The following is a 57,671-nucleotide window of genomic DNA, read 5'->3' on the forward strand; positions in this document are numbered from 1 at the left end:
ACATAGGCCGCAACCCGTTGGCCGACCTCCAGATGCGTCACCCCATCGCCTAGCCCTTCAATTGTTCCAGCCAGTTCCATGCCCACCGTGAACGGCAGCGCAGGTTTTTCCTGATAGGTCCCTTTAATCATCAGGGTATCGCCGAAATTCATGCCGCACGTGTCGATCTGCACCAGCACCTCGCCCTCGGACGGAACCGGCAATTCTACATTCTGCAGGGTCAGCGGGCTGTCATAAGCGGTGACTTGCATGGCACGCATCGGGGCAATCTCCTTTGTCCGTTCAGGCCGCAGATGGCCCCAAGCCGCAAGGAATGGCAAGAGCGTCCTTAGCGCCTGAACCGCACCTCAACCCGCAGACCGGGTCTGTTATCGTGCAATTCCAGCCGTGCGTCATGCAGCGTGGCAACAGCTTCAACAAGGCTCAGACCCAAACCATGGCCAGGCGTATTCCGGCTGCGGTCCAGACGGTACAGCCGGTGCAGCACCTTGTCCCTTTCATCAGGATCAATCCCTGGTCCGTTATCTGCGACGATCAGCGTGCAGGCACCGCCCGATTGCTCCAACGACACCTTGATCTCGCTCCCCTGCGGCGTGTGCCTGTGCGCGTTCTCGATCAGGTTTGACAGCATCTGCCCCAGAAGGGCCCGATCACCCTGCACTATCATCTCGTCTGCCGGATGTTCAAAACTCAAACGGTGGCCGGTCCCGCTGAGGGTCGGCTCGAACATCTCGGTTACCGTACTGCCCAGCGCCACCAGATCGACAGGCGCAAATCGGGCCTTCGGCGATCCTGCCTCCACCTGTGCCAGTTGCAACAATCCCTCGAAGACGCGGCCCATATCATCCAGTTCGCCTTGCATCTTGTCCGCAAGGATCGCTTCCGCAGCCTCATCGTCTAACTGTCCGCGCAAATCCTCAAGGTACAGTCCGACACGTTGCAGCGGTGTCTTCAAATCGTGGGCGATGTCCGACGATACCCCCCGCAATGCCCGCATCTGCCCTTCCTGCGCCCCTGCCATCTGGTTCAGCTTACCACCGATCTGCACAAGGTCCTCAGACCAGCGCGGCCCGATATCGACGCGTGCGCCCAGATCGCCGCTTGTCATCCGGTCAAGCGCCGCTCCCACCACTTCGACATGACGTTTGGAACGACGGGCAAGGAACAAACCGCCAGACAGCGCGATCAATACCGTCGGGATGAGGCTGATCCAAAGGATGTTCAGGAAAACCCCGCGCAGCGCCACAATTTCTGCCCTGCTGCGGGCTATTGTAATAACCCCCCCATAAAGCGCGTCAGTCAGCGACAGGTAGTCCCCTTCATAGCCTGTCCGCGCCCCGTCAAGCGATACGATGTGAAATCCTTCATCATCACGCGCAATGGCCCCATTGCCATAGATACGTCCGGTGGGTGAAATGTAGCTTAGGATCAGCCGGTCGGGATCAGCCTCGCGCGATTCCGCCTCAACCAGCAGCGCAACAGCGCGGGCTGTGGGGGCAGCGCGAAATCCGGCCAAATCCTGCCGCAAATCTGCGCGGATCGTCTGCTCGAACGAAGATTGTGTCACCGCATAGCTTGCCGCAAGGCTCAGCAAGCTTACCACAGCAAAGAGCGCCACCAGCAGCATTGCCAGCCGCAGCGGCATTGACCGCCAGAATTGCCGCAAGCGCCCCGTCACGCGACGATCCGGTATCCGGCACCACGCACCGTTTCGATCAATTCAGTCTCGAACGGTTTATCCACCTTCGCCCGCAAGCGACTGATGTGCGTTTCCACCACGTTCGTACCGGGGTCAAAGCCCAGATCCCAGACACTCTCAAGCAGCATGGTCCGCGTCTGGACCCTGCCTTTGCGGCGCAAAAGATGTTCTAGCAACGCAAATTCCCGTGGCAGCAATTCGATCTCCTGGCCCGCACGCGTTACCTTGCGCGTCAGCAGATCGATTTCCAGATCACCACCACGCAATACTGTTTCCGCCTCCATCGTTTGCGGACGGCGGGCCAGGGCGGCAATGCGTGCAGACAATTCACCAAAGGCAAAGGGCTTGGCAAGGTAGTCGTCCGCGCCAGCCTGCAATCCCTCAATCCGGTCCTCTACATTCCCCAGTGCGGTCAGCAACAGAACCGGCGTAGTATTGCCCGCCCCGCGCAGCGTTTTGAGCACGGTCAGACCGTCCACCTCCGGCAACATCCGGTCGAGCACGATCACATCGTAACTGCCAGAGGTCGCGGCGATCAGCCCTTCCTTGCCGGTATCTGTCATGTCCACCACATGCCCCTCTTCACGCAGACCGCGCGCGATGTAGGATGCCGTGGTGTTGTCGTCTTCGACGATCAAAAGCTTCATAAGAGTTCGCTGTTACAGTTTAGGGCAACCGGCCCGTTCCTAGACATATAGCCGCTGCGGCCTTGCGGCAAAACTCTGGACGCCCGGAATGCAGGTTACAAAATTGTATAGGCTCGCGCAGGTGGCTGTTATCCCGCTCCACCATATGGGCCTCATACCATTCAAAACAACGAGGCTGATATGCACTCCGTACTCACCAAACCCACCCGTACCGCAGCCGCTGCGCTGACAGCGGCACTTCTGTCGGCAACCACACTGACGGTCGCCCCCACGTCCGCTTTGGCCGTGCCCGCTGGCGGCTATGCCGATCTGGTCGAAGAAGTCTCGCCCGCCGTCGTCTTTATCGAAGTCACCGGCAAGGCGTCTCCTGCCAGCGATCATGTGCCTCAGAACATCCCGCCACAACTGCGTCGCTTCTTTGACGATCAGGGCCGCAGTGCACCTGCGCAGGGGCTTGGGTCCGGCTTTATTATTTCCGAAGATGGAAAGATCGTGACTAACCACCACGTTGTGGACGGCGCGGAGAAGGTAAGCGTCAAGCTCGCCGATGGTCGCCGCTTTGACGCCGAAGTTGTGGGCAGTGACCCGATGACGGATATTGCCGTGCTCAAGGTGACGGCCGATGTTGATCTGCCTACCGTTTCCTTCGGTCCCTCAACTGACCTGCGTGTGGGTGACGAAGTTGTCGCGGTGGGCAACCCCTTCGGGCTTGGCGGTACCGTCACCTCCGGCATTGTTTCCGCCCTGTCACGTGATATCAGATCGGGCCCCTTCGATGACTTCATCCAGACCGATGCCGCAATCAACCGCGGCAACTCCGGCGGGCCCCTTTTTGACAACGCAGGCAATGTCATCGGCGTGAACACGGCCATCATCTCTCCCGGTGGCGGTTCTGTGGGCATCGGTTTTGCAGTTCCTTCCGATCTTGTGCAGATGATCGTGGCCGATCTGGCTGATGATGGTCAGGTGGCGCGGGGCTGGCTGGGTGTGAACATACGCCCGATGACCGAAGAGGTCGCAAATGTATTGGGCTATGACACCCCGAAAGGGGCGGTGGTCGAAGCGGTAAGCCCAGATAGCCCAGCGGCAAAGGCGGGTCTGAGACGTGGCGACATTATCGTATCCTTCGGTGACACCGACGTTGTTGAACTGCGCGACCTGACACGTGCTGTCGCCACGACAACGCCCGAGGCCTCATCCAAGGTAACCGTCTTGCGCAGAGGCGCGGAAGTGACGCTCGACGTGACTGTAGGTACGCTCAAACCGAATGATGCCTGATCACGACATGCACGAAATACCATAAAAACCGTTGAAGATGCCCTGCACCCTGTGTGCGGGGCATTTGCGTCTCCGGTGTGATCACACTGCCGAACTGGGGCTCTGCCGCTACGGAAATTGAACCGTGGCACACCCGAAAAAGGTGCAAACAATCAGCCGGAATGCAAAAAACCGACATAAACTTTTCGGTTTCACTTGAGAAACCCTGCCAAGTAAACCAGATATAGCCAACCTATGTCAGGCCCTTGATCAGGAGTTCGCGTGTCCCTCTTCCTTATCGTCGCCTTGCCCTTCTTGGGTGCATTGTTTCCCGGTCTTATGATAAACGCGGGCAGGCAAGCCTGTGCCGGTGTCACATTTACCGTCACACTTGCCGCCTTTGTCGGTCTCTTGACCAACTTACCTGCCGTTTTATCCGGCGAAGTTGTCACGGCAGGGATCAACTGGCTTCCGGGGATCGGGCTGAACGTCAATCTGATGCTCGACGCGCTCGGGTTCTTCTTTGCTCTGCTGATCCTTGGCATCGGCCTTTTGATCATCACCTACGCGCGGTTCTATCTGTCTCGCAATGACAACATGGGCGAGTTCTTTACCTATCTGCTGCTTTTCCAAGGCGCGATGGTTGGCATTGTTCTGTCCGATAACATCCTGCTTTTGCTGATATTTTGGGAATTGACGTCGCTATCGTCCTTCCTGCTGATCGGGTATTGGAAACATCTGCCCGAAGGCCGCCAAGGCGCGCGGATGGCGCTTGCGGTGACGGGGATGGGTGGCCTCGCGCTGATCGGTGGCATGCTGATCCTTGGCAACATCGCGGGCAGCTATGACCTCAGCGTCATCCTGCAAAACCGTGAGATCATTCAGGACAGTCCGCTCTATCTGCCTGCCCTCATCCTGATCCTGCTGGGCTGCTTTACCAAATCCGCGCAGTTCCCGTTTCATTTCTGGTTGCCGCACGCAATGGCGGCCCCTACGCCTGTCTCGGCCTATCTGCACTCTGCCACGATGGTCAAAGCGGGCATTTTCCTTATGGCGCGGCTTTGGCCCGTGCTGTCGGGCACACCGGAGTGGTTTGTCATTGTCACAACAGCCGGTCTGGTCACGATGGTTCTGGGCGCTGTAATCGCGCTCTTTAAACACGACCTGAAAGCGCTGCTGGCTTTTTCCACGGTCAGCCATCTGGGCCTTATCACCATGTTGCTGGGCACCGGCACCGCATTCGGTGCCATGGCGGCGGTGTTTCATATTCTGAACCACGCCACGTTCAAAGCGGCGCTGTTTATGTCGGCAGGCATCGTTGACCATGAAACCCATACACGCGACATCCGCCGATTGGGCGGTCTGCGCCACCTGATGCCGATCACCTTTACGATCGCCAGCATCGCCGCGCTGTCGATGGCCGGTATCCCCCTTCTCAACGGCTTCCTATCGAAAGAGATGATGCTGGAAGAAGCCAACCACACAGTTCTGTTCGATACGCCTTGGCTGGTGCCGACGCTGGCCGTTGTGGGTTCGCTATTTTCGGCCGCCTATTGCTTCCGCTTGATCGGACATACGTTTCTTGGCGCAAAACGCGACGACTATCCTGCAAAACCACACGATCCGGGTGCAGGTATGTGGATGCCGCCTGCCGTTCTGGTCGTTCTCGTCGTTGTCATCGGCTGTGCGCCATTCCTGGCAGAACCGTTTGTGAAACTCGTCACAGGTGCCCTGCTGGGTGAAGCCGCGGATGTGCCAAAGAACTACTTCAAAATCTGGCACGGGCTTGTGCCTGCGCTTTATATGTCCATCGCGGCTGTTGTCGGTGGACTGATCGCGCTGGCCTTGTTTAATCCTCTGCTCAAAATCTGGGATACGGTACCGCGCCCCGAAGCCAAAACGATCTTCGACAGCATCATCGACGCCGCCGTTGCCCTTGCCAAACTGATTATCCGGCCTCTGCATGACGGTGCCTTCAGCCGATATGCGGCAATCGCCGCCGTGACAATCAGCGCCATCGGGTATCATGCTTGGGTGACCGGCAGCGTAGGCGCGCCAACGCGCACGGCCCAACAGGCAGGACCGGTTGAGATTGCAGGCTGGCTGATGCTTGTCGCAGCCACCGTCGGTCTGGTGTTCCTGCACCGCAACCGCTTGCTGTCCCTGATCCTGATCGGCATCGTCGGTCTGATGGTATCGGTTGGCTTCGTCTTCTTCAGCGCACCTGATCTGGCGATGACACAGATCACGGTTGAGGTGGTCACCATCATTCTGCTGTTGCTCGCGCTGAACTTTCTGCCCAACCGCACCCCGGTCGAGAGCGCGGTTCTGCGCCGTATGCGGGACGGTGCGGTTGCCGTCGCCGCAGGGATCGGCACTTTCGCGCTCTCCTATCATTTCCTGCTGCGCGACGCGATCACGACGCCCATTTCCGAATTCCACCTTGCCAATTCCTATAAAGGTGGCGGCGGCACGAACGTAGTAAACGTGATCCTTGTCGACTTCCGTGGCTTTGACACTTTTGGCGAAATCATTGTGCTGGGCATCGCTGCCTTGCTGATCTTTGCCCTGACCGAGACCTTGCTCTTTGGGCCGGTGCGTGCGCGTCTGCTTAATCGCAAGCCCGACCAACCCAGAGCGGGTGATATGCATCCGATGATGATGGTCGTCCTGACCCGCGTGCTGATGCCGCTTGTTATTCTGGTCGGTTTTTACATCTTCCTGCGCGGCCACAATGAGCCGGGTGGCGGGTTCATCGCGGGCCTGATCGTCTCTATCGGTGTGGTTATGCAATATATGGCCAGTGGTTTTTCCTGGACCAACGCGCGGCTGCGGTATCCCTACCACGGTGTCATCGGTGCAGGCGTTTTGATTGCAGGTCTGACCGGCATCGGCTCATGGTTTGTAGGCAAACCGTTCCTGACGTCGGATTTCACTTATGTCCGGATCCCCCCCTTCGAGAAGTTCGAGCTGGCCACTGCTGCGCTCTTTGATCTTGGAGTTTTCCTCGCCGTGGTCGGGGCGGTGATGTTGTCGCTAGAAAGCTTCTCGCGACTGGCGCGTCGCGCCCATGTCAAAGACAGTGAACATCCGATGGATATTGACCCCTCGCGCGATCCTGCCGATCCGAACAACCCGAAACTGGAGGGCGTGTAAAATGGCACTCGAACTGCTTGTCGCCTCAGCCATCGGTATATTGACCGCTGCAGGTATGTATCTGGTCCTGCGGTTGCGCACTTTTCCGGTCATCATGGGGATGTCGCTGCTGACCTACGCTGTGAACGTTTTCCTTTTTGCATCCGGTCGTTTGGCCACAGGCGCACCGCCTATCCTGACAGACGCCACGCGCTATACCGATCCGTTGCCGCAGGCGCTGGTTCTGACGGCAATCGTTATTTCCTTCGGTATGACTGCCGTTGTGGTGATGATTGCGCTCGGTGCCTACCTTGGCGGAGATGATGACAAGGTGAATGACCCGGATGAGGATGCGGACGTATTGGCGGAGGATCGCACATGACCCACTGGATCATCGCCCCCGTCGTACTGCCCGCATTGCTGGCCCCTTTTATCATTCTGGCTGCCCGCTACCATATCGGCATCCAGCGCGTGTTTTCTGTCGCGGGCGTGCTGGGCCTCATCGCCATAGCCGCGGGCCTTGCTTGGCAAACCTCGGATGGGACCGTGTTGCTGTATCAACTCGGCGATTGGGCAGCCCCCTTCGGTATCGTCGTCGTGGGCGACCGGCTTGCGACCCTGATGGTCTTGTTGACGGCGGTGCTCGCCCTTTTTGTGCTGCTTTACGCTATCGGCTCCGGTTGGGATGATCGCGGGCGGCATTTTCACGCGCTGTTCCAGTTTCAGCTGATGGGCATCATGGGTGCCTTTCTGACCGGCGACCTTTTCAATCTGTTCGTATTCTTCGAAGTCCTGTTGATCGCCTCTTACGGGTTGATGATCCACGCAGGCGGTCATGTGAGGCTGCGCGCCGGTGTGCAGTATGTCCTGTTCAACCTCATCGGCTCGACCCTGTTTCTATTCGCGTTGGGTGCAATCTATGCGCAGACTGGAACGCTCAACATGGCCGATCTGGCACAGCGTGTGGCGTTGATTGATCCCGCCGATACTGTGGGCATCCGCGTCGCCGCCGTTTTGCTGCTGATGGTATTTGCGATTAAGGCGGCGGTGGTGCCCCTGCATTTCTGGCTGCCCTCGAGCTATGCCGAGGCCCCGGCCCCCGTTGCCGCGCTGTTCGCGATCATGACAAAGGTCGGCGCGTATTCTATCATTCGCGTCTACACGATGATCTTCGGGCCGGACGTTGCTGTAACTGGCGGGCTCTATTCCGTTTGGCTGATGCCCGCGGCCCTGCTTTCGCTGGCCATTGGCATGATCGGCGTGCTGGCAGCGCAAAAACTCGACCGCCTGATCGCCTTTTCCATCATCGGCTCCATGGGCATGGTGATGGTTGCGATTGCGATGTTCACACCCGCTGGCATCACGGCCGCGCTTTACTACATCATCCACTCCACCCTTGCCGGTGCTGCCTTGTTCCTGATTTCTGATCTGGTGCGCGCCGGCCGGCCCAACCTTGAGCTGACGGCAATGCCGCCAATCTCGGGTGCCGCGCTCACCTCGGCGTTGTTCTTTGCCGCCGCCATCGCAATGGCCGGTTTGCCGCCACTGTCCGGCTTTCTGGGCAAGCTTATGATCCTCCAAGCAGGGTTCAGTACACCGCAGGCATCGTGGATTTGGGCAGTCGTCCTTATCTCCAGCCTGATCAGTATTGTCGGGTTCGCGCGTGCGGGTTCCACCCTGTTCTGGAAAGCCAAAAGCGTCGAACCAGAGCCGGACGCGGAGGTAGCGCCCGCCCCGGCACCGCTGTCTTATATTGCCGTCGGTGGTCTGATCACCTTGCTGGTGGCGCATACCGTCTTCGCTGGTCCGGCCTATACCTATGTCGAGCGGACCTCAGCGCAGCTGTTCAACCCCGAGCCCTATATCTCGACCGTGCTGGACACGCCCGGCAAGCTAAGCAAACCTGCCAAGGAGGAGCATTGATATGACCCGCGTCTTCCGCTGGCTATTTCCCCACCCTGTCCTGACCTTGCTGCTTGCGGTCGTCTGGATCCTTTTGCAGAACGGCTTTTCTGCGGGAATGGCGGTCTTCGGTCTGATCCTTGGCATCATCATCCCACGCATTACCGCCGTCTGGTGGCCCGAGCGACCCGGCACGATCCATTTGGGCCGCATGACCAGCTACGCGATCATCGTGTTGTGGGATATCATTGTCGCCAATGTGCAGGTGGCATGGATTGTTCTGACGGTCCCGAACTCCAAGCTGAAACCTGCGTGGATTGTTGTGCCGCTGGACCTGCGCCAACCCGAAGCAATCACCATTCTGGCAGGTACCATCACATTGACCCCCGGCACGGTTTCCGCCGATCTGTCGGATGAAGGGCACAGCCTTTTGGTGCACGCGCTGCACACCGACGATCCGGATGGCGTACGAGACGATATCAAGCACCGCTACGAGCGCCGCCTCAAGGAGATTTTTGCATGACTGCTGCAACAGATTTCATGAACATCGCCTTTATCATTGCCTTTGTTGCTGTGGCATTCGCGCAGGTGATGTCGATGATCCGTCTGGTGATCGGACCTTCGGTCGGCGATCGCATTCTGGCGCTGGACACCATGGTGGTGAACGCCATCGGGCTGATCGTTCTTCTGGGTATCGCACAGGGTACGCGTATATATTTTGAAGTTACGCTGATCATCGCGATGCTTGGGTTCGTATCAACTGTCGCCTATGCGCGGTTTGTGCTGCGGGGGGACATCATCGAATGAGTTTTGAAATCATCGGTATATATGCAGTCGGGGTTTGTTTGTTGCTTGGTGCGGGTTTTGCGCTTGTCGGCACCATTGGCCTGTTGAAATTCAACGATTCCATGACGCGCCTACATGCCCCGACTAAGGTGGGCACGATCGGCATCGGTGGGCTTCTGCTCGCGTCGATCATCCATTCGTTTGTCTATGGTGAAGGATCACTGCACGATCTGCTGATCATGGCTTTCCTGTTTGTAACAGCACCTATTTCGGCAAATTTCATCGCCAAAGTGAACATCCACAAACGGTCCTGCGACACGCCTCCTTTGCCGCCGCGTGACGACACGTGGTCAACACTGAATGTACCCGAAGCGGACCGCGAACTGGCGACCCAGGACGATACGCCAGCTGGCTAACACCCCGAAAAAAAGCCTGTCCCCGAAGGGACAGGCCTTGAAAGCAGTTGCTTTTCAGCAGCCTAAGCCGCTGTTTACTTGTCGTTAATTGGTTAGCGTGGTGCCATGCGGATGGCTCCGTCAAGGCGGATAACCTCACCGTTCAGCATGGGGTTGTCGAGGATGTGGCAAACGAGTTTTCCGTATTCCGCAGGCTGGCCCAGACGCGACGGGAACGGAACCTGCTTGCCCAGAGAATCCTGAACATCCTGCGGCAACCCTTCAAGCAGAGGCGTCAAGAACAGGCCCGGCGCGACAGTGCAAACCCGCACACCCTTGTCCGCCAGATCGCGCGCCATGGGCAGCGTCATACCCACGATGCCACCTTTGGAAGCTGAATAAGCGACCTGACCGACCTGACCTTCGTATGCGGCAACGGACGCTGTGTTGATGATGACGCCGCGCGCGCCGTCGGGGGCCATCGGATCAGCCCCGACCATCCGCGACGCAGCCTCTGAGGCGCAGATGAAAGAACCGATCAGGTTGATCCCGATCACCTTTGAAAAGAGCGCAGGATCATGCGGCGCACCGCGCGATACGGTCTTGGACGCGGGGCCGATACCTGCGCAATTCACCAACACACGTGGCGTGCCCATTTCAGACACAACCGCATCCATGGCCGCCCCCACAGAGGCCGCGTCAGAGACATCGACTTTGTGAAAGCTTCCGCCCAATTCTTGGGCCTTTGCCTGCCCTGCATCCTCGTTCAGATCGAACAAAGCGACCTTAAGGCCCGCCTGTGTCAAAGCCTCGGCTGTGGCGGCCCCAAGACCGGACGCACCGCCCGTCACAATCGCCACACTTCCTGCCCAAATTTCCATGATCTTCCTCCCGTAAATCTCTGCAGTCTTTAGACAGGGTACAGGCCGCGCCTGCAAGCGGTCTGACGGTCCCTAGTACAGTCCGAAGTATTCCTGCTGTTCCCACTGTGAGACGGTGAGGTGATAGCGGTCCCACTCAGAGCGGCGGATCCGGCACAGATAATCCACGAAAGCATCACCCAATTCGGAGCGATAGAGTTCAGATGCGCCAAATGCCGCGACCGCCGCGGCAAGTGTCTGCGGTAGCGGGGTGGCCGCAGCATCATAGGGGTCCTCGACCGGCGGCGGTGCGGGCCGTCCTGTGCGCAATCCTGCCATGCCCGCGATGATCTGGCTCGCAAAGAAGAGATAGGGATTGGCGGCGGGTTCAGCGATACGGTTTTCGATACGGCTGGCGGGGTCAGACCGGCCGGTCAGCGCCCGGATCATCGCACCACGGTTGTCACGCCCCCACGCAATGCGGTTGGGCGCAAGCTGATGTGGTTGATAGCGCTTGTATCCGTTCACTGTTGGCGTGCTCAGCAGACATCCTTCGGAGGCATGAGCCAGAAGGCCCGCGATCCACCTGCTACAAGTTTCGCTCAGCGCCTCGTCCTCAGGCATGAACAGATTTTTGCCGGTTCTGGTTTCGATCAGCGATTGATGCAAATGCCAGCCGCTGGCGGCTGCATTAGGAAGGTTAGGTTTGCACATGAACGTGGCATGCAGACCCTGCCGTGCGCAGACTTCTTTCACAGCGGTGCGCAGCATCACCATGTTGTCGGCATGGGTCAGCGGGTCGGCCGGATCAAAGGTAAACTCGATCTGGCTGGGCCCCATCTCCACTTCCATTGACCGCACATCCATACCCAGCGCCTGGCAGGTGCGGCGCAGCGCGTCCATCACTGGCTCCATCACGTCATAGTGGGTTTCAGTAAGAAACTGGTAACCCTGCGCTATATTCTGAGTCTCGACCGGTTGGGCAGGCATGGTGGCACCGGCATGATCCAGACGCGGATCCAGCACACGGAAAACGTGGAATTCGACCTCAAGGCCGACGACAAGCGCCTTACCATCCGCCGCCAGCTTCGCCACTGCGTTCCTGAGAATGCCACGTGTAGAGAGCGGCATCATACTGCCGTCCTTGTAGGCAAGATCACAGATGATCCACGCCGAATGGGGCGACCATGGCAAGGGTCGGAACGTGTCCGGATCAGGCACCATGAGAATGTCGCCTGCCCCACGCATTCCGCCTGCCACATCACCCTCGGCTGACCAGACAGGAAAGACAGTGCGGTGCGATGTATCTTTGAGCAAAAGCGTTGAAGGGGCCGCCATTCCGTTGGCCATGATGGACGGGAGCGCATCAGCCACTACAGTCTTGCCACGCAGAATGCCGTGTTGGTCAGGAAACAGAACGCGGACTGTTTCAATGTCCGAGGCCCGAAGTCTGTCGATCACATCAGCGCAGGCCGCAATGCCATCGCTATCGCGCAGGCCCGCTCGTGCCAACGCGCCACTTTCAATTTTTGACTTTAGATCAGTCATCTAGCGCATCGCCCTGCAGAACATCCGCGCGGTCATACGGTCGCGTCCCAATCGTTACAACCAGCCCGGCGTTCCGCATCACTTTTGGCAGAAACCGCCCGCCAGTCCTGTCTGTCGCCGATGGTATCGTTTGAAATCGGGCCATAGATCACAGCCGGATCGACCTCTCCTCGCATGGGCAACGCGTCTTCGTTCCCGTCCTTTACAGCAGCAATCGCTGCACGCAACATCCGGCGATATTTGATAATCGCGACATCGGTCTTGCCCAGATGTTCACGCGTGCGGTCGAAGATCGGTCCGGGGCTTTCAACCGCCCATTGGTCATGCACATTAATGTCCATTCCCATACCGGTGTAGGTCTCTGTTTTCTGTTCTTCGGGATCGAACCCATAGTTGTTCCGCTTGTTCTTGAGCGGCGCGTAATCAGGCAGGCGGTGTTCTTTCAGCCGCTGGGCACGCATCAGTTCCTTGTCCACGGGATCTGTGAAGCTGGTGAACATCGAATACCAATAGCAATGCTCGTCATCGATCGGGACATGCCACTGCGTGATAATCATCTCGCGGCTCATGGGAATGGAAATCGCCTGCGGGAAAATCTGGTTGGTGATGCGGATGTGGCTTTGCGCCTCATCTAAATGGCGGAGTGCAATCAGGCGTAGACCGTATTCGGTCTCCTCCACCGTGATTTCCGGGTTGGTATAGTCGCGGAGCAGCTTGGTCATCGGGATGTTTGTGTCTGCGGCCTTGTCGCGGAACTGTTTGCCATAGCTGTCGGCCGGATCTTCGTCCTTGAGAAACCGGTGAAGGAAAGAGGCGTGCGCAGGGTCGATGCCCACCTCCATCGCTTGTAACCAGTTGCATTCCCACAGCCCTTTGAACGCAAAAACATGGGTGTCCGGCGCGCGGAAGCAGTCAAAATTCGGAAAGGGTGGCGGATCTCCCGGCCCCATATATGCAAATATGATCCCGTTCTTTTCCACCACCGGATAGGACGTATTGCGGATGCTTTCATGCATGCGGCTGCCCTCAGGCTCTCCGGGTTGTTCAACGCACTGGCCGGTGCGATCGAAATGCCAGCCATGAAAAGGGCAACGCAAACCGTTGTCCTCCAGCCGCCCCAGACAGAGATCCGCACCGCGGTGCGCACAAAAGCGGTCGATCAGGCCGAGATTTCCGTCATTGTCACGGAAGAGAACAAGTTTTTCGCCAAGCAAAGTCACCGGCACGACAGGACGGTTTGTCGCCAGTTCGTCCGACAGTGCAGCGGGTTGCCAATAGCGTCGCAGCACAGCACCCGCGTCGGTACCGGGATCAGTGCGGGTGATCGTATCGTTAAGTTGCTGGCTGATCATTGGTTCGGGTCCTTTGGCCTGTGTCGGGAGGCGATAATATCTAATGCAAGTAACGCTTTGTTATCATTCTGCGCTGATGCTGGTCCAAGAGCAACCGATGCAGTTGCTCGCAGATCAGAGATCAAGGAGGGAAAGCCAGCTGCGTAATTCAAACCATGTTGTTTATCGCCACCCGTGTCGGCGATGCAGGGTCGTTTAGTTCCTCAAGAACATCAAAGTGATCACGGCCCGCTGCTTTTTCACAGGTGAGATTGTCGAGCAAGGTTGACCATGTAATTTGCAAGACTTGCGTCTGTATTTGAAAAGCCTCCGGTTCGTCCGCGCCGATCAGCAGATGCACGTTTGAAGCCGCTGCTGGTATTTGCCTGAGCGGCGACAGCGCTGCAATTTCCTCAGGGGTGATCCGCGCCAGATCATTCACATAGGATGCCGCGATGGGTGCCAATTCGTAAACACCACTAATCAGAACCGCACCTGCGATAAGCGGGGCCACATTCAGGCCAAGCGCATCCGTCACCACACTAGCGGCCAAATGCGCACCTGCGGAATGGCCCGCAAGCACGATCTTGCGCGGGTCTATGCCCCACGTCGATGCATTGGACGAGATGTATTCTACCGCCTCGTGCACCTCTGCCGTCAGAGCAGACAGCGTGACATCAGGCGTCAGCGTATAGCCGACAGAAATCCACGCCCACCCCATTTCGGCAAAGCTCTCAGCTGCAAATCCAGCGACGCTTTTGTCCCCTTCCTGCCAAAAACCTCCGTGAATAAAAACGAGACAGGGCAGCGCTGCGCCCTCCGGATTATCCGGCCTGAACACATCGATTTTCTGACGCGTTCGGGGGCCGTACTCCAGATCGCGATCCACCTTCAATTTTGGATGGGTAAGTGCCTGGCGGGTTTGAGAAACCATCGTGTTCAAGCTACCAGCCGCATCTTTAGCCGAACGGCTGGGTGACAGCTGGAAATCAATTTCTGCCCGCGGAAGCGATAACAAGGCGCTTAATCTATGGTCCATACGGGTGCCCTTTTTCTCCTGAGATTATCAAACCCGCGCCAGAGACAACCGTCACTTGCAGGACAGCCGCCCCGCAATCGATAGTTGAATTTGGCTGGTTTTCACCTTCCATTAAGGAATTGCTTCTAACTTCGCCGGGTCAACAGGAGCCAACATGCAACACGACGATGCCCGAATCCAGAAGGCGGACGACATTTTGTCAGCGCAATGGGCATCTGCGCCTTTTTTGAAGAAGGTAACTGATATCGTTCCGAACGTTATCTACGTCTTTAATCAAAAGACCCAATCGAACGAATATACCAACCGTTCTTTGGGCACCGCTTTAGGATATTCAGAACAGGAAGTGCGCGATTTGGGCGCGGATCTGATGCCGCATATCTGCCATCCCCAAGACCTGCCGAGAATTTTTTCGCATTTCGAAGGGCTGCAATCCTTGATCGATGACGAGGTAAAGCAGGTAGACTACCGCGTGCGCCATAAGCAGGGGCACTGGGTATGGCTGCTGTCGCAGGATCGCGTGTTCGAGCGGGCCCCTGACGGATCTGTGTTGCGTCACATCGGGGTTGCGTCAGATATCAGCGCGCAAAAAGCTGCTGAAGAACATGCACGATCGGAACAGCGGAAAGCGGAAATCACAAGCGCAGAACTGCGCGATTTTTCCTATTCCATGTCACACGATATGAAGTCTCCCTCCAGCACATTGCACCTGTTGCTGAGCGAGCTGATCGACAGCCATGGTGACACGCTGGATGAGGATGCGGCGTCTTTGGTCTATATGTCACTGACCACCGTGACACGCCTGTCGAAGCTCGTGGATGACGTTCTGCATTACACGCGGGTCGTCGACCATGATCTGCATCCAGAAGCCGTCGATCTGAGCCTGATCGTCAAAGACGTGCTGGGCGATTTGCACGGGATCATAAAGCACGGCAATTCAGTTGTTGAAGTCGGTTACTTGCCTGTTGTTATGGCCGACAAACGACAAATGCGCATTCTTTTCCAGTGCCTGATAGAAAACGCGATCAAATTCCACACACCAGGCCGTAGCGCAAAGGTACAGATCTCCTCCAGCGCGCTGGTTGAAGACAGAAACTTTCGAATCACAATTGCTGATGATGGCATCGGGATCGACAGACACAAACACGAACAGATCTTCACAATTTTCAAACGGTTGAATGCTGAAAACGACTTTGTCGGCAGCGGCCTCGGGCTTGCGATTTGTCGCCGCATCGCCGCGAACCATCAAACAGATATTACAGTCGATTCCGCCCCCGGCGAAGGGTCGGCATTCAGCATAGGACTCCCGCAAGCATGACGCATCCAGATGCCTACCCGATACAGAACCTGATGCTGATCGACGACAACAGTTTCGATCAGATGATTTACCAGCGTATTTCGCAAAAGTCAGGGATGGTGGGTAATCTGATGCAGTTTACCGATGCAACCAAAGCGCTTGAGCATCTGGCCGACACGGGCAAAGTCAGACCCGATCTCATCCTGCTCGACATCAACATGCCGATTATGGACGGCTTTGAATTTCTCGAAGCGGTGACAGAGAAGTTTGGCGCGGATATGTGTCCGATTGTCGTCATGCTGACCACGTCGCTGAACCCCAAGGACGAATTGCGGGCCAAGGGTTTTTCGGTGGTGGAGGACTTTCTCAACAAGCCTCTGACGAAAGCGCATCTTGAAAAACTGTCGGAGCTGGTGAACGGGCATAAAAAACAGGTGCCTTTTAACGATACCGCCAAAGCGCAGACGGAACAGGTCGTCTCAAAATAGCATTTCCGCGGTCGCCAAAGCCATGCTAGCCAAGATGGATGAAGTATGAACTGAATTCCCCGGATCGAGCAAAGGCCGTGCAGGCCGGATTGCAAGCCATACCTGCGCCTAGTCTGGATGCTGAACGCCCCCAATCGATGCTCGGCCGCTGTCCTGTAGCGGGTCAAACGCCACTTATTACTTCGCCCGAACTTGCGCGGGCAGCACATGTTCGATGCGTTTACCTGAAAGATGAACGCGCTCGGATGAGCTTAGGTAGTTTTAAGGCTTTAGGTGCTGCGTATGTCATCGCGCATGATGCTGCTGAGGGCCGTGCGAAGGGGCAGACCTATGTGACCGCGAGCGCAGGCAATCACGGATTATCCGTAGCCGCCGGTGCCAATGCATTCGGCGCGCAGGCGGTTGTTTTTCTTGCCGAAACGGTACCCGAAAGTTTTGCAGACCGGTTGCGAAACTTAGGCGCAAAGGTGGAGCGGCACGGCGCGTTCTATGAGGAAAGTATGGAAGGTGCGGCGCAGGCGGCGCAAGCGAATGGCTGGCAATTGTTATCGGACAGTTCTTGGCCCGGCTACATAGATCGCCCGCATCGATTAATGGAAGGCTATTTGGTTCTGATGCACGAGGCCATCGCGCAGATGACTGAAGTTCCGACCCACCTTTTCTTGCAGGCCGGTGTCGGCGGATTGGCTGCGGCATGCGCCGGTTTGGCCCGAAAGGCATGGGGGACAGCCACAAAGATCATCGTTGTAGAGCCGGAGGCGGCACCGGCACTCGCCGCTTCGATCCGCGCGGGTAGTGCGCAGAAAACGCAGGGTCCCGCGTCAGAGATGGGACGACTGGATTGCAAGGAACCTTCGCTGATCGCCCTCAAGGGGCTGGCACGTGACGCGGATATTTTCATGACGCTGACCGAAGAAGAAGGCCGGACAGGACATGAAGCATGCCAAGACGCGGGTTTGCCTTCTACACCTTCAGGGGCGGCGGGGATTGCGGGGTTGCTTGCCGTGCCCGGCATGGCTGATGACTTTGGCCTGACTGATACCTCCTGCATTCTAGCGATCCTAAGCGAAGAACCGGTCCCTTGACCGGACAGGGCATAGGGTTTCCGGCGTCTGAATATTCCGCTCGGACGCGCAATGCGCAACGCCTGATGGCTGAGCACGATGTCCATGCCTTACTGCTGACAACCGAACCCGAGGTGCGGTATTTTACCGGATTTCTGACGCGTTTTTGGGAAAGCCCGACACGGCCGTGGTTCGTTATCGTGCCACTGGCGGGTGATCCGATTGCCGTCATCCCATCAATCGGCGCTCATCTAATGGGGCAAACATGGGTCAGCGATATCCGGACCTGGCAATCGCCAAACTATAATGATGACGGGGTCAGTTTACTGGCTGATACGTTGAAAGAGATTGTACCGGCGCAAGGGTCTGTCGGGCTCGCAGACCAAATCGAAAGCCACCTGCGTATGCCTCTCGTTGATTTGCGAAAGCTTGAAAGTGCATTGGGCAACCGAAAGATCAGCTCGGATCATGGGATCACCGCGCGTCTGCGATTGGTTAAGTCCGAAGCAGAGATTGATAAAATCACTACTGCTGCCGGCATCGCAGACCGGAGTTTTGACCGTGTGCCCGAAATCGTCTCCGCCGGTGTTCCACTGTCACAGGTATTCAGGGACTTTCAGCGGTTGGCATTGGAAGAAGGGGCCGATTGGGTTCCCTATCTTGCAGGCGGCGCGGGACAAGGCGGATATGGCGACGTAATTTCACCCGCCACTGACATCCCGCTGCAAAAGGGGGATGTGTTGATGCTGGACACCGGCCTCGTCCATGACGGATATTTCTGCGACTTTGACCGCAATTACAGCATCGGTCCGCCCAGCGCTGGCGTTCGACAGGCACATCACAAGTTGATTGAGGCGACCCAAGCGGGGTTCGAAGCGGCAAGACCGGGTGCGACCATGTCAGATTTGTTTCACGCGATGAATGGCATCGCCAATCCGGATGCGGTGGGTTCTGATGGCGGAAGGTTAGGTCATCATCTGGGGATGCAACTTACGGAAGGTCCGTCGATCATTCCCCAAGATCACACGTTGCTTGTACCCGGTATGGTTCTGACGCTTGAGCCGGGGGTGTCTTTGCCAGAAAGCAAAATCATGGTGCATGAAGAGGATATCGTGATCACCGAAGAAGGTGCGCGGTATTTGTCTACGCCGCAAGGTACAGACATAAGGGTAATCGGATGAGCCTGCCGTACACTTTGAACGCCGACCACCCAACACAGATCGGCATGGTTGTCCTGCAATCTGATGAAACGCTTGAGCGAGACTTGCGCCGCCTTTTACCGCTGGAGGCGGAGGTGCTGGTGAGCCGCGTGCCTTCGGCAGAGGTGTTAACACAAGCTTCCATCACCGAGATGGAAGGGAACCTGACGCAGGCCGCACGGCTTTTGCCGCGCAGTGCGGATTGTGCCGCTGTGGGATATGGATGTACGTCCGGCACTGCTCAAATCGGGGCCGCGCGTGTTGGGAAGTTAATCTCGGATGGAGTGCGCACGAAACATGTGACAGAACCAGTGTCTGCCCTGACCGCCGCTTGCAGGGCGCTGGGTATTACGCGGCTGGCGCTCATCAGTCCTTATGTCGCCGCGATCTCCGATCAGTTGCGTCATGTATTGGGGGCGGCCGGCATAAGAGTCACGGCCTTTGCGAGTTTTGATGAACCGAAAGAAGAAAGTGTCGTGCGCATCTCGGCTCAATCGTTGCGACGAGCCGCGATTGAAATCGGCACGACGGCTGACTGCGAGGCGGTGTTTCTGTCCTGCACAAATCTGCGCACGCTGGATGTGATAGACGCAATCGAGGACGAAATTGGCAAACCAGTGCTATCCAGCAATCAGGTGCTTGGATGGCATCTGATGCAGCTTGCAGCTCTTATGCCGCCCCAGAACCTGCCGGGGCGGCTTTGGCAATCAGGACGGTGACATGCCGCGCAGGCGTTCGGACCGGCGGCGCAGCATTTCGACCACGAACAGCAGGACAATCGACACCGCAATCAGGATGGTGGCAACGGCCAGAATGGTCGGGCTGATCTGTTCGCGCAGACCTGTGAACATTTGCCAAGGCAGGGTTTTTTGACCTGCTGACCCCACGAACAGCACCACAACGACTTCATCAAAGGATGTGATAAAGGCAAATAAGCCCCCCGAAACAACACCGGGCAGGATCAATGGCATCTGCACGCGGAAGAACGTCGTAACAGGCCCTGCCCCCATGTTGGCCGAAGCACGCGTAAGCGAATTGTCGAAGCCCACAAGCGTTGCCGTCACCGTGATAATTACGAAGGGAATACCAAGTGCAGCATGTGCCAGAACCACGCCGAGGTAGGTGCCGGTCAACGTGAAGGGCAGCTCAATCTTGCCGAAAGGTGTCGGGATGTAAGGATTGGAGTAGAAGAAATACATGCCGGTGGCAGATATGATCAGCGGTACAATCATCGGAGAAATCAGGATCGCCATGATCCCGCGGCGGAAGGGCACGTGGCTCTGGCTCAGGCCGATTGCGGCCAAAGTGCCGAGAGACACCGAAAGCAACGTGGCGACCGGCGCAATCTTAAGGGAGTTGCGCAAGGCAAGTTGCCAGTCGGAGTTGGTAAAGAAGTCCTCGTAGTGTTTGGTCGAATAGCCCGCCGGATCGAACGCCAGCATTTCCGGCGTGAAGGTAAAGAAATCCTGCGCGTTGAACGACAGCGGGATGATCACCATGATCGGCGCAATCAAGAAGAAAAAGATCAGCCCGCAGATTACGCGAAATCCGTAGTACCAGGCGCGTTGGCCGGTGGTGGCATATGGTGGAATTCCGGACATGGATCAGCCCCCCAGCTTTACGTTGTCGATACCGACGATCTTGTCGTAGGCCCAGTAGAGCGCCATCACGATGGCCAGCAGGATCGTGCCCAGCGCGGCCGCCAGACCCCAGTTGAGAGAGCTGGAAATGTGATAGGCAATCCGGTTGGAAATGAAGACACCCTTGGTCCCACCCACCAATTCTGGTGTGATGTAGTAACCGATGGCGAGGATGAAGACGAGAATACAGCCCGCGCCGATGCCCGGCACAGATTGCGGGAAATAGACGCGCCAGAAGGCGGTCCAGTTTGTGGCGCCAAGCGACTTGGCAGCGCGCAGATAGCTGGGCGGAATGGTTTTCATCACCGAATAAAGCGGCAGGATCATAAAGGGCAGAAGGATGTGCGTCATCGCGATGATCGTACCGGTCTGATTATTAATCAGCTCTAGCCGGTTGTCGTCTGCGACAATACCGATCCACACGAGGACATCGTTAATAACCCCCTGTTGTTGCAACAGCACTTTCCACGCGGAGGTCCGTACCAAGAGCGAGGTCCAGAAGGGCAACAGCACAAGGATCATCAAAAGGTTTGCTGTGCGTGCCGACAGGTTCGCGAGCAACCATGCGATTGGATATCCCAGCAGAACACACATGCCCATGATAGACAGCGACATGATCATAGTCCGAATGAACAGGACAATATAGATGCGCTCGTTCTCGGGCCGCTGTTCAACACCTTCGGCACCTTTCATCAGGTCCACCGAGTTCAGAAAATAGCCGTTGGTGTAGGTCGGCGAATAGGTTTTGATCGTCTGCCAGACATCCGGATCGAGCCAGTCGTCATCGACATCGGAAAATTGTGCACGGATTGACACAGGTTCAATCTGTGAAACATCAACCGCGATCGGCAGTTCAGCGCCGTTCACGCCGTCATTATAAAGCGCGGTATAGACAAAATCCCATGGCTGCTCTTCGGTTGGAACATCGCCTTCGGCCTCGACGATCATCTTTTCCCAACCGTCATAAGCGCTGGTGGTCAAAGGCAGTTTCGCGCGCAGCGCGTCATCGTCCATCCACGCGGCCCATTGTACCGGATCGGCATAGGCAGGATCAGCAGCGGTAAAGGCATCCGTATAGGCATCTGTATCAAAACGACTGATGCGGCGGCCTGATTTGCGAAACAGGGATGAGATGCCTGTTGTCTCATAGTTCAGGCGGCTGCCCAGACGTGTGTGGGATTTATACTCAACGGCGAGTGCCATGTCAGTGTAAAGTGCATTGAAAACAGGCTCGTCCGGCGCTTCGCCACTGGTGGCGTCCCAGTCCTGCAATGCCACCACTGTGCGCGGAAGCGTGTTTTCAACAATCTCGTTTTCGACGGAGCGGAACAGCATGTCCGCAATTGGCATGACAAAAGAGATCAGAATGAACAAAAGCAACGGGGCGATCAGCGCCAGCGCGCGGATTTTTTGACGCCGTAATGCGCGGTTCAACGACGCTTTGAGCGGTCGTCCATCGGCAGCCATCATTTGTTCAGCCATGAGATGTCCCTTGTCGGTCTTTATGCCTGCCTGTTGGTCCGGCATGGTCGTATCGTAAAAAGGGGCGCAACATATGCCGCGCCCCTGATATCAATGGCTTACTGTGACAGCCACGCCTGGAATTTCGCATCCAGATCGTCGCGGTAGTCCGCCCACCACTCGTAGTTATACAAGAAGGTGTTCTTGGCGTTCTCTGGATCGGTAGGCATATGTGGTGCCATCTCGATGCCCAGTTCTGCGTGCTTGCCGACCAGTGGTGCGGAAGACTTACGTGCAGGACCGTAAGAGATGTACTTGGCCTGATCCGCCAAACGCTGTGTGTCTGTCGCAAACATGACGTAGTCCAGTGCGCGGGCTTCACGCTCAGGGCTCAGTCCTGTTGGAATAATCCAACCATCAAGGTCAAATACCTGCGCGTCCCAAAGCATCGCAACCGGCTGCTTCTGCTCTTCGATCAGAGCGAAAAGGCGACCGTTGTATGTGGACCCCATGACAACTTCGCCATCGGCCAGAAGCTGTGGCGTATCGGCACCGGCAGACCACCAGATGGTGTCGTCCTTGATGGTGTCGAGCTTGGCAAATGCCTGCGCCTGACCTTCTTCGGTCTCCAGCACGTCGTAAACGTCGTCTTTGGCAACGCCGTCACAGAGCAGCGCCCACTCCATGTTGTTGATCGGACGCTTTTCGAGGCTACGCTTGCCAGGATATGTTTCGGTGTCGAACAATGCGCAGATTTCGGTCGGTGCGTTGTCGCCAACCATGTCCGAACGGTAGCCAACTGTCGTGGAGTACACGATCTGTGGGATAAAGCAGTCAGAGACCAGCAGATCACCGAAGTCGTCGGACGCCTTGGAGCCGTCATCGCCATCAGCCAGCTGTGTGTCCGCGTCGATTTCCAGCGCCAGACCTTCGTCGCACAGGCGGATCGCGTCGGATGCCACAACGTCAACAACGTCCCATGTGACATTGCCTGCTTCGTTCATCGCGCGCAGCTTGGCTACGGCTTCGGCAGAGGATTCGTCGTTAATGATGTTAACGCCGGTCTTTTCTGCATAGGGGTCGTGATAGGCCGCCTGCTGTGATGCGGAGTATGCACCGCCCCAGCTGACGATTGTCATTTCGTTGGCCATGTGACCGTCCGCATTGGCCATTGCGGCCGTCAGCGTCAGGCACGAAGTCGCCATCAGTTTCATTGTGATTTTCATCGGTTTCTCCCGTAGTTTTACCCGGTTTACTATTTCAAGAAAGCAGCCCGGGCGGCCGCGTTCTCTAACTTGTTCGCGCAAGCCGGAACCCTTAGGCATCCAGTGCGCGACAATCCTCTGCCATCCAGCCGATTTCGATCATTTCGCCAGGGACGAGACGTTTTTGGTCGGGGGCATTGCGCGTTTTGATAACAAACTCATCCGTGCCCGCAACCCGAAGGCGCGTGCGGAAGATGTCACCCATGTAAATGAATTCAAGCACTTCGGCCTTAAGCGTATGCGCGTCGTCATGCAGGCGGCTGCGGTCAAATTCAACGCGTTCGGGGCGGATCGACACTTTGGTACGCTCCCCCACTTCAGTCACGTTGACCGGCACCGCATCGATAATGTCGCCACTGTCGAGGCGCACAATGCAGGTGTTGCCTTTGATCTCCTGCACGACACCATCAAGGGTGTTATTCTCACCGATGAACTGCGCAACAAAGCTGTTTTCGGGCTTTTCATAAAGCGCATCCGGCGGGGCCAGCTGCTGAATACGGCCATCGTCGAAAACCGCGACGCGGTCTGACATCGTCAGCGCTTCGGTCTGGTCGTGGGTCACATAAACGGTTGTGATGCCCAGCTGGTGCGCCAGATTTGTAATTTCGAACTGAAGGGTTTCACGCAGTTGTTTGTCGAGCGCGCCAAGCGGTTCGTCCATCAGGACCAGCTCGGGCTCGAATACAAGTGCACGCGACAGCGCGATCCGCTGCTGCTGACCGCCCGAAAGCTGTGCAGGGCGGCGGCCCGCGAAATCGCCCATCTGGACCATATCCAGTGCGCGCTTCACCTTCTCTTCCCGCTCCGACTTGCCGATCTTGCGAACTTCCAACGGGAAGGACAGATTTTCGGCCACTGTCATGTGCGGGAAAAGCGCGTAATTCTGAAAGACCATCCCGATGCCACGTTTGTGGGGAGGGATATTGTTGATCGACACACCATCCAGCAGGATTTCACCATGTGTCGCCGTCTCAAATCCGGCAAGCATCATCAGGCAAGTTGTCTTGCCCGACCCGGATGGCCCCAACATGGTTAGAAATTCGCCCTTGGGCATCGACAGGTTAAGATCTTTGACGACAAGGTTTACGCCGTCATAGCTCTTTTGCACACGATCAAAGGCGACAAAGGCCCCGTCGGTAGATGTCATTGATTACTTCCCCGTCTTTTTCCCCGCCAGCGTTCTTTGCAACCGGTCGGGATTCATTTGCACCCTCACCTTGAAGGCATGCTTTTCAATTTACAATCGGAAACCCCTAAAACCGTCTGATAGGCCACGACTATAACGAAAATCGGTCAATTCGACTGCGTTTTACCGCAGTTCAAGACACTTTGGACAAATCTGACCCAACGGGATAACCCGATTCGTGATAGAAAACGCGAAAGCGGCGCAATCACTTGCGCCGCTTGTTTGCACCGGAAAGCATCCGGTTTCAGCGTAAATCACATTTCTGCAAAGAGATGCGTCAGGCTTTTACGGCTTCCATAAACCGGTGCCGGATGACGACAGGATCCAGTGTGATAACAGGCAGCTTGATGTTCCCGCTATCGCATTTGCACACGATGATGGTCATCTCGTCGCTGTCGACGGCGTCCTGCAAAACGGGACCAAGGTCTTTGTCCTGCACTTCGACCACGTTGTCACAGCCGCACGCCGTCGCGACCGCCGCCAGAGAAGTCTTTTTCCCCGCATAGGTCGGCTGGTCCCCGGTAGAGCCGTAAGACCCGTTGTCGATGATCAATAGCGTGTAGTTGCCCGTCGCGTTGTTTGCGATGGTGGGTAACGTACCAAGGTTGGTCAGGATCGATCCGTCCCCATCGATCGAGATCACGGGCTTGTCTTGCGCCAGCGCCAGACCAAAGCCGATGGACGAGCTGAGACCCATTGTACCGAGCATGTAAAAATTACGCTCGTTATCGTCGATCATGTGCAGCTCCTGGCTGGGCAGACCGATGTTACATACGACAAGGTGTGGGTTCAGGATGGGTGCGATTTCTTTGAGAATTTCTGAACGGATCATTGGTCGCCATAGCCTCCCCAGAAGTTGGCATCCGTCAGGATTGCCACAGGTTTGTTGCACATGAAGGTGTACTTGAGGATGTTGTCGAACTCCTCAACGTCCTTTTGCCAGTGGAAGTGGTAGGTCGGAATATTGAGCTGGGCGAGCAACGCTTTGGTGTGCACCGCCATCTCGACCTGACAGGCCACAGGCTCGCGCAGCTCTCCACGATAGGAAATGATCATCGGAAGCGGCATCCGGTAGAATTGTGTCAGTGTTGCCAGCGTATTGATTGTCACACCAATCGCAGTGTTCTGCATGATGATCGCCGGACGTTTGCCGCCCATAAAGGCACCGGCACACAGGCCCATACCCTCGTCTTCCTTGTTGGACGGGATGTGAAAGATATCGTCACGGTTCTCGATCTCTTCGATCACACCGGCCAGCTGTTTGCAGGGGACCGTGGTAACGAAAGAGACATCGTTCGCGACAAGATCGTCTGCGATCTTTTTGTCGATGTTCATCGGATTGCCTTTCTTGGGGTATCGGAAAAAGGGTTAGTGTTCAGGGATCAGGATGATTTTCGGCTCAGCTACAGTTCCTTGGCGCAGGGCAGCAAATGCGTCAGCACCTTCGCCCAGCGGCATGTGCCGGCACCAATCCAGCGGACCCAGCCGCCCGTCAAAGATAGCAGCAGCGGTATCGCGAAAATCCTGCGCGGTGTAGGTATATGTGCCGATAAAGGTGATTTCCTGCAAAGTAAGGCGGCGCACGTCAATGCCGCCGCGATCTTCGCCCAGACCGATATGCACAATCACGCCCCCCGGTGCCACGCGGGCTGATGCGGCTTCGCGGGTGGTGGCGTATCCGACTGCGTCGATGACGATGGAAAAGGATGCATCTGTCGTCTCGACAATGTTCTCACCGCAGTGATCGCGCAGAAAGCCACGCCGTTTGGCGTTTGGCTCGGTAATAGTGATCTCCCCTACCCCCATCGCCCGCAGTGCGAGCGCTGCTGCAAGACCGATGGCACCGCCGCCAATAATAAGTGCGCGGCGCGGGTCATCGGGGTGCAGGGCCGCTACGGCAAGGCGGGCACCGTGCCAGCTGACGGCAAGAGGTTCGGCCAGTGCGGCTTTGCTCAATGGTACGTCCGCTGGCACTTCGACCAGATTTGCCACCGGCATGGCTACGAACTGCGCAAATGCGCCCTCGCGCGGTGGCATTGAGATAATTTGCCGCTTTGCGCAGAGATTTTCCCGACCGCTGCGACAGGCGGTACAGCTATTGCAGGTCACAAGCGGATTGATGGTCACGCGCTTTCCGTCCTGAGCGCCACCGACGATAATGCCTGCTGCCTCGTGACCAAGGATCAGCGGTGCGGGACGGCGGTCATCATGTCCTAGATAGGCGTGCATGTCGGACCCGCAGATGCCCACGGCCTCAATACGGATCAGCTCATGATCACTGGATGCCACCGGATCAGGCATGTCGCGGTAAGTGAGCGTTTCCACACCATCATACACAAGCGCCTTCATTTCGCGGTGAACCCCCCGTCGACCATCAGCACCTGACCTGTCACGTAGGACGACGCATCAGAGCACAGAAACAGCACCGGACCTTCGATATCTTCCATCCGCCCGTTCCGTCCCAGACAGGTTTGGGCCGCATTACGGGCTGCGCGGTCAGGATCATCAAACACCGCCGCTGTGAGTTCGGTCGGGAAAAATCCCGGCCCAATCGCGTTTGCGGTGATTCCGAAAGGGGACCAGCTTTCGGCCATTGCACGCGTGAGCTGCCCGATGGCCCCCTTGGTCGCGCCATATGCGATGCCACCCGGAAACGCGCGGGTTGTTTGCAGTGAAGCAAAATTCACGATGCGGCCCCAACCTTTCGCCTTCATGGCAGGAACCAGCGACTGGCTGAGAAAGAAAGGAGCCGTGAGGTTGATCGCCAGCGTGTTGTCCCAGCCCTCGTGTGTCACGTCGTCCGCTGCTTGCCGCGTATTAAGACCGGCAGCATGGATCACGATATCCGGTGCACCAAAGGGAGCGCCGATGTCCTCAACCAATGCCTGAATGCCGGACCGGTCGGATATATCGGCGGAGACACGCGCCGCTCTCTCGCCGATCTCGTCGCACATGCTGTCAAGCGCGCTTGCTCTGCGGGCGACCCCTACGACCTTTGCTCCGGCTCTGGCTAATGCCAGCGCCGCCTGACGCCCGAGACCGGAACTAGCGCCCGTGACGCAAGCCACCTTGCCGCTCAGGTCGAAAAGGGCGCGGGGATCGTTCATTACCCTTCAGCCGTCAGATCGAAATTTTCGCCGGGGAAATACTTCGCAAGCCGCACGTCAGCAGAACGGGCGTGCCCCTCCATCCCCTCAAGCCGCGAGATGCGCGCAGTCGATTCCGCGACGCGCTTTGACGCATCCCGTGTGGTCCGCTGCCATGTGACGATCTTCATATATTTATGCACGCTCAGGCCACCTGTATAACCCGCGGCCCCAGAAGTGGGGAGCACATGATTGGTGCCGGAAGACTTGTCCCCATAGGAAACGGTAGTCTCTTCTCCAAGGAACAGCGAACCATAACAGGTCAGGCGATCAAGCCACCAATCCAGATCTGCCGCCTGAACCGTCAGGTGCTCTGGCGCATATTCATCCGAACAGGCGGCCATGTCTTCGCGATCTTTGCACACGATCACTTCGGCGTAGTCCCGCCATGCGGCAAAAGCGTTGTCGCGGTTCAGTTTGGGCAAGTCTTCGATCAGGCCTGGCACCATCTCCATCACTTTTTCAGCCAAAGCGCGGTCATCCGTAACAAGCCATACCGGAGAGTTGTATCCGTGCTCTGCCTGAGAAACCAGATCGGTCGCGACGATATGCGCATCCGCGTCCTTATCCGCCAAAATCAGACTGTCGGTCGGGCCTGCAATCATGTCGATGCCCACTCGGCCGAAAAGAATGCGCTTTGCCTCTGCAACGAACTGGTTACCGGGGCCGACAAGGATATTGGCGCGGGGCAGTCCGAACAGACCAAAGGTCATCGCGGCCACCCCCTGCACACCACCCATTGCCAGAATCCTGTCCGCCCCGCAAATATGCGCGGCATAAACGATGGCAGGTGCAACACCGACGCCAGGGCGTGGCGGGGAACAGGCCGCGATATGACGGCATCCCGCAACTTTGGCTGTCGTCACTGTCATAATCGCTGAAGCAATGTGGCTGTAACGCCCTCCTGGCACATAGCATCCGGCAGCATCCACAGGGATCGCCTTTTGGCCGGCAACAAAGCCCGGCTCAATCTCCATCTCTACGTTAGAAAGCGTTGATTTCTGCTTTTCCGCAAACCGTCTGACATTGTCATGGGCGAACTGGATATCGGCTTTGAGCTTCTCCGGCACTTGCGCAATTGCGGCCTCGATTTCTTCCGGGGTTAGCAAGACATTCCCCTCGTACTGATCGAACTTGGCGGCATATTCCAGCGCCTTGGCATCTCCGCCCGCTTCGATGTCGTCCAGAATGGATTTCACTGTCTCGTGGACTTCGGAGGCGTCCGATTTAGCAGTGAGAGTCGCTTTTTTCAGATAGTCGCGGGTCATGTTCAAATGTCCTAAAGAAGATTTCAGGTAATCGGGCGCAACGTCGCATCGAACAGCTTGCTATATTGAGTTGTAAGCGCTTACATTGATTCTATGCAAGCGCTTACATTTGCATTTTAGAGATCGGGTATCGCCAATGCGAGCCAGAGGATCACAATCGGAGGGCACCTTGATGCCAACCAGCCAGCCCATTCCGACCCTCGACGACGTCGCGCGCAGTGCAGGCGTATCGACGGCGACAGTTTCGCGTTGCTTGAACACCCCCGGTCAGGTTGCAAAGCCCACCATGGAACGGGTGATGAAAGCCGTAGAGGTGCTTGGGTACACACCGAACTTCGGCGCACGCAGCATGGCGTCGAAACGAACGCATACCATTGGTGCTATTATTCCAACGATGGAAAATGCCATCTTCGCCCGTGGCTTACAGGCATTTCAGGAGGAGCTGCACAAGCTCGGCTATACGCTTTTGGTATCAAGCACAGGGTACCGTCCTGAGGTCGAGGAAGAGCAGGTTCGGGCCTTGGTGTCGCGGGGTGCTGATGCGCTCTTGCTGATCGGCTTTGACCGGTCACCGGAGACTTATGCCTACCTTGGAAAACGGAATGTTCCGGCGCTGGTGTCATGGGCCTATGCACCAGATCACAGCCTGCCCTCCATCGGCTTTGACAACCGCACATCAATGCAAGAGCTGGCCCAGCATGTTATATCGCTTGGACATCGCGATATCGCTGTCATTACCGCGGTCCTGCGCGGCAACGATCGCGCTGCTTTGCGGCTGGCCGGTATCCGCGACGCGATGGAACAGTCCGGCCATGCCTTCGGCGACCTGAGGGTGATTGAAACACCTTATGGTATCTCGCACGGAGAACGGGCGCTTGACCAGCTGATGGATGGCGGAAACAGACCTACGGTTATCATGTGCGGCAACGATGTTCTGGCGGCCGGTGCCCTGAAACGCGCGAAAGAACGTGGCTTGGGTGTACCCAAGGATCTGTCGATCACTGGCTTTGATGATATCGAGCTGGCCCGCATTGTCACCCCTGCCCTCACCACCGTACACGTCCCTCACCGCGAAATGGGCCGCAAGGCTGCACAGGAGTTGGTTAGTATTCTGGAGAAACGTGGAGCGGGTCATTCCGTCGCGTTGGAGACCAAGTTGATGATCCGGGACTCGCTTAGTCTTCCTTCGCGCTAGCTGTAATGAAGGAAGCGCAAAGATTGCGTGAACCGAAACTCTATCTTTCGATGACCTTAGATGGACCACACATAGCCGATACGCGGCGGGTGCGATCAGATTAGGGCGCTTTACCCGACACCGTCGCGCGCCCCAAGTGATCAATCAAAAAATCCATGAAAACCCGAACCTTGGCGGAGACAACATTGCTTTTGGGATAGATCAGCCAAATTGCCGGTTTACTTGCCATCTCATAGTCGGGAAGAACACGCGCCAGCGTCCCATCCACAAGCTCTTTTCGCACCGCCCAGAGTGAATTGATTGAAATGCCAGCACCCTGGAGCGTGGTCAGTTTTTGCGTCAGGCCATCGTTGAGGACCAGGCAATGTGCTGCACGCTTGGGGTCGTACAGTGCTTGATCGCCAGCATACGATACAAGCGTCCTTGGTTCTACGTCATTGAAGGCGATCAACCTATGCTGCGCAAGGTCATCGGGATGATCAGGCGTGCCGTACCGCTCAAGATACGCCGGTGACGCGCACAGGATGCGCGTATCGTCGGCCAGTTTTCGTGCGGTAAGGCTGCTGTCAGCAAGGACCGAATTGCGCAGGGCGAGATCGTAACTCCCCTCAATCAGATCAAATTGAGAATCCGATAGATGCAAGTCGAGCCGTAGATCAGGATACTTGTCCATGAATTCGGGCAATAAAGGAGCGATATAGAGTTGTGCGAAGGTGCTGGGTGCCGCAAAGCGCAAGGTTCCGCCGATCTTCGTCCGGCCTTTGCCAAGGGCGGCGAGCGCGGCCTCTTCCTGAGCAATCATTTCACGGGCATAGGGCAGAAAGTCCTGCCCCTCTAATGAAAGGGATACCTTGCGGGTAGAGCGGTGTAGCAAATCAGCCCCGACAAGGTTTTCCAGCTTTGCGATACGGGTGCTTGCCACCGCAGGTGCCATGCCGAGCGTACGGCCAGCCGCGCTGATGTTCAGTGTCTCACTGGCGAGAACAAAGAGGCGAAGACTTTGAATGTCCATATCATTTACTTTTTCGGAATACTGAAATCGAAAGTAGCGAGTTTATATATATTCTGAAAGTGATAATTTGGAGAGGTAGACGGCAAAGGAGCGCCCGATGGCACAAACAGCGACAGTGAACTACCATGTCCACAAACCCGAACGGCAAGCATTTGAACTTGATGCAGGCGGGATTGTCGGCAACCTGATTTCGCCCGAGCTTGCCCCCACACAAGTGGCGGTTCGCGACATGCGAAAAGCTTTAACAGCCCCGGCGTTTGAAAATGACTCTGTCGCCTTTGCAACGTCCCCGACTGCTGTATCCACCTTTGAGACAGGAAGTAACTGGCAGGAAATCTATAACAAGGAACTGACCAAGCTTCTGACAAACCAGATCGGCGCGAAGGAGGTTATCATCTTTGATCATACGGTGCGTGTAGATGAACCAGACGCAGTTCGATCACCAGCCCGCAATGTCCATAGCGACTACAGTGAAAACGGGGCCAAGCAACGTTTGATTGACATTTTGGGGGAGGAAAAGGCCGCAGATTGGTCCGAAGGGCACTTTGCTTTCATCAACGTCTGGCGGCCTGTGGGCGCACCGATCAACTCCTCACCTTTGGGATTTATCCGCCCGACCAGTGCCTCCGAACGAGACTGGATTTTGCTTGATCTGATATATCCGGATCGGAAAGGCCAGATTCTGGGGATCGCAGCAAACCCTGACCATGAATGGCTCTATATGTCCAAGATGCGCCCCGATGAGGTAGCTTTGTTCAATATTTTCGACAATCGCGGCCTGCCACCTATCGCCCACAGCGCCCTTGACATGGTTGAGGACCCCAACGTTCACACAGTGCGCCGTAGCATCGAAAGCCGGACTTTGGTCCGCTACGCGGCCTAACGCCCCACGCGGGTTAAACAAAGAAAGACCATGCGATGACCAAGACCATTCTTATCACAGGTGCCACCGACGGTATCGGCCTTCTAACTGCACAAACCCTCGCTGCTGAGGGGCACACCATTCTTCTTCATGGCCGCAGCGAAAAGAAGCTGGAAGCCGCGGCGCAGGCCGTTGGCGGGAAGACAGAGAAATATCTGGCCGATCTTTCGAACATGTCAGATGTGAATGCGCTCGCCCATGCCATCCGCGCGAAGCACAGCCATATTGATGTGGTGGTGAACAACGCCGGCATCTTGAAGGCACCAGATACTGTGACGAAGGACGGACATGATATCCGCTTCATGGTGAACACCATCGCGCCCTATGCGCTGACGCAGAGCCTTTTGCCAATCATTGCGAAAGAAGGTCGTGTCGTGAACCTGTCCTCGGCCGCACAAGCCCCCGTCGATCTGGAAGCCCTGAGCGGGCGCAAGAAGCTGAACGACATGGAAGCTTATGCGCAAAGCAAGCTGGCGATCACGATCTGGTCGCGCGAATTGGCCAAGCAACTGCCTGATGGCCCCGCTATAATCGCGGTTAATCCGGGGTCTTTGCTCGCCTCCAAGATGGTCAAAGAGGGCTTTGGTGTTGCTGGAAATGACCTGAACATCGGTGCGAATATTCTGCGAGAAGCAGCTTTAGGAGAGACCTTCGCAAAGGCCAGCGGCAAGTACTTCGACAATGACAGCGGACAGTTCGCTCAACCACATGCAGCCGCACTTGATCCCGATCACAGCGCCGCTGTGATGCAGGGCATCAAGGATGCACTCAACCAACTTCGCTAGACCAACAATGCCAGCCTGATGCAAACCCCATTATATTCAAAACCGGAATACTGAACTTAATAATCGGTCAATTTACCGCACTTTCAAACAGTATATCTACGTGTCAGCAAACATTCCTGAGGAACAGTACAATGAAAGCTATGACAATTACCGCCTACGGCGAGAACGCGAAATTCGAAGCCGCTGATCTGCCCAAACCAGTCGCAACGCCGGGACATGTCGTGATCCGCATTGCCGCAAGCAGCGTTAATACTGTCGACACGATGATCCGCTCAATGGGCTCCGACCTGCCCTTGTCCCCCGCGCTGCCTGCAGTTTTGGGTATGGATTTCGCCGGTGTGATTGAAGCCGTTGGCCAAGGCGTGACCGGATTTGCCGTGGGCGACGAAGTCTATGGCTGCGCAGGTGGACTGGCCGATATCCAAGGGGCGCTGGCGGAGTACATGCTTGCCGATGCCAGATTGATTGCACACAAGCCAAAATCCATCACGATGCGTGAAGCGGCGGCGATGCCTTTGGTCGGGATCACCGCTTACGAGGGGCTTGAACGCGCTGGTGTCACCGCCGGTCAGAAGGTTCTGGTACAAGGTGGCGCAGGTGGTGTTGGTCACCTTGCCCTGCAACTGGCCAAGCACTTTGGTGCCGAGGTATACGGCACCGGCACAGGCGACGGTCAGATGGAAGTCATCAAAGGTTATGGTGCAACACCGATTGATTTCGCCGCTGAAAAAATCGCTGATTATGTTGCGAAATACACAGGCGGCGCAGGGTTCGATCTGATCTTTGATACTGTCGGTGGGGCGAACATGACCAACTCTTTCGAGGCGGCCGCCCTCAATGCGCAGATCGCGTCGACAGTCGGGCTTTTGGAAATAGATCTGTCGCCAGCACACTTCAAAGGCCTGTCACTGCATATCGTGTTCATGCTTTTGCCAATGCTGAGCAACATCGGGCGCGAGAGGCATGGCGCAATCCTGGCCAAACTGGCAAAGATTGTGGATGCTGGCGCGTTAAAGCCTTTGCTGGATGAAAAGGCATTTGGTCTCGACAACGTTGCTGGTGCCTATGACCACCTGACAAGTGGTAAGGCCATCGGCAAGGTCGTTATCGACATCTGACCACGATCAAACATGTTAACGCACGGTTGCCGGAAGAAATTTTACCGGCAGCCGCCTTACCAGCATCCGCCCAGACCAAAAAAATGGCCGAAACTTGCCCCAGTTATGACGGATTGACGCGATACTCCCCGTCCAATCCAATGTCTAAGGGGCTGACCGTGGTTGATGTAAGCGTTGCCGAGGAAACCAGAAATTACCGAACACCTTTGCAAGCAGGCGAGGTCAAATACCTGTCTGTGGCCCTTGTGGCGTTCATCGCCGTGGTTGTTTTGTCAGCAATTCGGAATCAGGCCATCGACTGGATGAGCTTTCTTCCCGGCTACGGCTATGCACTCGGACTGCTCGCGATCGGCCTCTATATACGTGTCTTCAAAGCTGCCGAACGGATTGCGGCACTGACGGTCGCCCTGTCGGGCTATGCCTTGTTTGGATTGTCCATGGGCATCGTCTTTCACATATACATGCCGCGGCCTGAACCCGTTCTGGATGACCTTCTGCTCGGGTTTGACCACCTCTTTGGCTACCACTGGCCCGACGCTGTTGAGTGGTTAGCGAGCAATTATGCATGGTTTGGTCGGGTTCTGAGTCACGTCTATCTGAGTTCGTTTGCTCAACTGATTTTGGTCATCGTTGTTCTTGGTGCGACCGGTCGAAACGATAAGCTTAATCAGCTGCTGCTTACAGGCATGTTCGGTTTGTTTATCACCTTTGTCGTCTGGCAGATTTTCCCAAACTTCAGCATGGGTATCCACTATCCGATCCCGGCCGAAGCAGAGCAGGCAATCAGGTTGGTGACCAACACGGCTTACGGAGAGATGCTGAAAGACGCGGCGCTGAACGGCATTCCACTGATTTCTAACGAGACGATGATGGGTGTTGTTGCCTTTCCATCTTATCACACGGTCATGACCTGCCTCACGGTGTGGTTTCTGTATCGCACCGTTGCTTTTTGGCCCGCCCTGATGCTGAACATTCTGATGGTTCCCGCCATCCACATCCATGGCGCGCATCACATTCTGGACTTCGTTGGTGGCATAATCGTCTTTTTCGCGGCTCTTTGGGTGTCCAAGGCGTACTTGATGATGGAGCTGAAGGGTAACAAGCTGGCGTCGGCGAGCGAAAGCTAACTCTCTATTGCGATAGAAGCGATCCCTATCAGAAGGGTCGTTCAGGTGCGGATGCGCTGATGTCTGCGCACGCTGCTCAGGTCTTGTTGCATCAATTCAAGCATTACCTTTCCGCTCTCTATCGGCATCTGACCTCTGGCCCGACCCATCGGGACAGCAAGACCAATGCGCGCCTTAGAAACAGTAACGCGGGATACCGCAAACTGTCTCCATTCATGCCATATTTCTGCCGTAGAAACCTGAAAATACCATCGCACTAGATGGGAGTAGTGGTATGAAACTGATCGTCCAAATTCCGGCGCTGAACGAAGAAGAGACGCTTGCCGAGGCGATTGCAGCAATCCCCCGTAAAATTGCGGGTGTCACTTCCGTCGAAGTGCTGGTGATTGATGACGGCTCTACTGACAAAACGGTTGAGGTCGCACGGCAAGCCGGTGCAGATCATGTTCTTCAGATGAGCAGCCACGTCGGCCTCGCGCGGTCCTTTCTGTCGGGCATCGAAGAATGTCTCGCGCTTGGCGCAGACATCATTGTGAACACCGATGCGGACAACCAATACTGTGCCGATGATATTCCCGCGCTGATCGCCCCGGTGATCGAACGCCGCGCACAAATTGTTGTCGGTGCCCGCCCGATCACCGAGATCGAGAGCTTTTCACCGATCAAGAAGGCGTTGCAGCGGCTCGGCAGCTGGGTCGTTCGCCTTGCCAGCGGAACAGATATTCCCGACGCACCAAGCGGTTTCCGTGCCTATGGCAGAGATGCGGCAGCCCGACTTTGCGTAGTGAATACCTATACATATACACTCGAAACAATCATTCAGGCCGGACGCAAGCGCATCCCGATGACCTCGGTTCCGGTTCGGGTGAACACAGTGACCCGCCCCTCGCGCCTGTTCACCGGCATCCGGCAATACATCACGCGGTCGATCAAGACGATCCTGAGAGTGTTCGTCATCTATGCACCCTTGCGCTTTTTCCTGACACTTGCCGCAATCTTTGCCCTTCCCGGAATCGCGGGCATTGGACGTTTCCTGTTCTATTACGTGACGGATGGGGGCGCAGGTCACATCCAGTCTCTTGTTCTTTCGGGCGTGCTTCTTGCGATGGCAACAATCCTGTTTGCGGTTGGTATCCTCGCAGACCTGATCGCGGCCAACCGGAGCCTTCTTGAGGACATTCGCGCGCGGGAGCTGTTGCGTGGACCCATTCGCGCACCACACGCAAAGAGCGTTATCCGACCGGTCGAGTTTGCAGATGCGTCCTGATGCGACTCTGACATATCCCACCTATTCTGCGGACCACATTCAGGGGCGCGACCTTGTCCGTCACGTTGTGCGGGCTGCGATCTTTTGTGCTTTTGCGGTAATGGTGGTGATGTCGTGGACGCGGAACATCAATTGGGATGAGTTCTATTTTCTGTCCCACGTGCATGCCAACCTTGATGGTCGGTTGGACCGGCCACTCCAAACCGTTTTCGTACATGGCTTCGGCTGGCTTTCATGGCTGTCGGGCCATGAAGTAGACCAGATTGCCGCAGCACGGCTGGCGATGATGGCGTTCTTTGCTGGAACCTGTTTCTCGCTTCACCGGATCGCTGCCGCGCTCACTGACGATGCGGCCGCTGATATTGCGGTTCTCGCCTTTGTAACATCCGGTTTCGCCATCGCGCATGGCGCAAGTTTTCGCGCCGATCCCATGGCGGCAGGCTTGCTGATGGGTGCTACCGCGCTGATGATGACCACCCGTATGGGATTGGTTCAAACACTTGTATCCGCACTGCTTTGCGCCCTCGCCCTTCTTGTTACAGTGAAATCCGCACTATACCTGCCCGTCTTTGTAGGTGTGCTTTTGTGGCGGTGGTCGGATCGGGGTGTGGTTCTGCGATGCCTTGGAGCGGCTGTGCTGGCCGTTGTTATCGCGGCGCTTCTCTTTGTCTGGCACGCGTCGACCATCAACGTGGCCGAGGGTGCCGATGCGGGTAGCAACCTGAGCGAAGCGGCAAAGGTAACGCTGGGCGGAAGCGGGTTCTTGCCGCGTTGGCCCGAAGTATCACTTTGGTTGATGTTCAGCATGGGCGGCGTTCTATTGGCAGTGGCGGGCCTTTGCGCGACAACCGACAACCGCCTGCGCGCAGTTTTCGCACTTTTCGCGCTGCCGCTTCTTTCGGTGGTTATATACCGCAACGCTTTTCCGTATTTCTTTCCATTCGCTGTGCCCCCTTTGATGATTGCTGTGGCACTCGGCGCTTATCATCTGCGCGGCACGCTGCTGTTCAAACTGGCGCTTGTGCTGATGCTGGCAAGTGGCATCATCCAGTCACAACGCGCCATTTCAGAGGGCAACGCCGCCCAGCGCGCGACCATCGCAGAAGTACGCAGGATTTTTCCTCAGCCGGTTTCCTACCTCGACCAGAACGGCATGCTTTCCAGCTTTGAACGTCACGGTTTTTTCATGTCGACATGGGGCATCGCGACTTACCGCGCTGCGGGCAAGCCGGTAATCAAGGACTTGATCGAACGTCACCAGCCGCCATTGTTGCTGACAAACCGCGCCGAACTGCACGCGGCAATGCGACCGGAGGCTGCCGATGTCCGCTTTCTGGGCCTGCTGCCCGAAGATGGCGCGACCTTGCGCAAATCTTATGTGCATCATGCTGGCGTGATCTGGATTGCCGGGCAGGACATCATCCTCACTGATGGTTCTGCGACTGCACAAATGCCATTTGCGGGGCTTTACCGCCTCGAAAGTGCCGCTCCGGTATCTGTTGACGGGGTTAATGCCTCAAACGGCGATGTCTTGGCACTTGGCGCGAGCCCTATCAAAATCGAAGGCTCTAAAGGCGCGGCAGTGCGACTAATCTGGAACACTGACGCGGACCTTTACGAAACGCAGTTGCCTGAAACGGGTCTATATGCTGGATTCTGGCGGCTATGACGCAGATCGTAGCACCTTCCCTTTCGCATACGGCATCTTTTGCCAATTCCGCCGTGCGGGACGCCGCTGCGGAACGACCGCTGCGCGTTGTTCTGTGGGGAACCTATGATGTGGGTAAGCCGCGCACGCGCATCCTGCGCGACGGGCTGACGGAAATCGGCGTTGAGGTAACGGAGATTCACGCGGATGTCTGGTCGTCTGACGCGGATAAAAGCCAACTGAGCCGAACTCGCATGATCTGGCGCTTGTTTCAGCTCTTGATTGCCTATCCCGCGCTCATCTACCGCTATCTTCGCGCACCTGCTCATGACCTCGTGATCGTGCCTTATATGGGCCAGTTCGATGTGATCGTTTTGTGGCCTTTCGCGAAATTGCGCGGGCGGCCCGTGGTGCTTGATCTGTTCTTATCCCTTTATGACACGATCGTGAATGACCGCCGAATGGTCAAGCATGACACCCTCATTGCGCGCTGTCTGAAACGGGTCGAGCGGCTTTCCTGCCGTTCGGCTGATCGCGTTCTTCTGGATACCCAGACGCACGCTAATCGTATCGCGACACTGTTTGATCTTGACCCCGCAACTGTCGATGCCGTGCCTGTAGGGGCTGAACCCGGGGCATTTTCCAATGTGCCACCGCGGCGTCCGCATGATGGACCAACACGCATCCTGTTCTACGGCCAGCTTATTCCCCTGCATGGGGTCGAGACGATCATGCAAGCCGCACTATCAGAGCGCGGTCGCCAGTATGACTGGCACATCATCGGCAGTGGTCAGGACCAATCCACCGTGGCCGAGGCGCTGGAGGCCGGTGACTGTGCTCATGTGACGTGGGATCGTTGGGTGCCCTATGCGGATTTGGCGCTGGCGATTGAAAAGGCGGATATCTGCCTTGGGATCTTTGGCACGTCGGACAAAGCAGCTTCGGTCGTGCCGAACAAAGTCTATCAAAGCCTCTTTGCAAAGCGGTCCGTTATCACCCGCGACACACCTGCAATGCACGAGATTTTTTCGCAATCGGACCCGGCACTCAAACTTGTCCCTGCAGCTGATCCTGCAGCACTTCTTGATGCGGTCGCCGAGCTGGAAAAGGACGGCTTTCCAGCCATTTTTCCTGAACTTCTGGAGAGTGCCCAACCCGCCCGGATCGCAGAAAATCTATGCGAAAAACTAGTACCATTGGTCAAAAGGACCTGAAATATGTCGATGACAGAGCAAACAACACATAGCATTCCGGTTCCTTCATCAGTTGTTGTGCAGCACCCGCATTTCGGGCCTGCTATGCCAAATCTGAACTGGGTGCCTGCCCCCCGCTATCTGATGCGTCGCGATCTTCTCTTGCGTATTTTTGCCCGTCAGACGCCGGGACATATCCTCGAAATTGGTTGCGGGGCCGGTTCCTTGCTGTGCGATCTGTCGGAGCAAGGTTTTACCTCTTTGGGTGTTGATCAATCTCCATCAGCGCTGGCGCTCGCGCGGACACTGGCAGCTGAAAACGAGAACATCGAAATCGCGGCAACGACAGCTGATGCCGAAGCTGAAAGTTTTGACTATCTTACTGCCTTTGAGGTGCTTGAGCACATCGAGGACGACCACGCGGCACTTGCGGACTGGTCTCGCTACTTGCGGCCTGAAGGCACGCTAGTTTTCTCTGTCCCCGCGCATCCGTCCCGTTGGAATGCCGCTGATGAATGGGCCGGCCACTTCCGACGCTACACGCGCGACGATTTGCACGCCCTCGCCAAAGGCGCTGGCTATGAGGTGACGGAAATCCAGAGCTACGGCTTCCCGATTGCCAATGCGATGGAGAAACTGGGGGCGCGCCTGTATGCCCGTCAATCTGCCGGTGCCGACCGCGCAGACATGGACAAACTGCGCCGCACCGAAGAGAGCGGCAGCGACCGCAAATTGCTCACAAAACTCTGGCCAATCTACAGTTTCTGGCCACTCGCCCTCACCTTTCGGGCTATGCTGTCCTTCCAGCGGCTCTTTGCGAAAGGGGATCGAGGGATCGGGTACATTGTTGTTGCCCGCAAAACCTGACCATGGGACGTCTGATCCGCATCATAGGAACGATATTGGCCCTGACATGTCTTGGGTATCTCGTTGTTCAGCGTGCGCCCAAGCTCCCACCGCTTGAACTGTCGTCGCCTGTTCTGTGGGCAGCACTTGCGGTTTCACTCTTTTGCTACGTGCTTTCTCAATGCGCGGCCGCGGAGGCGTGGCGGTCTATTCTGTCCCTCTGGGCCGTAAGGATCGCGCCAAAGCTTGCCTGGGGTCAAACGATGGTGTCGCAGATTGGGAAGTATATTCCCGGAAACGTCGCCCATCTCTTTGGCCGAGTGGTCATTGCACGGCGCGACGGCGTTGCCAGTAGCGTCCTTGCCGCCTCTATGGTGCTGGAAGTTGCGGTTACACTTGGCGTCGGTCTCGCAGTGGCGGGCGTGCTCTTTATCGTGGAGCCCGATGCCATTCCAAATCTTGCGGCGACATATCCGGATTTCGGCGCTCAACTTTTGCCCGTTTTGTTCGCGGTTGTTGTGGCGATCGGTGTCGGGGCTGGTGTCATTGTTCTAAAGTCGCGGCTGCAATCGCTGGGCGTGAAAAGGCCATCGGTTTCTGACCTAGTCCGCCCTCTTGCCCTGCATCTCGCCAGCTTTGTCATTCTGGGTGTCTCCCTTTGGGCGGCAGCGCTTGCAATCGCACCTGACTTTACCCCCGACCTTGTGACCTGCACGTTGATCTTTGCGCTTGCCTGGGCGGCCGGGTTTATCGTGCCCGGTGCGCCGGGCGGTATCGGGATCCGTGACAGTATTATCGTGCTGGGCCTTGCCGTCTCTATGGGTGAAGGATCAGGGCTCGCGGTCGCACTTCTCCATCGGGCGATTTCGATCTGTGGCGATGTGATTACTTTTGCCATCGGATGGAATATGCGCCGTGTCGGAGAGGATAAAACTCCTTCGATTAATGCCGCATGCACGCCAGTACCCACCGACTGAGGAGGTATTAGCCATTCCAGATCGTGATCGGCCACTATCGGGTTCGCGCGAACTCTTGTCTAAAAGAACGCTAGTCCCGACGTTTCTCCAGCAGCAAGGATGCCAAACCCAGCAGAGCTGAAACGACGATCAGCAGTAAAGATACTGCATTCAATACTGGGGTCGATCCTAACTTGAGCCGGTCGAACATCGTGATTGTAAGCGGTGCATCAGAACCGACCAGCATCAGTGTGGTGTTGAAATTCTCGAAGCTCATCAAGACAGCGACAACGCCTGCTGCTCCCATCGCAGGGTAGAGAAACGGGAGGGTGATCGCGCGTATCGCGCCCCACTTTGTAGCGCCAAGGTTCAAAGCCGCTTCTTCCAGAGCGGGATCGAACTTTTGCAGTCGGGCAGAAATGACGAGCGTTGCAAATGTGGTGATGAACGAGAACTGCCCCAGCACCACCAAAATCAGACCGGGTCGCAGACCATCGAACCACAGGCCCGTCGCGTCTTCCAGATTGTTGGCAACCGATGAGGTGAAGACCAGTATCGAGATGCCAAGAATAATTCCCGGAATGATCAAGGGCAGCAACATCAGAATATAAAGAAAACCTTTACCCCGGAATTCGTGACGCACAAACAAGAACGCATTGCAGGTGCCGACCGCGACAGACAGCACAGAAACCCAGAATGCAACGATGCCCGAAGTTACGATAGAACGCAGGATCGGACGCTCGTGAAAGACCCCGATGTAAGGCGCTTCATCACCAAAAAACCACGCCCAAGTAAATCCTTCCCATGGTAGCGAGGGAAAGACTGAATCGTTGAAGGCAAAAACGCAGACGGTAATCAGCGGCAGCGCAAGAAAAATAAAAAACAGCGCGACATAGGCCCTGTAAGTCCACTTGAATGTGGTGCTTTGAGGAATGCCGATAATCATGACTGCGCCATGGTCTTGCCCAAGGATTGGCCGGTCAGTTTCAAACCGACAAAGACGATGAGCGAAGACAACCCAAGCAGCAAAAAGCCGAAGGCCGAACCCAACTCCCAGTTAAAGCGGGTGATGAACTGGCTGTAAATAAGACCTGTGAACCAAAGGCTGTCTTTGCCGCCCAGCAGGATCGGGGTCAGATAATTGCCTAACGACAGCATGAAGACCACGATGCAGCCCGACACGATGCCGGGCATTGCATGTGGAATAACGATCTCGCGCAGGATTGCCACGCTGCTGGCACCCAGATCATATCCCGCCTCGATCAGACTGTCGTCAAGGCTGTCCAATGTCGTGACCAGCGGCACCACCATGAACAGCATGGACGTGTAAACCAGACCCACCATGATCGCCGCATCGTTATAAAGCATTTCGACCGGCGCATCGGCCAAACCGATATATTGAAGCACATTGGAAAATACGCCCGTTTCGCGCAGCAGGATCATCCATCCGAAGGTACGGACAAGCTCGCTTACCCAGAAAGGGATCAGACACATCAGGAACAGCGTGGTCTTGCTGCGGCCTCGGGTCAATTTCGCGATGTAGTAGGCGATGGGAAAGCCGATCAGCAATGTCAGAACCGTCGCAGATATCGACATATAGGCGGTACGCGCAAAAGTGTTCCAATAGAGCGGTTCGTTGAAGAAAACCGCATAGTTTGCAAAGCTGGTTTCGTACTCGCGCACCCCGACTTTTTCGCGCAGGGACACAATGAACATCCCCACATGTGGCAGGATGATCAGCGTCACCAGCCACAGCAAAAGCGGGGCAAGGAGCAGATAAAAGGTGAGTTTCGAGCGATCAGCCAAGGGAATAAACCCGTGTCTGCTCCGGTTCCCATTGATAATGCACCGTGTCACCTTGTGTCAGATCACGGAATTCTCCGGTTTGCGGCAGGGCAACGCTGATCTCTGAACCGCTTTGACCATCACGCAAAAGCACCTGTGAATTCGCGCCGTTAAAAAGCACGCTTTGCACAAGCCCCTCGCCCCCGTTTACAGCAGTGCCCCCTTCATCGCGCGAAAGTCGCACGGCTTCGGGCCGGACAAACACCTCCGCCTTGTCGCCCCTGGACAGACCTTTTGCTGCTGCGATTGCCTTTACCGGTCTACCCTGTTCGGTCCGCAGCGTGAGCAGGCTGCCACTCACGTCCTCGACCGTGGCGGCAATTTTGTTCGCCTCCCCCACAAAACCTGCGACAAACGCAGTTTGAGGCTCGTAATAGAGATCCTTTGCCGAGCCCACTTGTTCAAAGACACCGTGGTTCATCACCGCAATTTGATCTGACATCACCAAGGCCTCTGACTGATCATGAGTGATGTAGACAAAGGTTGTGTTGAACTCGGATTGCAGCTGCTTCAGCTCGATCTTCATATGCTCGCGCAACTTCAGATCCAAAGCGCCGAGGGGTTCATCCAGCAGCAACACGTCCGGTTCCAGAATCATGCAGCGCGCAATTGCGACCCGCTGCTTTTGCCCCCCGGACAGCGAACTAACGGCCCGATCAGCCACACCGCCAAGGCCGACACGCTGCAGAACCCGTTCGACCTGTTTCTTTATGTCTGTCTTGTTCACGCCGCGTTGGCGCAGCCCGAAACCTACGTTGGCCCCGATGTTCATCATCGGAAAAAGGGCAAGGTGCTGAAACACCATAGACACCGGTCGTTGATTTGGTGGCACATCCACGACCGAGCGCCCCTTGATCAACAGATCACCCCCCGAAGGTTTCTGGAAACCAGCGATCATGCGCAAAAGCGTCGTCTTACCACAGCCAGATGGCCCGAGAATCGAGAAAAACTTGCCCTGCGGCACGCTAAAACTGACGTTGTCCACGGCCTTGAAATTATCGAAATTCTTCGAGATTTCACGACATTCAAGGTCGGGTGTTTCATGCATGCGCGGGGCCTTTAATTAAAACGGGAAGCGCGGCAACCGCGCTTCCCTTTCATCACGTCAGAACCGATTAGTTGGCCGCGTTGATCCGGTCAAGTGCAGCACCTTCCAGTGCCTCAAGGCCCGCCGGAACGGTTGGGTACCACTTGATGTTGTCGATGGCTTCCTGTGGAAAGCTGGCCTGATACTTGGCTTTCAGGGCATCATCGACGTTCGCATCACCACCCTGAGATGCCGTGAAGTTTCCGGCTGATGAAGTGATCATCGCCGCAACTTCCGGCTTCATCACGAAGTTGATCCACGCATAAGCCGCATCATCGGCCCGACCGCGTGCCGGCAGAACGAATGTATCAATCCATCCCAGTGCGCCGGAAGCCGGTGCGACAAATGTGATGTCCTTGTTATCGTCGTTTAGCTGCCAGCCGCCGGTATCCCAAGCCATTGAGGCTACGACCTCGCCCGAACGCAGCAGGTTTTTCAACTCGTCGCCGCCATCCCAGTAGGTTTTTACGTTGGGCTTACACTCGACCAGCTTGGCCTCGACCTTGTCGAGGATATCTTTGTAGGCAGCCTCGTCACCGTAGGCCGCAAAGGGGTCAAGCCCCATGGAATAAGCAAAGCCAATCAGGGTCGGGCGTTTCAAACGATAGGACACTTTACCCGCGACACTATCGCCGCACAGGTCGGTATAGTCCTTCACATCACCGGCCATCGCGGTGTTCACGACCAGACCGGAAGTACCCCAGACATGCGGGACGGCATAGACTTCGCCTTCAACCGTCGTATTGCCTTTTGTGGCCTCCAGCATTGAAGGAATGAACAGGCTTGCGTCGATCTTGGACATATCCAGCGGCTTGTAGATACCGAATTCGGCTTGCGGGCCCGCGATGCGGTCCTGGCTCGGCTGGGCAAGGTCAAAGCCCCCGCCGTTCGTCGCCCGCAGCTTGGCAATCATCTCTTCGTTGTTGGATTTGGTCACTTCGACGGTGTGGCCCGTTTCCTCTTCAAACATCGCGATGACATCTTCTGGCGCGTAGCCGCCCCAAGTCAACAACCGCAGCGTATCCGCTTGCGCTTGTGAGCAAATCGCCAATGCGGCAACGGTCGATAGAAATAGCTTCATGGGTGTTTCTCCAGTTTATGCCGACGCGGTCTGGCCGCGACGGACTCCCCTGTCCGTAGTCAGTTCGTATGACACTTCTGTGACATCGGACGTTGTTGTTGCCGCGAGATCAACACCGTCTGCCGCCTATGTCAAAGAATATCCTTAGGGAGACGGCGGTTATAGTGATGGGAGGAGCTCATTGACTTCGAATTCTAAAGTCGGGCACGCCGCAATGAAGCGGCTAACGGGTTATCTGTTGTAACCAAATTACGAAAAATGGCTACCCTGATAGAATGCACTGCGAAAAATCGAGGCAAACACCACAATCGAAATATAAAAGGCCGCCCAAAGCGACTCGATAAAATCGTTAAGATAAGTGAAGGTGGCGGACCGAGGAGGATTTACACCCACACCACAAAGCATTGTTTTATATAAATGAATTTCTTTCATAATTTGTCACACCGATGCACTGTCTTTCACGGCTTCAGCAATCAACCGGCAAGACGCGGAACGAAGGGGGCGTTCGCCGCAGTGTCGCCGATGTCTGTCTGGAACAACCCAGCCAAGAACCCGGAGCTCGATTATATCCGTTTGATTAGAAAATGACCTCAAAGACTTGTGCGTCGAGCAAAAAAACCGTTCTTTGCGTCCGTGCCCATACTGGAATTATGAAAGAACGAAGATGACACGGATTGTTTCGTTTTCAGGATCCGGCCTTGACCTGGGTGCTCTACATTGCGCCATGCTTGCCGCGTTTTCTGACTATGTCGTTCCTTTGCAACCAGATGCGGACACGTTCAAAGCGGCGCTGAGTTCCAGAGGTTTTGACCCCGAGGCGTCCTTCGTTGCCGTTGACAATGATGAAGTCATCGGGTTCTGGAACGTCGCGACGCGGAACACCAAAAGGTATCTGATAGGCAGCGGAACACGGATCGAGCACAGAGGCCGCGGATTAGCGTCTCGTTTGGGTATGGCGGCGATATGTGTGGCCGAGAATGCTGGAATCAAGAGCTTTTGGCTTGAGGTTATCGAGGGCAACACAGGCGCTGAACGTCTCTATCGGAAGCTGGGATTTGATGTGACCAGAAAGCTCGACTGCTATCGGCTTGATCATCCATCTCCTGATCGGTCCTCATGCGAATTGTCGGATTTTGACACCGTGGCCAATGTCATTCAGCGGTATTCGACCTGGGAGCCAACTTGGCAAAACGCCACGGAATGCCTTTACGGCGCGCAGCTGACATCTTTCTTACATGAAGAAGGCGGCGTCATCGTCGGCGCAGGTGGCCTCGTGCATCAGATTGCCGCCAGCGAACCCTCGGCTTTGGAAGACCTCCTCGCTGCGGCAGCCACAGTCGGCTCGCTGACATTGGTCAATGTCGATACCGCTGACAACGTCTTGTGTTCTCTTGTGCAGAAGCTTGGGGCTCATCGTTTTATCGTTCAGTCTGAAATGCGCCTGTCGTTGCCAAAAGTCTTCTAGAGGTCCTTCGAGCCCGGTGCCGCATCAAGCAGTTTGGGCTCTTCTGAAACCTTCGCCACAAAGTATACGAACGGCCGTTCTAGGAACGGATGCCGTTTGCTGAGGAGCCCTTGAACTGGTAAAACGCAGGCCCAGCCGACATCCTGGTACTTTCAACCAACGACTGCTTCCAAAATAACGCTATCGCGGCGCAAAGAACATCGGGCCGTTTGCTGACATACTCTGCTAAGGGTAGATGGCAGTGGCTTGATTGGCTTCGCCGACATTTATTCGTAGCCAAAGTAAGCGATCAGGCTTGACCGGTAACATGTAAAATTTCGAATATTGGTATCGATCAGGCGTTAGGGGATCCTTGAATGCAGCCGTCAAAATAAATTCTAAGCATTCGGTTCTAATTCACAATAGATGGGGTCAGAACGTGATCAGCGGGCTAAAGGTATCGTTAACTTGATTGACGCGCCCGATGTACCTTCCAGAAGTTCCAAACGCCCGTCATGATTTTGCATCACTCTACTGGCGATCGGCAAGCCCAATCCACTGCCCGGCCCTCCGCCCGCTTGGGAAAAGCGGCTGAGCGCTTCAATGTGCCGATCTACGGGGATGCCGATGCCATCATCACTAACAATTAAAACTGCATTCGATCCGTCCGCCGACAAATCAAGTGTAATCTGTGTCAGGTCTGGCCCGCCATGAGTGATTGAATTGGTAAGCAGGTTCAGCACAGCTTCTTGCAGCATGATGGTATCTGCGGTGACGATTACATTCTCTGTCGGAAGGGCATAGATCAGCTCGACGCTACTCTGCGGGTTTTGCTGACTGAAAACAGTCCCGACGTAGCGGACAAAGGCACCCAGTTCGACGGGCAAACCTGAACGAAGAATATCTGCACCACTCGCGCGTTCGAATGACAAAAGTTTGTTCGTCAGATCACTGGCCTCTTTTGCCGCAAGAAGGAGTTCAGCACTGCGCCTTTGCGCGGCTTTCGCCGTTGGTGCGTTCTCAACAGCTTCAGCGAGCGCGAGCACGCCCGCAACGGGGTTCCGAAGTTGGTGCGCGGCGTTAGAGATGAATTCATCTTTGGAACTGATCCTTCGCGAAATGCGGTCGAGCAAAGCATTGAGCGTACTCACGAGCCCCTGCGCTTCTACAGGCACAGCACGGCGGATGGGCTTAAGCTCGGTTGGGCTTCGTTCTGCGATGGCGCGTTCGAGATCAAGCAGGGGGCGCAGTCCCAGCCCGACGCCAAACCAGACCACCACAGCGACACAAAGCACAAGCAGTGTAATCACGGCAAAGGAGCGTGACAGGACATCGCGCACAAAGCTGCTGCGAACCTGCGCGCTTTGCCAGACTGTGATACTGAAAACACCCGCCACACCACTGACCACGGTACTGTCGCGATAGCGCAATACGCGCACGTTTTCACTTTGATAGGTGCTGTTGTAATACTGAGGGTCGGTTGGCCCATCGCGCAAGGCGCTTGGCAGAACCGGCGGCGTTGAGTAACCGGTCACAAACACCCCGTCAGGCGCATAAACATGGTAGAAGATAGGCCCGCCGGACGTGTCGTTTAAAAGCCGCTGCGTAGAGGGGCTGATCGCGTCGCCATCCGACAAGGCCACATCGCGTGAGATTGCAAGCGCTGCGGACAAGAGACCGCGGTCGAAAATGTTTTCAGCCCGGTCTGTCGTTGTATCGAATTGCCACGCAGCAGCGATAAGAGAGATGACCAGAAGCGGCGGTAGAATGATCAAGGTAAGCCGCGCGCGCAGGGACTTTAGCTTCATTGTCATGTCTCGGCTGACATCTGGTACCCGAGACCGCGCCGCGTACGGATCGTGATCCCGTATTGTTTCAGGCGGCTGCGCAAGCGCGAAACATAGACTTCGACAACAGTCTCTTCGACATCGGCCCCCACGCCATAGACATGATCCAGAACGGCGGTTTTTGAAACCGTGCGCCCTTCCACCGCTAAGAGACATTCAAAGACAGACATCTCGCGGCGCGGTAGGTCTATTTCGGTCTGACCGTCGAACAACTGCCGCGCAGCAGGGTCAAACTGCAACGCGCCGAAAGTGCGTAACTGTTGCTGGGGGATATCACGCCTGCGCAACAGGGCCCGCACACGCGCCTCCAGCTCTGCCATCTCGAACGGTTTGATCAGGTAATCGTCCGCCCCCGCATCAAGGCCCGTCACCCGATCTTCTGTATCCGCTCGCGCGGTAAGTAGGATCACCGGTCTGGTATCGCCCCGCCCGCGCATTTGCTTGAGCAGCGACAGCCCGTCCTGACCTGGCAGATTGATATCAAGGATAACCAAATCAGCCTGATCACGGGCCAGATACCCCTCCGCTGCGCTGCCGTCATGCAGCACATCTACAGCATGGCCAGCGTCCTCAAGACGGTAGTTAATACCCTTTGCAAGGCTGACGTTATCCTCGACCAGTGTGATCCGCACGTTGAATGAATCCCGATAATGCAAGTCTGGTGCAAGGTTCGCAGGTCAAAAGGCATACATCAACCGGGGGCGGACACCCCCGGAACGATTCGAAATTGGCCCCTTTGGGAGAAGGGGCATGCAAAACCGGGAGGAATATATGTCCATTTTCAAAACCACGCGCCGCGTGGCCGTGAGCCTTGTCGCTGCGGCTGCTGCAACATTTGGTCTGCAAGCGAATGCTGGCGGTCATGGCATCGATCTGACGGGCAAAACCGTTGAATGGATCATTCCATTCTCCGAGACTGGCGGCTCCGCTAAATGGGCCAACTTCTATGCGCCACTGCTTTCCGAAGCGTTGCCAGGCCAGCCGACTGTTGTTGTAAAGTTCATGCCAGGTGCGGGCTCGACCAAGGGTGCCAACTTTTTCCAAGAGCAGTCTTATGAGGACGGCACGCTGATCTTCGGTTCTTCAGGCTCGACCCAGTTCCCTTATCTGTTGGGCGATCCACGGGTGAAATTCGAATACGCTGACTGGAACGTTGTTCTTGCCTCCGGCACTGGCGGCGTGGCCTATTTGCCGCCAGATCTGGCAGAGAAGATGGACGGCCTAGACGCCTCCGGTCTGCAAGACACTGATTTCATCTATGGCAACCAAGGGGCCACACGCCTTGATCTGGTCCCGACACTGGCATGGGAAATGCTGGGCCTGAACGTCGAAAGCGTCATGGGCATCAAGGGTCGCGGTGACGGCCGTTTGATGTTTGAGCGTGGCGAAGCCAACATCGACTATCAGACGTCTTCTTCCTACCTGTCTGGCGTAACGCCATTGGTCGAAGCGGGCACTGCTGTCCCGATGATGACCTGGGGTGCCTTGGATGATGCGGGCAACATCGTGCGTGACCCCACATTCCCGGACACACCGACGTTCAAGGAAGTCTGTGATGCCACCGAAGGATGCGAGACCTCTGGCGAGAAGTGGGAGGCGTGGAAAGCGTTCTTTATTGCAGGTTTCCCTGCACAAAAGATGGTGTTCCTGCCACAGGGTGCGACCGCTGACGCAATGGCAACCTACACTGCTGCTTTCGAGGCGATCAAGGCACGCCCTGATTTCGCTGAAATCTCAGGTAAGCGTTTGGGCAAATACCCCCAGATGACCGGTGCCGCGGCTGAAACGGCCAAAGCGAGCGCGACCAAAGTGTCCCCCGAAGCCAAAGCGTTCATCGTGAACTGGCTGCAGGAAAAATACGGCGTTTCGCTGAACTAAACTTTCCTTTTTGAGCGCCCCGCCCGCAGGGGTGGGGCGTTTACCCAAGGAAAGTGGGAGGATCATTTCATGGAAATCATCATGGAGGCTCTGCCTGCATTCGGCGACGCTTGGACGCTGATATTGCAACCTGTTGTGTTGGGATATCTGGTCATGGGCGTCCTGATGGGCCTGTGTATCGGCGTGTTCCCGGGATTGGGCGGCATTGCAGGCCTATCGCTTTTGCTGCCGTTTATGTTCGGCATGGACCCGATTTTGGGCCTGGCGCTAATGATCGGCATGGTTGCGGTTGTTCCGACATCCGATACCTTTGCCTCTGTTCTCATGGGGATCCCGGGGTCTTCGGCCAGTCAGGCGACAGTGCTGGACGGCTTTCCCATGGCCAAAAAGGGCATGGCTGCACGTGCGCTTTCAGCGGCGTTCGCCTCATCCTTGTTTGGCGGGTTGGTCGGAGCCAGCTTTTTGACGGTGTTCATTCTGATTGCACGCCCCATCGTACTGGAGTTCCGCACCCCTGAATTGTTAATGATCACCATCTTCGGTCTGTCCATGGTCGGCATTCTTGCGGGCCGCATCCCGATCAAAGGGATTGTCGCGGCAGGCCTTGGCATGTTGATCGGTATGATCGGCGAAGGTGCCTCTTCGGGCGATCTGCGGATGTCATCCTACGATTACCCTTATCTGACTGACGGGCTGAAACTGGTGATTGTCGGTCTTGGTATCTTTGCCATCCCCGAGATCATCTCGCTGCTGCGTCAGGACCGCGCCATCAGCGAAGAGCCGCAAATCGGCGGTGGCTGGATCGATGGTGTCAAAGACTGGTTTGCCAATATCTGGCTGTCTGTACGGTGTTCCATCATCGGGGTTATCGTGGGCGTAATCCCCGGTCTTGGCGGGTCCGTGGTTGACTGGATTGCCTATGGCCACGCGGTGCAAACGACGAAAGACAAATCCAACTTCGGCAAAGGCGAAGTCCGCGGCGTAATCGGGCCTGAGAGTTCGAATAACGCCAAAGAGGGCGGCGGGCTCGTGCCTACGTTGCTTTTCGGGATCCCCGGCTCAGGCTCTATGGCGATTTTCATCGGTGCGATTGCTCTACTGGGATCTGGCCAGATCGAAGTTGGCCCTGCGATGTTGAAGAACAACCTCGATATCACCTATGCGATCGTATGGCTGCTGGCACTGGCCAACGTGGTTGGCACAGTCATTTGTATCGCCGCCTCTGGTGGCATCGCAAAGCTGACAACAATCCGCTTTGTTCTGCTGGCACCCTTCCTGTTTATGATCATCAGCTTTGCGGCGTTCCAATCGGGCCAAAACCTGATGGACCTCGTGGCACTGTTCGCAATCGGATTCCTCGGCATCCTTATGCGGCGGTTTGACTGGTCGCGTCCCGCGTTCCTTATCGGCTTCGTCCTGTCAAACCCTGCCGAAAACTACGCGAACCAAGCCATTCAGATCGCGCAATCACGCTTCCGCAAAGGGTTCGGCGAGGGGATCGACTATATTTTCTCACCCATCGTTATTGTTTTGCTGGTTATCACAGTGATCTCCGTCGTGCTGGGGTTGCGTCAGGCCAAACACATCATGGCCGAAGGTGACATCACAGCAGGCTCCAAACGCGCGCCGATGGTTTTTATGCTGCTGGTCACCGCCTTCATCGGCTATGCTCTTTATGACGCGAATGCGATCCCCAACTACAGCCGCGACCGGACCTTCCCGATCTTTGTGGCAAGCATCTGTCTCATCGGATGTGCGTTTCTTGTCATCCAGATGATGCTCAAGCCCGAGACGCACACGATTTTTGCCGATCGCGAGCTGAATGGCGAAGACGCGCAGGCGACCCATGGTTTGTGGCCAACACTGGCGTGGTTTGCAGCGCTGTTGGTGTTGACCTCTCTGCTCGGCTTCATCCTTGCGCTGGCGATCTTCCTATTCGCCTTCATGGTGATCCGTGCGCGGGTCAGCATGGTCTTTGCCGCCGGATACACCGCCGCGGGCCTTGCGTTCATTTGTGCCATGGCGTGGCTGCTGAACCGTGATTTCCCGCCCGGTCTGTTACAGGAATACTTCACTTTGCCATGGCCCTTCACATGACCCAGACAGAAATCCCTTTCCTTTTCATGCGCGGCGGCACTTCACGCGGTCCATACCTCAACCGGGCTGACCTGCCCGAAGATCTGGAAAGCTTGGCGCAGGTGCTCATCTCTATCGTGGGTTCAGGCCATCCGCTTAACATCGACGGGATCGGTGGTGGCGTTGCGGTGACAACCAAGGTCGCAATGCTATCGAAATCCGAAGATGAGTGGGCCGATGTTGATTACTTCTTTGCGCAGGTGAGCGTTGAGGACTGCCTGGTAGATTTCAAACCGACCTGTGGAAACATCCTGTCTGGTGTTGGCCCTGCGGCCATTGAAATGGGATTGGTGGCAGCGCAAGACGGCGAGACGGCTGTTAACATTCGCGCCGTAAATACCGAAGCGCGGGTTGCCGCCGTTGTTCAAACACCGGGCGGTAAGGTCAGCTATGAGGGCGATGCGCAGATTGATGGCGTGCCGGGCACGTCCGCACCTGTGGCCTTGCAATTTATGGAGACGGTCGGCGGAGTTACAGGTGCTTTTCTGCCTACCGGCAATCTGGTTGATGTCATCGACGGTAACGCTGTGACCTGCATGGATGTCGCCATGCCGATGGTGATTGCCAAGGCCAGCGATTTTGGCCTGACCGGTTATGAGAGCGCGGCCGATTTGGATGAAAACCGCAGTTTCTTTGCCAAGATGGAAGCCCTGCGCATCAAAGCCGGTGCGCTGATGGGAATGGGCGATGTCAGCGAATCTGTTACACCCAAATTCGGGCTATTGGCACCCGCCCGCGCTGGCGGCACCATTGCCACGCGGTATTTCATGCCGTGGAATACCCATCCCACGATGGCGGTGACAGGCGCGCAATGCCTTGCTGCTTGTGTGCTCACGCCCGGCACGGTTGCGGAGGGGATGGCGGCCAAACCGAACGAAACGCCTGCGCCCATCACGCTAGAGCATGCCTCGGGCAGTATTGATGTGATGGTGGATTATGCGCAAACCGATGCAGGTTTTGAGGTGATCTCCGCAGGGTTGATCCGCACAGCTCGCAAAATTGCCAGTGGAAGTGTTTTTGTCCCTCAATCAGTATGGGCTGGCGTGTAACACCGCATGTAACGAGGAATAGACCGATGAAAGTGCACATTCTTGACGATTGGTTCGATACGCTGCGTGGTTTGCCCTGCTTTGCGAAACTTGACGATCACGAGGTCACCGTCTGGACTGACCATGAACCTGATCCGGTCAAGCTTGCCGCGCGGATGCAAGACGCCGAGGCGCTGGTTCTGTTTCGCGAGCGCACAAAAGTGGGTGCTGAATTGCTGGCGGGTTTGCCAAACCTCAAGCTGATCTCCCAGCGCAGCGTTTATCCCCATGTGGATGTGACCGCATGTACGGCGCATGGCGTCCTGCTAAGCTCCAACATGCACGCGGGCGCACCGTCTTATGCAGCAGCAGAGCATACATTGGCGCTGATCCTTGCCAGCTATCGCCAGATCCCGCAGCAGACGGCGTCGATCAAGGCGGGCCACTGGCAATCCGGCGTTGGTCGCACGCTGCGCGGCAGAACGCTTGGGCTATATGGCTATGGGCGCATCGCGGGTGCGGTCGCGGAATATGCCAAGGCTCTGGGTATCAATGTGCAATGGTGGGGATCAGAGGCCGGCCGCTCCCGTGCTCTTGCGGCGGGTGAGACCGTTGCGCCGTCGCGCGAAGCGTTTTTTGCGACATCAGATATTGTCAGTGTTCATGTACGGCTCAAGCCGGAAACACGTGGTCTCATCACTGCCGCTGATCTGGCGCAGATGCAGCCCCGCGCGCTTTTCGTGAACACCTCGCGCTCCGGTCTGGTGGAGACCGGCGCGTTGGAGGCCGAAGTGGCAAAAGACCAATTGCACGCCGCTGTTGACGTTTTTGATCACGAGCCACTGACCGATACGTCAAACATCCTGTTGACCCACCCCAATGTGCTGGCCACCCCGCACATCGGATTTGTGACCGAGGACGAGTTCGACCTTCAGTTCTCTGACATCTTTGATCAGGTCAACGCCTACGCGGCTGGCGCGCCTATTCATATGATCAACCCCGAGGTATTTCCTTAAGCGCTCTGCGCGGCCTTAACGAACCCGTCCGATATGGCTTGGGCTACGAAACCATTAAGCGCGGCGATGCGCGGATCGGTACTATCAGGCAGTACCATCGCCTGACGAACCGAGGTCAGTACGCCGGTCAGGATGCGAACGTCCGGCGATGTTGAAAACGCGCCCTCTAGCGAGGCACGAACACCGGCGACGGCATCGCACCGGCCTGCGCGAAATTCTTCAAAGCTTTCGGGCGGTGTGCCTGAATGCTCCAGTGTTGCGTGCTGCAGGTTTTTGGTCAGATGCATGTCATACGCCGAACCGGTCGACGTTAAGATCTTTACGCCGGTTGCATCGACATCTTCGACGTCTACAAATGCGGAATCGCTGCGCACCGCAAAGGTCGCCTCGATCACAATATAGGGTTCGGTAAAGGCAATTTTTTCGGCACGCATTGGGTCGATTGCCAGAAACCCTACGTCCCATTTATCAAGGTGTGCATCATCAAATACTTTGCCTGCGCCACTGTAGATAACAGGCTCCATGCGGGCCCCGATCTCATCAGCCAGTCTTTTGGCCAGCGCGGGGCTGACGCCCCTCAGTTGATCGCCGTACTGATGGACCAAGGCGCGATTGCCTGTATTGATTGCCACGCGCAGCACACCGTCGCGTGCCAGTGTTTTCAATTCCCCCTGCATCGTCATTTCCCTACTCCAGTGTTTGTATCAAACAGCCGAACAAACAACGGCGCGCCTAGAATGACCACAAATATACGTAGCACGTGATGGGCCACTACAAAGGCCATATCAGCCCCTACGATCAAAGCCAGCACTGTCAGTTCTGCCTGCCCGCCCGGCGCGAAAGCCAAAATCGTTTCCATCGGCGGGGCAAGGCCTGCGACGTGAATGACCTCAACAAAGATCATGGTCAGCACCAGAAGGATTACGCAAAATCCCAGACCCGCTGTTACATCTGTGCGCACTTCGGCCATGGTGACACCTGCATATTTACTGCCCACACTCATGCCAATGAAAAACTGGGCGGCCCAGATCGCCTCGGCAGGTGGGCGATGGTTCAGAATTCCAGCCATCGCAAATGCCGCTGCGAGCAAAAGCGGACCCAGAATTGTAGCGCCGAACATGCCCGCGCGTTTCGCCATCTGCCATCCGGCAAGACCACAAAACACCATCAGCGCAAGTTCCGCAGGCGCAATACTTGCGGCGGGCGCACCCGGAGGGTTGCTTAGATCAGCGTCCCAGACCCATTTCAGCAAAAACGGTAGAACCACGACAATCACCATCACCCGCGTCGCATGGATGAGTGACAGCGCGCGCACATCGCCGCCAGCTTCCTCTCCAAAGACAAGCATATCCTGCAAGCCACCCGGCATGGAGGAATAATAGCTGGTCGCGAAATTAAACCCCCAGAGGCGTTGAAAATATAGGACCCCGACCACCCCGATACAGCTGGTCATCACGGGGATCATCAGCAAGGTCGGCCACATCCCCACCATGGACGCCAGCAGGGTTGTCGAGAAGGTTGCCCCCACAGCTACGCCCAGAATGGTGCGCATCGCATCGTTCACCAGCTTAATCCCACGCATCGGAACACCCGCCATGGCGGCAATCAGGCACGCAAAAATTGGCCCCAGCAGCCAAGGCAGGGGCAGCTGCATCATCTTGAAAGCCAGAACACCAATTCCGGCGACCACAAAGGCGTAAAGATGGGGCATCACGATTGTAACACCTTGAGCCTGTGGCGCAGGGAGGTTTGCAAATGCGCCTCTGCCGCGTCACCCGCAGCCTGTTGATCGCCCGCAGCGATCGCCGTGATAATCTGTGCGTGCTGGCTGCTGACCGTTTTAATCCGCGCTTCGTCATCCAGCGTGGTTGGCCCCAGCAGGATCAATGCATTGTTGAGCGCACGCGCCGACGCCAGCAAAAAGCGATTGCGCGTCGCGAGGTAGATGCTGCGGTGAAAATCCTGATTGAGCGCGGCCGCGCGTGGGGTATCTTGGCCGGCACCGTCAATCTGTTCGTTGATATCCTCAAGTAGATCCACCTCGGCGGGGTTTGCATGTTTGGCGGCCATCTCGGCGGCCGTGCGCTCAAGGACCAGCCGCATTTCGTATAGCTCAACGATTTCTGTGGTGCTCAACGTGCGAATGACAGCGCCCAAGCGGGGGCGGTGCTCGACGATCCCGTCGTTTTCCAATTTGCGCAAGGCCTCTCGCACCGGAGTCCGCGACAGGCTGAGTTTTTTTGCCACGTCGATCTCGCGCAGACGGTCACCCGGCTGGAATTCCCCCGCCCTGATCGCCGCATGCAATCGATGGTAGGCAAGCTCCCCTTGAGACATGTCTTGCAATTCTGTGCTGTGCATTTTAGTAAGACCCAAATTGTATCCGCTTGGATACAATATAGATATGAAAAGGAAACACCAGTGTCAAACTCAGTGATTGTCGTCGGAACAGGTAACGCCGCGCTTTGTGCCGCGATCGCGGCGTTGGAAAACGGGGCGCAGGTGACGCTGCTGGAAAAGGCTGATCAGGCTTTGGCGGGTGGCAATACCAAATATACGGCAGGCGCGATGCGCTTTGCCTATGACGGGGCTGCGGATCTTATGCCGCTGTTACGCAATCCTGATGATCCTCGCGTGCAGAACGCTGATTTCGGGGGCTATGACACAGAGAAATTCGGCAACGATCTGCTGGGGTTTAACGATGGCCGTCCGCTGTCGGAGGAGCAAGAAGCGCTCGTTAACCTGTCGGGCGAGACGATGCGCTGGCTTGCATCCCATGACGTAAAGTTCGAGCCGATCTATAGCCGCCAGAGCTTTGAGAAAGATGGCCGTCACGTGTTTTGGGGCGGCTTGACGCTGGCAGCTGAGAACGAAGGGGTTGGCCTATTCGATATGGAGCTCGCTGCGGTTGAGCGGATGGGCGGCACAGTCCGCTATAATAGCGCGGTCACCGGTCTGGTGACTGAAGGTGATCAGGTTATTGGCGTACGCATTGGTGATGAGGTCCTGCATGCAGACGCCGTAATCCTTGCCTCTGGTGGATTTGAGGCAAATGACGAGATGCGGGTCAAACATATGGGCCCGAACTGGAAAGCAGCAAAGGTGCGCGGCACGCCGCACAACACCGGTGACGGGCTTACAATGGCGAGCGCAGTCGGCGCGGCTGAATATGGTCTCTATGCTGGATGTCATGCAACTCCAATGGACTTGCATATGGCCGATTTCGGAAATCTCGACTTGCCCGCTGGTGAACGCAAGAACTACCGCAAAATTTCATATTTTTTGGGCGTAATGCTGAATGCCGATGGCGCACGTTTTGTCGATGAGGGTGCCAATTTCCGCAACTATACCTATGCGCAATACGGTGCCGCCATTCTCGAGCAGCCGGGCCAGTTTGCTTGGCAGGTTTTCGATAGCAAAGTGTTCGATCTGCTCTATGCCGAATACAGATTTCATGACGCCCATTTTGTAGAAGCTGACACCTTGGAGGCGCTGGTGCCCCTGATGACTGGCTTAAACGCAGAGGCTGCCACCGCTACGCTTGACGCTTACAACGATGCGGTGGATGCCCAAACCGCGTTTGATCCAACCGTTCTGGATGGCAAAGCAACCGATGGCTTGACGCCGCCC

Annotated in this window: 54 protein-coding genes (2 of these 54 cut by a window edge); 28 read left to right on the forward strand and 26 right to left on the reverse strand. The window is 56.3% G+C overall.

The genetic code is table 11. The features are described from left to right. From Z946_RS0104895 to Z946_RS0104905, 3 genes are all read right to left on the reverse strand, one after another. Positions 1–260, reverse strand: partial view of an NADPH:quinone oxidoreductase family protein gene (locus Z946_RS0104895; protein ID WP_025054617.1) — the beginning only. The gene continues 703 nt to the left of window position 1, outside the view; 260 of the gene's 963 nt are visible here — the first part of the coding sequence; it begins with the start codon at positions 258–260; its stop codon lies beyond the left edge, outside the window. Between the two features lie 68 nt (positions 261–328). Beyond that, positions 329–1,645, reverse strand: a complete 1,317-nt coding sequence (locus Z946_RS0104900; protein WP_221228635.1) for a sensor histidine kinase — start codon at positions 1,643–1,645, stop codon at positions 329–331. A 29-nt stretch (positions 1,646–1,674) separates the two neighbouring features. Next, the gene (locus tag Z946_RS0104905) at positions 1,675–2,346 is read right to left on the reverse strand and encodes a response regulator (RefSeq protein ID WP_025054619.1); all 672 of its coding nucleotides are present in this window, start codon (positions 2,344–2,346) and stop codon (positions 1,675–1,677) included. A 180-nt stretch (positions 2,347–2,526) separates the two neighbouring features. Here Z946_RS0104905 and Z946_RS0104910 point away from each other — a divergent pair, with 180 nt between their 5' ends. From Z946_RS0104910 to mnhG, 7 genes are all read left to right on the forward strand, one after another. After that, positions 2,527–3,624, forward strand: a complete 1,098-nt coding sequence (locus Z946_RS0104910) for a trypsin-like peptidase domain-containing protein (protein WP_025054620.1) — start codon at positions 2,527–2,529, stop codon at positions 3,622–3,624. Positions 3,625–3,885: 261 nt separating this feature from the next. Beyond that, a complete protein-coding gene (locus Z946_RS0104915) occupies positions 3,886–6,759 on the forward strand; it encodes a monovalent cation/H+ antiporter subunit A (RefSeq protein WP_025054621.1) in 2,874 nt (957 codons plus the stop codon). Between the two features lies 1 nt (position 6,760). Further along, on the forward strand, positions 6,761–7,120 hold the full coding sequence (locus tag Z946_RS0104920) for a Na+/H+ antiporter subunit C (RefSeq protein ID WP_025054622.1): 360 nt from the start codon (positions 6,761–6,763) through the stop codon (positions 7,118–7,120). After that, the gene (locus tag Z946_RS0104925) at positions 7,117–8,661 is read left to right on the forward strand and encodes a monovalent cation/H+ antiporter subunit D (RefSeq protein ID WP_025054623.1); all 1,545 of its coding nucleotides are present in this window, start codon (positions 7,117–7,119) and stop codon (positions 8,659–8,661) included. The genes Z946_RS0104920 and Z946_RS0104925 overlap by 4 nt, the downstream gene beginning before the upstream one ends. A 1-nt stretch (position 8,662) precedes the next feature. Beyond that, positions 8,663–9,163, forward strand: coding sequence for a Na+/H+ antiporter subunit E (locus Z946_RS0104930; protein ID WP_025054624.1), 501 nt, complete (start codon positions 8,663–8,665; stop codon positions 9,161–9,163). Next, positions 9,160–9,447: a K+/H+ antiporter subunit F gene (locus Z946_RS0104935; RefSeq protein ID WP_025054625.1), complete on the forward strand. Its 288-nt coding sequence runs from the start codon at positions 9,160–9,162 to the stop codon at positions 9,445–9,447. The genes Z946_RS0104930 and Z946_RS0104935 overlap by 4 nt, the downstream gene beginning before the upstream one ends. Beyond that, on the forward strand, positions 9,444–9,842 hold the full coding sequence (mnhG, locus tag Z946_RS0104940; RefSeq protein ID WP_025054626.1) for a monovalent cation/H(+) antiporter subunit G: 399 nt from the start codon (positions 9,444–9,446) through the stop codon (positions 9,840–9,842). The genes Z946_RS0104935 and mnhG overlap by 4 nt, the downstream gene beginning before the upstream one ends. A gap of 92 nt (positions 9,843–9,934) precedes the next feature. Here mnhG and Z946_RS0104945 read toward each other — a convergent pair whose 3' ends face one another. The 4 genes from Z946_RS0104945 to Z946_RS20995 form a co-directional block, all read right to left on the reverse strand. Further along, positions 9,935–10,702 carry an SDR family NAD(P)-dependent oxidoreductase gene (locus tag Z946_RS0104945; RefSeq protein ID WP_025054627.1) on the reverse strand — a complete coding sequence of 256 codons (768 nt, stop codon included), beginning with the start codon at positions 10,700–10,702 and terminating at the stop codon, positions 9,935–9,937. 72 nt (positions 10,703–10,774) lie between these two features. Further along, on the reverse strand, positions 10,775–12,229 hold the full coding sequence (locus tag Z946_RS0104950) for a glutamine synthetase family protein (RefSeq protein WP_025054628.1): 1,455 nt from the start codon (positions 12,227–12,229) through the stop codon (positions 10,775–10,777). A 32-nt stretch (positions 12,230–12,261) separates the two neighbouring features. Further along, positions 12,262–13,581, reverse strand: a complete 1,320-nt coding sequence (locus Z946_RS0104955) for an aromatic ring-hydroxylating dioxygenase subunit alpha (protein WP_025054629.1) — start codon at positions 13,579–13,581, stop codon at positions 12,262–12,264. 148 nt (positions 13,582–13,729) lie between these two features. Further along, positions 13,730–14,599: an alpha/beta hydrolase gene (locus tag Z946_RS20995; RefSeq protein ID WP_025054630.1), complete on the reverse strand. Its 870-nt coding sequence runs from the start codon at positions 14,597–14,599 to the stop codon at positions 13,730–13,732. Positions 14,600–14,753: 154 nt separating this feature from the next. Between Z946_RS20995 and Z946_RS0104965 the strand changes: the two genes are divergently transcribed. From Z946_RS0104965 to Z946_RS0104985, 5 genes are read left to right on the forward strand one after another with little or no spacing between them, the layout of a single operon-like run. After that, positions 14,754–15,914, forward strand: coding sequence for a sensor histidine kinase (locus tag Z946_RS0104965; RefSeq protein ID WP_025054631.1), 1,161 nt, complete (start codon positions 14,754–14,756; stop codon positions 15,912–15,914). Beyond that, a complete protein-coding gene (locus tag Z946_RS20440) occupies positions 15,911–16,381 on the forward strand; it encodes a response regulator (protein WP_025054632.1) in 471 nt (156 codons plus the stop codon). Before Z946_RS0104965 ends, Z946_RS20440 begins: the two co-directional genes overlap by 4 nt. A gap of 38 nt (positions 16,382–16,419) precedes the next feature. Further along, positions 16,420–17,466 carry a pyridoxal-phosphate dependent enzyme gene (locus Z946_RS0104975; protein ID WP_025054633.1) on the forward strand — a complete coding sequence of 349 codons (1,047 nt, stop codon included), beginning with the start codon at positions 16,420–16,422 and terminating at the stop codon, positions 17,464–17,466. 11 nt (positions 17,467–17,477) lie between these two features. Next, positions 17,478–18,626 (forward strand): M24 family metallopeptidase, encoded by a 1,149-nt coding sequence (locus Z946_RS0104980; protein WP_277618953.1) that lies wholly within the window; start codon positions 17,478–17,480, stop codon positions 18,624–18,626. Continuing rightward, on the forward strand, positions 18,623–19,363 hold the full coding sequence (locus Z946_RS0104985; RefSeq protein ID WP_025054635.1) for a maleate cis-trans isomerase family protein: 741 nt from the start codon (positions 18,623–18,625) through the stop codon (positions 19,361–19,363). The genes Z946_RS0104980 and Z946_RS0104985 overlap by 4 nt, the downstream gene beginning before the upstream one ends. Here the strand turns inward: Z946_RS0104985 and Z946_RS21490 are convergent. From Z946_RS21490 to hisD, 9 genes are all read right to left on the reverse strand, one after another. Beyond that, complete coding sequence (locus Z946_RS21490; protein ID WP_025054636.1) at positions 19,352–20,245, reverse strand: ABC transporter permease; 894 nt, start codon at positions 20,243–20,245, stop codon at positions 19,352–19,354. The genes Z946_RS0104985 and Z946_RS21490 overlap by 12 nt on opposite strands. A gap of 3 nt (positions 20,246–20,248) precedes the next feature. After that, the gene (locus Z946_RS21495) at positions 20,249–21,766 is read right to left on the reverse strand and encodes an ABC transporter permease (protein WP_025054637.1); all 1,518 of its coding nucleotides are present in this window, start codon (positions 21,764–21,766) and stop codon (positions 20,249–20,251) included. A gap of 98 nt (positions 21,767–21,864) precedes the next feature. Beyond that, on the reverse strand, positions 21,865–22,971 hold the full coding sequence (locus tag Z946_RS0105000; RefSeq protein ID WP_025054638.1) for an extracellular solute-binding protein: 1,107 nt from the start codon (positions 22,969–22,971) through the stop codon (positions 21,865–21,867). 91 nt (positions 22,972–23,062) lie between these two features. After that, positions 23,063–24,157, reverse strand: a complete 1,095-nt coding sequence (locus Z946_RS0105005) for an ABC transporter ATP-binding protein (RefSeq protein ID WP_025054639.1) — start codon at positions 24,155–24,157, stop codon at positions 23,063–23,065. Between the two features lie 316 nt (positions 24,158–24,473). Further along, on the reverse strand, positions 24,474–25,028 hold the full coding sequence (gene comE / locus Z946_RS0105010; RefSeq protein ID WP_025054640.1) for a sulfopyruvate decarboxylase subunit beta: 555 nt from the start codon (positions 25,026–25,028) through the stop codon (positions 24,474–24,476). Then, entirely contained in the window at positions 25,025–25,531 is a 507-nt protein-coding gene (gene comD / locus Z946_RS0105015) for a sulfopyruvate decarboxylase subunit alpha (RefSeq protein WP_025054641.1), read from the reverse strand. Before comD ends, comE begins: the two co-directional genes overlap by 4 nt. 33 nt (positions 25,532–25,564) lie before the next feature. Next, positions 25,565–26,545 carry a zinc-dependent alcohol dehydrogenase gene (locus Z946_RS0105020; RefSeq protein ID WP_025054642.1) on the reverse strand — a complete coding sequence of 327 codons (981 nt, stop codon included), beginning with the start codon at positions 26,543–26,545 and terminating at the stop codon, positions 25,565–25,567. Continuing rightward, positions 26,542–27,303, reverse strand: coding sequence for an SDR family NAD(P)-dependent oxidoreductase (locus Z946_RS0105025; RefSeq protein WP_025054643.1), 762 nt, complete (start codon positions 27,301–27,303; stop codon positions 26,542–26,544). Before Z946_RS0105025 ends, Z946_RS0105020 begins: the two co-directional genes overlap by 4 nt. Next, entirely contained in the window at positions 27,303–28,610 is a 1,308-nt protein-coding gene (gene hisD, locus Z946_RS0105030) for a histidinol dehydrogenase (RefSeq protein ID WP_025054644.1), read from the reverse strand. The genes Z946_RS0105025 and hisD overlap by 1 nt, the downstream gene beginning before the upstream one ends. Before the next feature lie 172 nt (positions 28,611–28,782). Between hisD and Z946_RS0105035 the strand changes: the two genes are divergently transcribed. Beyond that, positions 28,783–29,805: a LacI family DNA-binding transcriptional regulator gene (locus Z946_RS0105035; protein WP_025054645.1), complete on the forward strand. Its 1,023-nt coding sequence runs from the start codon at positions 28,783–28,785 to the stop codon at positions 29,803–29,805. Between the two features lie 100 nt (positions 29,806–29,905). Here Z946_RS0105035 and Z946_RS0105040 read toward each other — a convergent pair whose 3' ends face one another. Further along, on the reverse strand, positions 29,906–30,817 hold the full coding sequence (locus Z946_RS0105040; RefSeq protein WP_025054646.1) for a LysR family transcriptional regulator: 912 nt from the start codon (positions 30,815–30,817) through the stop codon (positions 29,906–29,908). 97 nt (positions 30,818–30,914) lie between these two features. On the opposite strand from Z946_RS0105040, the gene Z946_RS0105045 reads away from it, so the two are divergent. From Z946_RS0105045 to Z946_RS0105085, 9 genes are all read left to right on the forward strand, one after another. Continuing rightward, entirely contained in the window at positions 30,915–31,700 is a 786-nt protein-coding gene (locus tag Z946_RS0105045) for a CmcJ/NvfI family oxidoreductase (protein ID WP_025054647.1), read from the forward strand. Positions 31,701–31,735: 35 nt separating this feature from the next. Then, the gene (locus Z946_RS0105050) at positions 31,736–32,524 is read left to right on the forward strand and encodes an SDR family NAD(P)-dependent oxidoreductase (protein ID WP_025054648.1); all 789 of its coding nucleotides are present in this window, start codon (positions 31,736–31,738) and stop codon (positions 32,522–32,524) included. 131 nt (positions 32,525–32,655) lie between these two features. Then, on the forward strand, positions 32,656–33,642 hold the full coding sequence (locus tag Z946_RS0105055; RefSeq protein ID WP_025054649.1) for a zinc-dependent alcohol dehydrogenase family protein: 987 nt from the start codon (positions 32,656–32,658) through the stop codon (positions 33,640–33,642). Positions 33,643–33,782: 140 nt separating this feature from the next. Beyond that, the gene (locus Z946_RS0105060; protein WP_025054650.1) at positions 33,783–34,769 is read left to right on the forward strand and encodes a phosphatase PAP2 family protein; all 987 of its coding nucleotides are present in this window, start codon (positions 33,783–33,785) and stop codon (positions 34,767–34,769) included. A 274-nt stretch (positions 34,770–35,043) separates the two neighbouring features. Next, positions 35,044–36,036: a glycosyltransferase family 2 protein gene (locus tag Z946_RS0105065; protein WP_025054651.1), complete on the forward strand. Its 993-nt coding sequence runs from the start codon at positions 35,044–35,046 to the stop codon at positions 36,034–36,036. After that, entirely contained in the window at positions 36,026–37,705 is a 1,680-nt protein-coding gene (locus Z946_RS0105070; protein WP_025054652.1) for a hypothetical protein, read from the forward strand. Before Z946_RS0105065 ends, Z946_RS0105070 begins: the two co-directional genes overlap by 11 nt. Next, complete coding sequence (locus tag Z946_RS0105075; protein ID WP_025054653.1) at positions 37,702–38,898, forward strand: glycosyltransferase; 1,197 nt, start codon at positions 37,702–37,704, stop codon at positions 38,896–38,898. The genes Z946_RS0105070 and Z946_RS0105075 overlap by 4 nt, the downstream gene beginning before the upstream one ends. Before the next feature lie 3 nt (positions 38,899–38,901). Then, positions 38,902–39,744 carry a class I SAM-dependent methyltransferase gene (locus Z946_RS0105080; RefSeq protein ID WP_025054654.1) on the forward strand — a complete coding sequence of 281 codons (843 nt, stop codon included), beginning with the start codon at positions 38,902–38,904 and terminating at the stop codon, positions 39,742–39,744. A 2-nt stretch (positions 39,745–39,746) separates the two neighbouring features. Further along, positions 39,747–40,700, forward strand: a complete 954-nt coding sequence (locus Z946_RS0105085; protein ID WP_025054655.1) for a lysylphosphatidylglycerol synthase transmembrane domain-containing protein — start codon at positions 39,747–39,749, stop codon at positions 40,698–40,700. Between the two features lie 70 nt (positions 40,701–40,770). Here the strand turns inward: Z946_RS0105085 and Z946_RS0105090 are convergent, their stop codons facing one another. The 4 genes from Z946_RS0105090 to Z946_RS0105105 form a co-directional block, all read right to left on the reverse strand. Further along, positions 40,771–41,625 carry an ABC transporter permease gene (locus Z946_RS0105090; protein ID WP_025054656.1) on the reverse strand — a complete coding sequence of 285 codons (855 nt, stop codon included), beginning with the start codon at positions 41,623–41,625 and terminating at the stop codon, positions 40,771–40,773. Next, complete coding sequence (locus Z946_RS0105095) at positions 41,622–42,485, reverse strand: ABC transporter permease (RefSeq protein WP_025054657.1); 864 nt, start codon at positions 42,483–42,485, stop codon at positions 41,622–41,624. Before Z946_RS0105095 ends, Z946_RS0105090 begins: the two co-directional genes overlap by 4 nt. Continuing rightward, on the reverse strand, positions 42,478–43,572 hold the full coding sequence (locus Z946_RS0105100; RefSeq protein WP_025054658.1) for an ABC transporter ATP-binding protein: 1,095 nt from the start codon (positions 43,570–43,572) through the stop codon (positions 42,478–42,480). Before Z946_RS0105100 ends, Z946_RS0105095 begins: the two co-directional genes overlap by 8 nt. Before the next feature lie 67 nt (positions 43,573–43,639). After that, a complete protein-coding gene (locus Z946_RS0105105) occupies positions 43,640–44,692 on the reverse strand; it encodes an extracellular solute-binding protein (RefSeq protein ID WP_025054659.1) in 1,053 nt (350 codons plus the stop codon). A 664-nt stretch (positions 44,693–45,356) separates the two neighbouring features. On the opposite strand from Z946_RS0105105, the gene Z946_RS0105115 reads away from it, so the two are divergent. Beyond that, positions 45,357–46,157 (forward strand): GNAT family N-acetyltransferase, encoded by an 801-nt coding sequence (locus tag Z946_RS0105115; RefSeq protein WP_025054661.1) that lies wholly within the window; start codon positions 45,357–45,359, stop codon positions 46,155–46,157. A gap of 422 nt (positions 46,158–46,579) precedes the next feature. On the opposite strand, the gene Z946_RS0105120 is transcribed toward Z946_RS0105115, so the two are convergent. Both Z946_RS0105120 and Z946_RS0105125 read right to left on the reverse strand, forming a co-directional pair. Then, on the reverse strand, positions 46,580–47,950 hold the full coding sequence (locus Z946_RS0105120) for a sensor histidine kinase (protein ID WP_081780781.1): 1,371 nt from the start codon (positions 47,948–47,950) through the stop codon (positions 46,580–46,582). Then, positions 47,947–48,615 carry a response regulator transcription factor gene (locus Z946_RS0105125; protein ID WP_025054663.1) on the reverse strand — a complete coding sequence of 223 codons (669 nt, stop codon included), beginning with the start codon at positions 48,613–48,615 and terminating at the stop codon, positions 47,947–47,949. Before Z946_RS0105125 ends, Z946_RS0105120 begins: the two co-directional genes overlap by 4 nt. A 139-nt stretch (positions 48,616–48,754) precedes the next feature. Between Z946_RS0105125 and Z946_RS0105130 the strand changes: the two genes are divergently transcribed. The 4 genes from Z946_RS0105130 (at position 48,755) to Z946_RS0105145 (ending at position 54,041) form a co-directional block, all read left to right on the forward strand. Further along, the gene (locus Z946_RS0105130; RefSeq protein WP_037969406.1) at positions 48,755–49,861 is read left to right on the forward strand and encodes a type 2 periplasmic-binding domain-containing protein; all 1,107 of its coding nucleotides are present in this window, start codon (positions 48,755–48,757) and stop codon (positions 49,859–49,861) included. A 69-nt stretch (positions 49,862–49,930) separates the two neighbouring features. Continuing rightward, positions 49,931–51,958: a tripartite tricarboxylate transporter permease gene (locus Z946_RS0105135; RefSeq protein ID WP_025054665.1), complete on the forward strand. Its 2,028-nt coding sequence runs from the start codon at positions 49,931–49,933 to the stop codon at positions 51,956–51,958. Then, complete coding sequence (locus tag Z946_RS0105140; protein WP_025054666.1) at positions 51,955–53,046, forward strand: 4-oxalomesaconate tautomerase; 1,092 nt, start codon at positions 51,955–51,957, stop codon at positions 53,044–53,046. The genes Z946_RS0105135 and Z946_RS0105140 overlap by 4 nt, the downstream gene beginning before the upstream one ends. A 26-nt stretch (positions 53,047–53,072) precedes the next feature. Then, entirely contained in the window at positions 53,073–54,041 is a 969-nt protein-coding gene (locus tag Z946_RS0105145) for a D-2-hydroxyacid dehydrogenase family protein (RefSeq protein ID WP_025054667.1), read from the forward strand. Here the strand turns inward: Z946_RS0105145 and Z946_RS0105150 are convergent. From Z946_RS0105150 to Z946_RS0105160, 3 genes are read right to left on the reverse strand one after another with little or no spacing between them, the layout of a single operon-like run. Then, the gene (locus tag Z946_RS0105150) at positions 54,038–54,718 is read right to left on the reverse strand and encodes a transporter substrate-binding domain-containing protein (RefSeq protein WP_160170268.1); all 681 of its coding nucleotides are present in this window, start codon (positions 54,716–54,718) and stop codon (positions 54,038–54,040) included. The genes Z946_RS0105145 and Z946_RS0105150 overlap by 4 nt on opposite strands. A 2-nt stretch (positions 54,719–54,720) precedes the next feature. Further along, complete coding sequence (locus tag Z946_RS0105155) at positions 54,721–55,752, reverse strand: AbrB family transcriptional regulator (protein ID WP_037969070.1); 1,032 nt, start codon at positions 55,750–55,752, stop codon at positions 54,721–54,723. Next, positions 55,752–56,402, reverse strand: coding sequence for a GntR family transcriptional regulator (locus Z946_RS0105160; protein WP_025054670.1), 651 nt, complete (start codon positions 56,400–56,402; stop codon positions 55,752–55,754). Before Z946_RS0105160 ends, Z946_RS0105155 begins: the two co-directional genes overlap by 1 nt. Positions 56,403–56,462: 60 nt before the next feature. On the opposite strand from Z946_RS0105160, the gene tcuA reads away from it, so the two are divergent. After that, positions 56,463–57,671 carry the 5' portion of an FAD-dependent tricarballylate dehydrogenase TcuA gene (tcuA, locus tag Z946_RS0105165; protein ID WP_025054671.1) on the forward strand. It continues 261 nt past the right edge of the window, so only the first 1,209 of its 1,470 coding nucleotides appear in the window; its start codon is at positions 56,463–56,465; its stop codon lies off the right edge, out of view.

Origin of the sequence: Sulfitobacter noctilucicola, from assembly GCF_000622385.1 — a bacterium.
GTDB lineage: Bacteria > Pseudomonadota > Alphaproteobacteria > Rhodobacterales > Rhodobacteraceae > Sulfitobacter > Sulfitobacter noctilucicola.

Bases quoted from the DNA above. Each gene is read 5' to 3' on its own strand.
- Z946_RS0104900 (WP_221228635.1), bottom strand. From the start codon at position 1,645: ATGCCGCTGCGGCTGGCAATGCTGCTGGTGGCGCTCTTTGCTGTGGTA.
- Z946_RS0104905 (WP_025054619.1), bottom strand. From the start codon at position 2,346: ATGAAGCTTTTGATCGTCGAAGACGACAACACCACGGCATCCTACATC.
- Z946_RS0104910 (WP_025054620.1), top strand. From the start codon at position 2,527: ATGCACTCCGTACTCACCAAACCCACCCGTACCGCAGCCGCTGCGCTG.
- Z946_RS0104920 (WP_025054622.1), top strand. From the start codon at position 6,761: ATGGCACTCGAACTGCTTGTCGCCTCAGCCATCGGTATATTGACCGCT.
- Z946_RS0104925 (WP_025054623.1), top strand. From the start codon at position 7,117: ATGACCCACTGGATCATCGCCCCCGTCGTACTGCCCGCATTGCTGGCC.
- Z946_RS0104930 (WP_025054624.1), top strand. From the start codon at position 8,663: ATGACCCGCGTCTTCCGCTGGCTATTTCCCCACCCTGTCCTGACCTTG.
- Z946_RS0104935 (WP_025054625.1), top strand. From the start codon at position 9,160: ATGACTGCTGCAACAGATTTCATGAACATCGCCTTTATCATTGCCTTT.
- mnhG (WP_025054626.1), top strand. From the start codon at position 9,444: ATGAGTTTTGAAATCATCGGTATATATGCAGTCGGGGTTTGTTTGTTG.
- Z946_RS0104945 (WP_025054627.1), bottom strand. From the start codon at position 10,702: ATGGAAATTTGGGCAGGAAGTGTGGCGATTGTGACGGGCGGTGCGTCC.
- Z946_RS0104950 (WP_025054628.1), bottom strand. From the start codon at position 12,229: ATGACTGATCTAAAGTCAAAAATTGAAAGTGGCGCGTTGGCACGAGCG.
- Z946_RS0104955 (WP_025054629.1), bottom strand. From the start codon at position 13,581: ATGATCAGCCAGCAACTTAACGATACGATCACCCGCACTGATCCCGGT.
- Z946_RS20995 (WP_025054630.1), bottom strand. From the start codon at position 14,599: ATGGACCATAGATTAAGCGCCTTGTTATCGCTTCCGCGGGCAGAAATT.
- Z946_RS0104965 (WP_025054631.1), top strand. From the start codon at position 14,754: ATGCAACACGACGATGCCCGAATCCAGAAGGCGGACGACATTTTGTCA.
- Z946_RS20440 (WP_025054632.1), top strand. From the start codon at position 15,911: ATGACGCATCCAGATGCCTACCCGATACAGAACCTGATGCTGATCGAC.
- Z946_RS0104975 (WP_025054633.1), top strand. From the start codon at position 16,420: ATGAAGTATGAACTGAATTCCCCGGATCGAGCAAAGGCCGTGCAGGCC.
- Z946_RS0104985 (WP_025054635.1), top strand. From the start codon at position 18,623: ATGAGCCTGCCGTACACTTTGAACGCCGACCACCCAACACAGATCGGC.
- Z946_RS21490 (WP_025054636.1), bottom strand. From the start codon at position 20,245: ATGTCCGGAATTCCACCATATGCCACCACCGGCCAACGCGCCTGGTAC.
- Z946_RS21495 (WP_025054637.1), bottom strand. From the start codon at position 21,766: ATGGCTGAACAAATGATGGCTGCCGATGGACGACCGCTCAAAGCGTCG.
- Z946_RS0105000 (WP_025054638.1), bottom strand. From the start codon at position 22,971: ATGAAAATCACAATGAAACTGATGGCGACTTCGTGCCTGACGCTGACG.
- Z946_RS0105005 (WP_025054639.1), bottom strand. From the start codon at position 24,157: ATGACATCTACCGACGGGGCCTTTGTCGCCTTTGATCGTGTGCAAAAG.
- comE (WP_025054640.1), bottom strand. From the start codon at position 25,028: ATGATCCGTTCAGAAATTCTCAAAGAAATCGCACCCATCCTGAACCCA.
- comD (WP_025054641.1), bottom strand. From the start codon at position 25,531: ATGAACATCGACAAAAAGATCGCAGACGATCTTGTCGCGAACGATGTC.
- Z946_RS0105020 (WP_025054642.1), bottom strand. From the start codon at position 26,545: ATGAAGGCGCTTGTGTATGATGGTGTGGAAACGCTCACTTACCGCGAC.
- Z946_RS0105025 (WP_025054643.1), bottom strand. From the start codon at position 27,303: ATGAACGATCCCCGCGCCCTTTTCGACCTGAGCGGCAAGGTGGCTTGC.
- hisD (WP_025054644.1), bottom strand. From the start codon at position 28,610: ATGACCCGCGACTATCTGAAAAAAGCGACTCTCACTGCTAAATCGGAC.
- Z946_RS0105035 (WP_025054645.1), top strand. From the start codon at position 28,783: ATGCCAACCAGCCAGCCCATTCCGACCCTCGACGACGTCGCGCGCAGT.
- Z946_RS0105040 (WP_025054646.1), bottom strand. From the start codon at position 30,817: ATGGACATTCAAAGTCTTCGCCTCTTTGTTCTCGCCAGTGAGACACTG.
- Z946_RS0105045 (WP_025054647.1), top strand. From the start codon at position 30,915: ATGGCACAAACAGCGACAGTGAACTACCATGTCCACAAACCCGAACGG.
- Z946_RS0105050 (WP_025054648.1), top strand. From the start codon at position 31,736: ATGACCAAGACCATTCTTATCACAGGTGCCACCGACGGTATCGGCCTT.
- Z946_RS0105055 (WP_025054649.1), top strand. From the start codon at position 32,656: ATGAAAGCTATGACAATTACCGCCTACGGCGAGAACGCGAAATTCGAA.
- Z946_RS0105060 (WP_025054650.1), top strand. From the start codon at position 33,783: ATGTCTAAGGGGCTGACCGTGGTTGATGTAAGCGTTGCCGAGGAAACC.
- Z946_RS0105065 (WP_025054651.1), top strand. From the start codon at position 35,044: ATGAAACTGATCGTCCAAATTCCGGCGCTGAACGAAGAAGAGACGCTT.
- Z946_RS0105070 (WP_025054652.1), top strand. From the start codon at position 36,026: ATGCGTCCTGATGCGACTCTGACATATCCCACCTATTCTGCGGACCAC.
- Z946_RS0105075 (WP_025054653.1), top strand. From the start codon at position 37,702: ATGACGCAGATCGTAGCACCTTCCCTTTCGCATACGGCATCTTTTGCC.
- Z946_RS0105080 (WP_025054654.1), top strand. From the start codon at position 38,902: ATGTCGATGACAGAGCAAACAACACATAGCATTCCGGTTCCTTCATCA.
- Z946_RS0105085 (WP_025054655.1), top strand. From the start codon at position 39,747: ATGGGACGTCTGATCCGCATCATAGGAACGATATTGGCCCTGACATGT.
- Z946_RS0105090 (WP_025054656.1), bottom strand. From the start codon at position 41,625: ATGATTATCGGCATTCCTCAAAGCACCACATTCAAGTGGACTTACAGG.
- Z946_RS0105100 (WP_025054658.1), bottom strand. From the start codon at position 43,572: ATGCATGAAACACCCGACCTTGAATGTCGTGAAATCTCGAAGAATTTC.
- Z946_RS0105105 (WP_025054659.1), bottom strand. From the start codon at position 44,692: ATGAAGCTATTTCTATCGACCGTTGCCGCATTGGCGATTTGCTCACAA.
- Z946_RS0105115 (WP_025054661.1), top strand. From the start codon at position 45,357: ATGACACGGATTGTTTCGTTTTCAGGATCCGGCCTTGACCTGGGTGCT.
- Z946_RS0105120 (WP_081780781.1), bottom strand. From the start codon at position 47,950: ATGACAATGAAGCTAAAGTCCCTGCGCGCGCGGCTTACCTTGATCATT.
- Z946_RS0105130 (WP_037969406.1), top strand. From the start codon at position 48,755: ATGTCCATTTTCAAAACCACGCGCCGCGTGGCCGTGAGCCTTGTCGCT.
- Z946_RS0105135 (WP_025054665.1), top strand. From the start codon at position 49,931: ATGGAAATCATCATGGAGGCTCTGCCTGCATTCGGCGACGCTTGGACG.
- Z946_RS0105140 (WP_025054666.1), top strand. From the start codon at position 51,955: ATGACCCAGACAGAAATCCCTTTCCTTTTCATGCGCGGCGGCACTTCA.
- Z946_RS0105145 (WP_025054667.1), top strand. From the start codon at position 53,073: ATGAAAGTGCACATTCTTGACGATTGGTTCGATACGCTGCGTGGTTTG.
- Z946_RS0105150 (WP_160170268.1), bottom strand. From the start codon at position 54,718: ATGCAGGGGGAATTGAAAACACTGGCACGCGACGGTGTGCTGCGCGTG.
- Z946_RS0105155 (WP_037969070.1), bottom strand. From the start codon at position 55,752: ATGCCCCATCTTTACGCCTTTGTGGTCGCCGGAATTGGTGTTCTGGCT.
- Z946_RS0105160 (WP_025054670.1), bottom strand. From the start codon at position 56,402: ATGCACAGCACAGAATTGCAAGACATGTCTCAAGGGGAGCTTGCCTAC.